This is a genomic window from Cohnella soli, from assembly GCF_042655525.1.
GTDB lineage: Bacteria > Bacillota > Bacilli > Paenibacillales > Paenibacillaceae > Cohnella > Cohnella soli.
Window position 1 is genome coordinate 1 of the sequence record NZ_JBHSMI010000026.1, and the last position, 44678, is coordinate 44678.

The following is a 44678-nucleotide window of genomic DNA, read 5'->3' on the forward strand; positions in this document are numbered from 1 at the left end:
CGAGACGCAGGCAGCGCACTCTTTCGCCGCCGACCTTCACTTCGATATGGCTAACCGGATCGCGATCCGTAAAATAAAGCGTCAAATTCAGCTTCGCCTCACGGCTCCCCAAATTCAGCACGATGACCGACTCGTGACCTTTGAGCAAAGAATCTCCGGCCGGCGGCAGCTCGCAATCGGGATATATCCATAAGGTATGGCCCTGTTCGTTGCCCATCTTCTCACCTCCCTCCATCAAAAGGATGTCAGTCGCTATTTCTCACGCTGGATTCGTTGATCAGCAGTTCAGGCTCCAGCACGATTTTCTCGAACCTATTTCGTCCCTTATTGCGTTCTCTGCGCATGATGATTTCAGCGGCAATGGAGCCGATCTCGTAAGCAGGCTGAATGACGGCCGTGATGCCCGGCTTGATCAGTCCCGTTTCGTCGTGCGCATCGAAGCAAGCGACCGCGATGTCATCGGGAATGCTCAGTCCGTTCTCGTTAATGGCCTTTATCGCCCCGTACAACAGAAAATCGTTGGCGGCGAAAACCGCGGTCGGCCGCCCGTCCTGCATGAGCCATTCCCGCATCATCCGATATCCGCTCTCCCGCTAGAATGCTCCTGTACCGATCCAATGCTCCTGCGGCTCGATGCCGTTTTCCTCCAAGCATTGGAGGAAGCCATGCCTGCGTTCGGAAGACGTAGATTGGTTCAACGGCCCCGTAATCATCGCGATTTTGCGGTGGCCCTGATCAACGAGGTGCTGCGTGATGCTGCGGCTCGCTTTGACGTTATCGATGGCGACCAGATTAAAGCCGTCTTCCATCGCCGGCATATTGTCGATAAAGACAAACGGAATACCGGAATCGAAATAAGGCTGGAACAGCCGGGCATCCGCGCCGACGGTGGCGATCACGAGTCCGCTCACCTGATTTTGCAGCAGTACGCGGATATAATCCTCTTCCTTGCCCACATCTTCATCCGTGTTGCAGACGAGCACGTTATATTCGTTCTCTCTCGCGACCTTCTCGACGCCCTTGATCACTTTCGCGTAAAAGCTGTTGGAGATGTCCGCCATCACCACACCGAGCGAACGGGCGCTTCGGCGCTTCAAGCTGCGCGCGACTTCATTCGGCCGGTAACCCGTCTGCTGGATGGCGGCCAGTATGCGTTCCCGCGTCTTGGCGCCTACCCGTCCGGTTCCGTTCACGGTTTTGGAGACGGTCGACACCGACACGTTTAATTGTTTGGCGAGATCCTTAAGCTGCACGGTCCCCTCCTCTCCCGGCGAATGGTACAACGTTTGCGCAATTGGCGTGCGTCGGCCTCCATCCGCCTTGCGGGCGGATTATCATGATAACGCGTTGTCTGTCAGCGCAAGCGACTTGCGGTATTCCGCAAATTCGCTGTCCAGCACGCTTTGCACCTGCGCGATCTTCCACCGTAAATGCGCCGTATCCGTCATGTACTCCATGCTCGGCTCCCAGCCGAGCCGCGAGTCGGCTTCCACGAGCGGAATCGTCGCTTCCGCGTTGGCGATTTCCCGGCGGGCCAATTCCTCCATCTGCTCGAGCAACGCCGTCGCTTTGCCGGTATCCCCTTCGCTCAGCAACTGCCTTTTCAGCTTCCACCATTGTTTGACATGGATCGCCGTCTGCAGAGACCTTGCGATAAACTGACCGATCCCGAGCATGAACACGCCGTCCTCCCGTTTGCGGTCCGGGGTCAGTTGCAACGCTTTTTCCAACAGCTCGTTGCCGGCTGCCATCCGTTCCAGCATCCGTTGCAGGCTCCGGATCTCTACGTCGATACGGGATACGCCCAGCGACTGCCTCGGATCTTCCAGTGGTTCATAGACCGTTAATACGATTTCATTCCCGAACATCGCATGCTTTGCTGCCGGCATTTGTACCGCCTTGCTAAACATTGGCTTGCGAAACACAAGCGGATAAGACGGCCCGACGCGGAACGGCCCGTACTGATCTTCGTTCGTCGGTATATAGTGGACAATCGCTTCGCTCCATGCGTTCCAAGCTTCCACCGCGAAGGGGGCGGCCGCCTCGCCGAAATCCCGTTTGGCCAACATCGCCAGCGCTTCCTCGTAAGTTGGGCTCGGGCTCCAATACGCCCATTTCGTCAGCTCGCTCACAAAGGACGGCCACCAGCCGAAATGATGTGACTCCATCAAGCCGCTTAGGCCCCAATTGTCATTCGCTTGCAGCAACGCCTGATGTCTCCTGTTCCACTGACCGGGAAACGGTTCGTACGGAATGACGCCGAAATCCCACGTGAGTCCGCCCGTATTGCTCATCGCGTACAGCTTAATGCCGCGCTCTCGGGCGACTTCCGCTTCGCTGCTGAAATATTCGCCCGGTCCGACCTTCGCCAGCGTGTAATCGACGCATACGTGCGTCACATGCTCGTTCTTCATTTGCTCGAACATTTCGAACGTCACTTGCAGCGTAATATTTTCCGGCAGCGCGCGAATAAGCTTGAGGCGGTCTTCCTTCGGCGCATACCCCCAGTTGTACGTCCAGAACACGATGTCCGCGTCAGGATTGTGCGCGCGTATCGTACCCGACAGCAAAGTCAGCCATTGCGGGAAGTCATAGCACGGCCACCAGCCCGGGCTCGGCTTCGTTTGCGGCTGATCCGCCTGCCATTCAAGGCGAAGCTTACCCGTCGTGTTCGGATCCTTGCTCGGAAACTCGCAAGATTCTCCGACCAGAATAACGCCCTTGAAACGGGGACAAGCCTGAAAAATCTTGCCGTAAGTAGAATCGTAATAGGCTTTCGAGTCGGGATCGTCCGGATGTAGGCGGCTCGTTAAATAGCTGTACACATACACGTCCAGCCCGTACAACTCGGCGCGATCGACCAAGTAGTTGAAATCCTGATAACCTTCCGGCGTCTCGTCGACGTCCTTGACGAACACCATTATCGCGTCAATGCCCGCATGCGCCATCGCGTTTAGATGCGCGTCGGGATAACGATCCAGCCCCCAGCCGGAATGCGCCATTCGCGGCGAGAACAGCGGCTCGCGGGTTACGTCCATAGGCGCCAGCAACGGGGCTTCCCGCAAATTCATTTGATCCTCGAGAAAATAACTGCCTTGCGCCGCTCCCCGCTCATCGTATCCGCACACCACTATGCAGTTTTCTTCGGCAATGATACGATAGCTTCTCGATTTCTCAAGCGCTTCGCCCAGTGCGGGCAGTTGCGCCTTCGACGCCAGTACAATGGCACGATCCCCGCCAGCCACTGCTTCCGCAACATTCCGCGTTCGGGTCAAACGGACGGAGACGTTCATGCTTGTAAGTAGGTAGTCTTGCAAATCCTTGGCCGTGTTCACGAGAAGGGGCCCGGCTGCTTCATCGATGACGATGCGCCAGTCTTCCGAAATTTCCAGCTCGCCAGCAATGGCGCGAACTGCCAGATCGCGGCGGTTAGGCTTGTGAACGACTTCGAGCCGTTTGCGAAAATCGTAATTGCGCTCCATTCTCTCCCGCTCCTTCCTCACACATGCTCTTGTCTCGCTGTTCCAGCTTCAGGCTACAACCATTTCCCGATTCGGTATATAGACGATTTGACGCACCATAGACGAAAAGAGGAAAGAAACGCCGGTTACGGGCAATAGACATTTTATCGCCGATAGACGTTTTTCCTCCGCACGTCGTGTGTAAGCCTTATCCTCTACCTATAATTATAAGAAGGAGCAATATGCCGCATAGCCGACAAAATGATTAAATCTATCAACAATTTAATTGTTTTTCTTTTATTACTTCTCCACGACGACCATCGTGTACCCGACGACTTCCGGCAGCGGGATGCGGATGTAGCCATCGACAATTTCATATGCAAGCGGCTGCCGCGTTGGCGCCGTATACACGGCCTTGGCTCCCTCTCCTCTAATGCTCACGACTCCGCCATGCAGCACGGCATGCTCCTCGATGACGTTATATTTGTTGCGCATTTCCGGATAAGTGGTCTTGACGTGAATCATTTGCATCTGATCCTTGGCCGTTACCGTTACGCGCGCTGTCGATGGAATATGCTCAACCTTGAGCAGCGAATCGGGCAGCAACTGCTCGAGACAATGTTTCAGCATATATTTGTGTTCCGGCATCGCATATTCGCCATAACCCAAGAAAAGCTGGAAGCAAATCTGGAACACATTTCCAGATCGCAGTACGGCCGGCCAACCCGCATATTTTTCCGGCGGCGTATAGAAGGTACCATGAAATCCGTCCCACTTGCGGTTAAAATATGGCTGATAGTAATCGGCAACTGTGTGCGAACCCGGCTTTCCGCTCATCTGAATGCCTTGGTTGTAAATCGCGCACAGCCGATCCGGAAGCAGCTGCCGATCGCCCTCCAGCATTTTGAAGTACGACGCATTCCACGTGTCGGGACCGTCGTAGCTCATGTTCCAGCTCTCGATGGCGAACGCCGTTTTCTCCGGATTCAATCCAGAGCTGCCGGTGCTGATAATGCCGCCGCCTTTAGCAAGATGCGCTTCCAGCTTCTCCTGTAGCAGCTTGGTGACCGGAATGACGTCAGGGAGAATAATCACTTTGTACTTGGATATATCCGCCCGCTCGTCCATGATGTCAAAAGAATACTTCAACTCCCCGAGCATCCTCGCCGCCGCGTTCAAGATCGCCTGCCCTTGCGGGAACGCCACATTGTTCGCGCCCATATCGCAGCCTTCGGGCATGATGATTCCGATCTCCGTCACTGCGCGGGCATAGTCCGTCCAAGGCTCATAGCGTTCGATATCGGTGTACACCTCTCCGACCAGCCTGTATACATCCGGCTCCAGGCCGTCGCGGGGATGCATATGATCGCCAACCGATGTCGTAATGCCGTTGCTGATCGCATCCCAGCAGTCGTACTCCAGCGAGGCTTTGCTTTTCAATCCGCCGAAATCTCCCCAACTGGCATGGAATCGCCCTGTCATGTAGACGACTTGTTTGCCGAGATTGCGCGCATAGGCCGCCTGAGCGGCAAAGTAATCATAGCTCCACGCCCCAGGCAAACACTCGATTTCGATGTGCGTGCCCAGCCCGTCGCAGTTGATGTGACCAAGCCCGTTCGGGAAGAAAAAGAGATCATCTCCGATTGCTTTTTTCACGTCCCAGAAGAAATCAATGGCCGTTTGTTTCATGAAGGCGGCGGCATCCTGGTCGTTCAACGGATCCATGCCCCGCTCCAGCATACTCTCGTTGCACTCGTTCCCGTAACAAGGGTTGATCAGGATGCAATCCAGGAAAATGCCGTCTACGGGATACAGCTCGACGACTTCCTTGATCATGCTCAGCAAGTAATCGCGATATCCCGAGTTAAGACACATGAGCCGGAAGAAGTTCGCCGTCCGATCTCCTTCGATGATCTGTCCATCTTTGTTCACAAGACACCACTCGCGATGCTTCCGGGCCATCTCATGATCCAGGCCGACATTAAAATAAGCGGCAACTCCGATTCCAAGCTTGTGGCACTCTTCTACCATCTGCCCGAGCATATCGAATTTCATATGCGGGTGCGGCAAGCCGATCTTCGTCGGATAATAGGCAAAACCGATGTTGCACTTCGCAAACACATTTATAAAATCTACTTTGGCGTCTTTCAGCGTCCTTGCGAACTGCTTCGCATCGAAGTTTGCGCCAAAATCGGGGATGTCGGGCAAAGTATGAAAATCCAAATGAACAGCCCGCTTAATCAATCTCATGGTCGTGCCTCCAGTCTATGATTGAACACATGTTGCATAGCAACCTTAGGACTTATCCAAAAATTAAGGAGCGGTGCGAACTTCTAATTGCAAAAAGTACATTTAGTTTCGGTAGACGGCGTGTTCCGAGAATTCTAGTTGCAAAAAGTGCAGTTAGTTTCAGGAAAATTGCTTACGTCGGCAAATGCGGGGGAACTAAGTGACGTTTTTACACGTAGTTTCGCGATACACCGGATCATGGCCAAACTAAGTGACGTTTTTGCAGTTAGTTTCAACGATACCTCGAACAATTCTATTCACGCGCGCGGTCAAACCATACTCCCCGGCAAGCCGGAGAGTATGGTCAGCGCACCGTCAAAATCGATTAATCTGACAGCTTATACACCGAGACATCGTCAATGTACAGCTTCTCGCCTAACCCGAACCCAGAATGGTTGATTTTCAAGATCAAGGTGTCGGGCACTTCCCCGTTATAATCCGGTTCAACGTCGAATGTATAGTCGAACTGCACCCATCTGCCCGGCATCCATGAGACGGGTCTTTCAACCGATGCGGTACTGTCTAAGCTGCCGTTTCCATTGCTGATCGTCGCCACCAATTGAATACTGCCTGACACGCTGGCGTTCATCGGCACGAAGTAATTCAATACGGCTTTGTATTTGCCAGGCGTAATCGACGTGACCTTGAAAGGACTGCTATAAGGATCCGTCACGCTCGTCTCCAAGCTGAAGCCGCCTGTGCGCTTGAATGCGCTAGTCCGCAATACCGTTGAATTCTGGTCCGTGTAGTACGAAAACCATTCGGATGCAAGCCATGGCGCAGAGACTAGGCCATCTTCGATAGACGGATTCGTGACCAGATTGTTCCCCTCGACGAGATGAACGGGCCTGAAATCTTTTGCCGTCCAAGGCGCTCCGCCTCCCCAGCCAAGATATACGGATTGACCGTGGTAGTTGCGGAAGAAAAATCCCATCAGCGACTTCGTCGTGCTTGGATCGACCCCGATGCTGGAGAAGGGAATCACTTGAATGACATTCCAACGATCCGTTCCGATCTGGGCGCTTGCTTGCCATCTGTTGTCTACGCCAGGCACAGGGCCCGCCGAACTTGAGTTGTAAATGAATTTGACGGCCTTTGGATTGGTGAAGTAACCGGTATACCCACCGGCCACGTCGCCTGTCACATACGTTTCAACCGAGTCATCCGCCACCCGCCACCATCCGTTGGGCGCATCGTCATTCATGATGATGCCGGACATGTTGGGATCGAAATTCTCATAGCCGACATACAAATTGTCGTTATCCCACAGCAAGTACATCCTCGTCTGTGCCGGCGGGGCTTCTGTTGACGTCATTCTTAAAAACTCTGTAATCGGTACAGCGTTCACCCAAGGTCCCTGGCTGAAGTCAAGCGAAGACAGAATCGTAGACTTGCTTGCCGTCGTCTTGACCGCAGTCGCGGAATATTGATGAATACTGTCGATATATGCTTGCACGCGTTGGAACTCTGCAAGGAATTCGTTGTCGGGATCCGTAATCGTGTTCGCATAGCTTTGCAGCGCGGCAATCAGTCCTGTCTGAATCCCATCCCACTTCCCGCTATATTGGGAGTATGACGTCAAGTTAAGAATCGGATCTCCTTTGAACTGGTCAGTAAGCACTTGACGCTTCATCGCCATATCGAAGCTTTGTTTCAGATCCGCCAGCATCGCCAGCGCATCTTGTTCATTCGTTGGCGCACTGACAGCTCCTCTCGGATAGCTAAGCGCCGACGCTTCGAATAGCTCGAATGCGCGCAGGAGCTTCTCGGCACGAATTTTTTGCTTGGCCGTCACCGCTTTGGCCACGACCGATTCCAGCAGGCTGCGACTCTGCGTCAAGTCAGCCTTCGTTACCGCAGTTAAATAGCGGTGATCCTGTAAAGGAAGGAAGTTGGCTCTATCAGCCTTATTTTTCCAATCAAGATACCAGTCTGTATTCAATATGCGTACGGTCCAGAAGTTCTCCCATAGCTCATAGTAGCTCTTCAGATCGTCAGATGCCGCCGCTCCGACCGTCCGCTTATACCATTCGTCCAGCAGCAGGTCAACATCTTGATCCGGATTCCATTGAAGCTTAGCCGACAGCCATGGCTTCGGTCCTTCGCCGAAATTGGGATAAAGCTCCGCCACATGCGCGATTACACCGTGTTCCTCGGCATACTTGTAGTTGTCCGCCATTTGGTTCATATACACGCGCGGCAGATTGTATGGCGTTCCGAATAAATACTCATAAAAGCCTATATTGTCCGCTTTCAATTGCCATTTCTCGGTTATATCGTTTCCGAGTGCCGCCATATCCGGGTCGATCCACGTCAGGCGATCATCCGTAATATAAGGAATGACGTGGGAATTCAGCTTAACTGTCGAAGGCGGATCATAGACGTTCCAATAGGCCAACAATCCGAAATACTTATCGGGATAATCTTGCAGTACGCCTTCCACGACTTTGTTCACCCAGGCATAGTACACATCCGACATATCCAGGACGCCTACGGAGTTGAGTTTGCCATTCGCACGCGCCTTGTCAGCCGCACAATAGTTATCGCTGTCATTGATCCCCAGCGAGAAAGACTGAGCGTCAGGGAAGTTATGGAAGTAATCCTTGATTCGCCATATGGCTGCAGCAGCCGTATCATCATTCAAGCATGGCTGCCATGCATACGGATGCGTAGGCACGACACCTCCCGGGTAATATTCGGGATGGGTTGCAAACACTTGCGGGTCGAACAGGACATTCAAATAGTGATGGAACTTGATCGCGTCGTGCATGCGATTATGCTCGGCCCAATCCGCAGTCGTCTGCAATGTGTACCAGGCTTCCGTACCGAAGAAGTGACGGGATATCGCAGCGGGTTCATCGATTACGTTCGTAAATGCAATAACAACATCATTATGCTGCGGTACATCTTCTCCATCGGGTCCCGGCATTAGCCAGCGTACACCGACGTACCGTTCAAGGAACTCCAAAACGCCGAATTCAGTTCCCGACCCTGTCGGTCCGCTAATCGAAAGGTCATTCCCGTAAGGCATAATGACAAATCCATCATCGTTCAAGCTTTGCATTTTGGCAGCGACAGCAGCTTCTGCCCCTGGTACGCTCTTGCCGATATAAATACGGACGTCCCCGTTGTACGTATTCCCAGACGCAGTTAGCTGTGCCGTAGTCATAATCGGCAAATCCGCGCCCGTAGATTTTTTAACATACTCGGCTAACGTATTGGCGGATGAGCTTAACTTTGTATCGTCAACGACGATTACCGCGTTCGCCTGACCGTTCGCCACAACGCTCAAATCCGATCCGGGTTCGATCGTTACATCAACGACGGAAGTCGCGCCGCTTGTCACGTTAAATGGACTCGAGATGACGTCGGTATAATGAGCCTTCGATACGATAATCTTGTAGGTACCGATTGGCACATTGCTGAAGGTGAAAGTTCCGGTTTGCCCCGATGCGGCGGTCATCGTTACAGAGCCGACCAGCTTAACTTCGGCGCCTTCGATTCCGATATTGTCAGGATCGAACACATGACCGTTTACTGTGCCATTTTGCTGTGTCGGTTCCGGGGATGTTGTCGGCCCAGGCGTACCCGTCGTCGAGCTTCCGCCGGTGCCGGCGCCTTCCTTCTTCAACGGCTGTCTTGCGAATGTCGATGATTTGGCGCCTTCATGGATGATTGCAAGTTTTATTGTTCCTTGACCGAGCGCTTGGGTAATAGCTTCCAAAACGAGCGATTCGATCACGGCGTCATCGTCCAAGCTTAGTATCGCCGGCGTTAATACCGTCAGCGAAGCGACAGTTGTTGACCCTTCCAGCACAACGCGAACGGAGCCGCTTTTTTTATCGACAATAACGATCGCAAGCTTCGAATTCAGGAAATGAATGCTGTTCGCGCCGCCGCCATTTACTGTCGTCTTGCCGAGCACCGTAACATGGTTTAAGGTTACATCGCCCTCGCCGATCCCTGCTGCGAGCAAAAGATTCCCTTCGATTTTCATGTTGCGTAGCGTGACTCCGGGAACGTTGACGATAACGTCCTTCTTGACCGTTTGCACATTGTCGTCGGGGCCATAAACGCCGGCTTTGTCGTAGGAGATCTGCTGTCCGTCATGCGACGAGATGCTGCGATCCAGCACAACGACGGCTTCGGCGCGCGTCATGGATGCTTTCGGCCGGAAACTTTGCTTACTGTCCCCGATCATAATCTGCTCCGCTGCAACGGCACCGACGGCAGCTTTGGCCCAATTCGCGATTTTATCGGCATCGCTGAAAGTAATCGCAGTATCGACGCCACCTTCAAGCTTCAACAAACGGCTCATCATGACCGCCGCTTCTTGCCGGCTGATCTGCCGGTTTGCACCGATCGTGCCATCGGCATTGCCTTGTAAGTACCCGGCCTTGACCGCAACGGCAACGTCCTTATAAGCCCAATCTGAAGCGCGCAAATCCGTAAAGCTGATTGCCGCCTCCTCCGTGAAACCCAGCGCACGGTTCGTAAGCGCGATCAATTCGCCTCTCGTGATCGGCTTATCCGGTTTCAGGCTTCCGTCGGAGTAGCCTTTAATAAGCCCTTTGTTTTGCCATTCGAGCAGCTGTTTTTCCGCCCAATGTCCGCTAATATCCGAAGCTGCAGCACCAAACGCATTGCCAAAACTTGAGCCGATTAAACTTGAGATCAAGAGAACGATCATACATGCCCGACCGAGTGTATTTAATTTCATCATCCATGCCTCCTCTTTAGGATCACTGAATAATGTAACCGCTTTATTGCGCATTCGAAAGAAGGGATAAGACGCTGATCCCTCTTATCCCCTAATCCGAGCTTCACCTTACGCTTTCTTCCCTATTTCTTAATACGTTCGAGCGATTGGGGCCACTTCTCATCCCAATAGGCTTTGGACTTGTCGAGTCCCATCTTGAAGAGCTCGTTGATAACATTCTTCTTCTGCGTCTCGTAATCCGCTTCTGATTTGGCTAGAATGACCTTCGGCATCGCTTTCCACATATAATCTTTAATCGAATCGTCGATCCGTTTAATATCATCCGGCGGCGTACCTAAAGCCACACTACCCGCCGTATCATACACCAATAAGTTGACTTTGCCTTGCGCCGCCATTTTCTCGATTGCATCCCCTGGATAATCGCCGCCGTAATGCTTGGCATAATCCAACTGGTAGTCTTTCCATTCAATACTCTTAATGATCGATTCGGAGTTTAAATCAAATGCCACTCCCTCATCGGAATTGATGGTATAATCGCTCAAACCGTAAATGTACGCATACTTCGTGACGCCAATCTTTTCCGCCTCTTCGGTATTCTCGCGAGCTTTGATAAAGCTATCCAGAAATGCGGGTTTATTGTCTACCATGTCCCACTGTTTGCCTTTGATGCCTCTGGTGAGTAAGTTCATCCCTTCATTGCTGTAAAGGTAATTCAATACTTCCATTGCTTTCTCGGGGTTTTTGGAGTTTTTGGCAATCGCGAACGCTCTGCCGGCTTTCCCGATGACCGATACGTTTGTTTTGTAAATCGAGTGATTTTCCATCGGAATCGTGACAAATCCGGCATCGGGTATTTTCGCGAGCGCTTCATTCGCGCCTGCCTGCCACCAAGCTCCAATCCCTGACAATACTTGCAGATTCGTCTGCTTGTTCTGGTATTGGTCCAAATTCTGAATGAACGATTCCGGATCCAGCAGCCCCATCTGATTCGCCTTGAAGAAAAATTTCATGCTGTCCCAGAAAGCGCCGTCTTCTTTGGCCAGGAAGTTATAGAAGTTGTTATTGGCATCAATCATGTAGTTGCCCGGCCCATCCATGTAACCTTGAGAGAGAGCCATTTGAACGTAGAACGGATATAAGCCCCAACCCGCTTTTTCCACGAAAGAAGATACGCCGTATACTTTTTTACCGTCTGCCGTCTTTGGATGCTTCTCCTGCATCGCTTTCAATACATTGAGAAAATCGTCGGGACTTGTAATCGGCGGGAAGCCTAGCTCTTTATAATAATCCCACCTCGTCAAATAACCGGCGCCGTAATCGGTGAAAGGCACCTTGGAGACCATTTCCTTCGTTGCGCCAACCTGCATCGGAAGCAGGTATAACTTTCCGGTGTCAGCGCTTACATACTTGCGATAATAATCCAGCGCTTCCGTATTTTTTGCAATATCTGGTCCCTTGCTCTGAACAAGATCGTCAAGCGGGAGAATGAGATCTCCTTCAATCAATTGCTTGTAATCTTCTTCGAAGGTGAAAATAATGTCCGGCAGTTCCCGGCTCGCCATCATCAGCTTGAATCTGTCCGCATTCTGATTAATAAACTCGATTTCGACGCCCAGCCTCTTCTCCAACTCTTGCATGACTTCGTCTGTCTGACGCCCCTCGTTCTTCAAAGGCACATTCCCGTAATAAAAAGTAAGCTTCACGGGTTCTTTGTTCTGGCTTGCTTCCGGCGTCCCTGTTTGTGTGCTGCCCCCGGTCGAGGCGCTTGGCGTTGCATTGTTGCCCCCTTTGTTGCTGTTGCTACCGCTGCATCCCGCAACTACGAAAACCATGATCAAGGAAACGAATAGCAATGTTGCTTTTTTTCTGATCATTCCTAATCCTCCCATAGTGACATAATCATTTATATTGAAAGCCAGTCTGCGGTGAGCAGACAAGACCGTTCAATTGTTTGTACTAACCTTTCACTGCCCCAAGCATGATCCCTTTGACAAAATAACGCTGCATAAAAGGGTAGACGAACAGAATCGGAAGGGTAACGATCATCGTCATCGTCATCTTGATCGATTCCGGCGTAAGTTTGTGCGCGGCGCTCTTATCCAGGATATCCGATGGATTCACGTTCGCCATCGCGGCCGCGGAGTTCAAATAATTGTAAAGCATGACCTGCAGCGTCTGCAGGCTCGGCTTGGAGACGAGAAAGTAATTGTCTTGCCAGGCGTTCCACTGCCCTACAGCGGCAAAGACGGCGATAGTAGCGATAATCGGCAGCGAGAGCGGAACGATAATTTTGTTAAAAACCGTCCAATACCCCGCGCCGTCCATCATCGCCGACTCTTCCAAAGCCGCCGGCAATTGTTCGATATACGTCTTGATCAGGACAATGTAGAAACCGCTGATCGCCGATGGCAGCACATACAGCAAGAAGTTGTTATCGAGATGCATAAACCTCATCGTCAAGTACCATGGAATGAGGCCGGCGTTGAAATAAAGCGTAATGACAACAAACCGGTAAATGAATTTGCGGAAGTACAATTCCTGCTTGGTTACGATGTAGGAAAAAAAAGTACAGCACGCTACCGTTACGAACGTTCCGATGACGGTACGGAGAATCGAGATGACTGCCGTCGAATACAGCGTTGGCGTTTGCAGCAGTTTCTCGTAATTGACGAAATTGAGCCCTATAGGCAGCAGCAGCAATCCGCCTGCCGCTTTAACGGGATCGCTAATCGTATAGATTAATATATAATAGAAAGGATAGGTGCAGACAAATGCAACGATCAGGAAGAACACAAGATTGCAGCTACGGAATAAAGCGTCCATGAAGTTTGTACGTTTCGTAATCAAGTAGGCACCTCCTTAAAGCGCAATTAGATGATCGATTGGCCGCGGAATTTCTTGGCCAACTGATTGACGGCAAACAAGAGCACGATGCTGATTAACGTTTTCCACATGCCCACTGCGGTGGCGAACGGATAATCGTTGCCATGGAAGGCGACGCGATAGATGTAGTAATCGAGCACCTCCAACTTGTCTGCAACGAGCGGATTATAAAAGACGAAAAATTGGTCGAAACCATTGCTCAGCATATTGCTGACATTTAGCAGCAGAAGTACGATAAACGTCGGCATCAATCCGGGCAGAGTGACGTGCCATATGCACCTGAACCTTCCGGCTCCGTCTATTTGGGCGGCGTCGAACAGCTGCGAATCCAGACCGGCGATCGCCGCAAAATAGATGATCGCGGACCAGCCTGTATTTTTCCAGATGACGATCGCCGTCTGCACGTACCACGCCGAATCCGGATTGCCCAGCACGTTAACCGGATTTTTAATCCAGCCGAATTGCGTCAGCAGCGTATTGAAAATACCCTCGAACGAAAAGATGGAAAAAACTAAGGAGAACACGATGATCCAGCTGATAAAATAAGGTACTGTCGTTACCGTTTGGACAAACTTCTTTAATCTGCGGCCCCGAAGCTCGGATAGCAGAATGGCAAAAACAATTGGCAACGGAGATGACAGAATATTCAAAAAACTCATAACAAGCGTATTGATTAATACTTTCCCAATTTCGCTATTCGCGCCAAATAACAAACGGAAATATTCCAATCCGGCAAACGGCGTCTCCGACAGCGGAATGCCGGGTTTATACTTGAAGAACGCATACACCCATCCGAATAAAGGCACATAGCTGAATACGATGACGAGCACCAGAAGCGGCAAAATCATCAGAAACAACGACAATCGCCGCCATGTGATTTTCGGTTTCGGCTTCGGGTTGGTGGAGATTGTAATCGGGGCTTGCATAGGCTGCTCCTCTCTAGTCGTCTTAGCGAAAGATCCGTTAAGATGAATTATAGAGAGCTGCAGCCGGATGTTAAATAAACGGAATTACGATTATAGGCACTTGCTTCCTGTCTACACTTTTGTTTTGAGAGAGAGCAAGAGCAATTATGCACTAGATTACGATTTTATGCGGAAGGACCAATGTCACCCGGGTTTCCTCCCCGACAACGCTATGGATCGAGAGACCGTAGTTTTCTCCAAAATGGAGCAAGATTCGCTTCTGGACGTTCAATAAGCCGATGCCGAACTGTGGAACTTCCCCTGATAACGGGTCACCGTTTGCAAGATAAGCCTGTAGATCGGCAAGCTCGCCGCTCGATATGCCTCTGCCCCGATCTTCGATCTCGAGAACGAGCTTGTCCCCCTCTTCTCTGCCCTCCAATGTAATGGTGCCGATGACTTGATTGGCTTCCATGCCATGGACGATCGCGTTCTCGACGATGGGTTGAAGCGTGAAACGCAGCACATTGACGCCCAGCAGCGTTTCCGGCAAGCGATATTCCATGACGATATGCTCGCCGTAGCGAATATTCATCACTTTAATATAGTTGTTTAAATATTGGATTTCCTCCCTCAAAGTCCACACGAGCGAGGGATTGTTATAGATCGGCTTTAGCAAGTTGGATAGAAAAGTGATGCTGTCGGCGACGTTTTTCGCTTGAGCTGCAATCGCCATCCACTTGATCGTATTTAAAGTGTTGTATAAGAAATGCGGCTGCAATTGAGATTGCAGCAAACTGATTTCAATTTGCCGCTTCTCCTGCTCCGCCGTTTTGTTCCTCTCTACCAGTTCGTAGATGCTTTGCGACATCCGGTTAAATCCCCGGGTCAGCATGCCGATTTCATTATCGACATTTTCCAAAGTGATGCCTAACCGACCTTTTTCCACCTCGCCCATCCCCTTGGTCAGACGCTTAAGAGGCATCGTGATTTTGCGAATGAAATAAAAGGATAAAATCAAGGCGATAACGATATTGCCGATGACAATCCACATCATCTTGCTCCGCAGCGACCATATGTCCCTGACCAAATCGCTGATTTGCACATACCGGACTATTGTCCAATCCGCGTCCGCCATATGGTAGTAGATAATTTGTTTATTTTGTTCGGTAAAGCTGCCATACTCGCTGTCGCCCCGTTCTAATAATTGAGGAGACGCCGTCGTTCCGATCGCCGATTTATTGGAGCTGGACACGATTTTGCCGCTTCCATCATATAAATAGGTCTCGTCTTCGCTGAATTTGGACAAGTTGCCGTACATATTTTCCAAGAGACTTTCATTGACGCTAATCACGAACGCATTCCATCTTTTGCTGTAGATCGTACTGAACCCGCGGACAACTGATATCATCGGTTCGTTGATCGGCTTGTAGCTCAAGTCGCGAAGCAGCCGCTGCGACACCTCGGGCCTCACCCATAGGATGTCGCCCAGCGTTCGACCGGCGTTTCCATACGTAGCGGCGATTTCCTGCCAATGCTTCTGATTCTCGTCGCTCACCACAGTCGGTTCGTCATCGCGCAATCCGATGATCGAGCCGTCGGACGAGAAAAAATAAATCGACGAAATAAAGTCGTAATTTTTGAGCAAGAGCGATAATTGATTCAGCAGGCCGTTGATCTGGATGACATCGTCTGCGTCGTAATTCGCCCCGTCCTTCTCCTTGTTCATATAGTTTTCGATTTCCGGATTGAGCAGCAGCAGCTTCGATACTTTGTCCATCTCGGCGCGAAACCCTTGAATACGTTGTTCGGTCTGCTGGAATAGTCTTAACGTCGAGTCCTCGCTGCGCGTTTTCAAAATGTCCAGCACGCCGTAGTAGATCAGAATCGAGCTTAATACAAGGACGATGATGCTCATGATCATGAACGAAAGCACAAGCTGGGCGCGAATACTTTGCCACAACCTGCGAATGACGGCCCGACTATTGCCCCTCATCGTTCGGCTCCCCTTCCGCATCCCGCTGCATCGTCCATTCTCTGCGATATTCTTTCGGCCCCATTCCTGTCAGCTTCTTGAACGCCCGGCTGAAATAGCTCTGATTGGCGAATCCGGTCTGTTCCGCAATCTCATAAGTTTTGCTGAAGGTACCGAGCAGCAGCTCTTTCGCCCTGTCAATCCGATATTGCAGCAAATAATCGGCGTAATTAATGCCCGTTTCCTTCTTAAACAAGCTGCTCAAGTAATTCGGGCTGACTTGAACAATTTCCGCCAACTCCGCCAGCGTAAGCTCTCTTTTATAGTTGTCCTCAATGTAACGAATGACATCGGATACTTCTTTGCTTATCGTTGTTTTATTGGACAAGAAATCGCCGATCGTTTGAAGGTAAGTACGAAAAACGTCCGCTAGCTCCTGCAGAGTCCGCGCCCCGGCAACACGATCGCTATAATCCGACACGATCTCCGGCATATTCGATTTGGTCAATCTTACGCTTTGTGCAACCATTAGCACCCAGATCTTGAATGTTCGCTTGACATCAGCCGCATTTACCGAATTATCTTGGGTCAAAAAAGAACTCATCGTTCGCTCGAGCGTTTTTTTCGCGGAATCACTCGTTTGCCAATCCCGCACAAGCCGAAGAAAATCGTTGCAGATCTGTTCCGGTATACGCATATGCTGTTGTCCGCCTACATAAGTGTTTGAGCCGACGCCAAGAAAAAATCGATCCTCCAATTTGGCCAAACACTCGCTATACTGCTCTTTCATCGAATGGTAACCGGCCTGCGGACGATTGATAACGAAGGAAACGGAAATGTTAAAATACATGTTCATGACGCTACGAATGTGCTCGACGATCGTATTCACTATATCGGCAATTGCATGTTCGCTGCTGTCTTCGTCGAATCCGAATACAAGTAAATAGCGGCTATCCGCATCGGCGAACGCCTCTCCGCAGCCGTAATTCGCCAACACTTCGCTTATCACGTTCAAGAGCGACATCCGGACGAGTTGCCCTTTCTGATCTTTAAACCGCTTACATAGCAGGTCGAACCTGTCGATTTCCATGAGCGTCACAACTAGCCGATGCGGGCGCAGCCGCATGTCCAGTTTTGCCGCTTTAGCTGTAAATTCAGCTTCGCTATATCGTGTGCCAAGCAAGTATTCCTTCATGAGATTGTCTTTCAGGATATGGTTGTCCACATCGGTCCGGGCATGCGCGGATTTGTGCAACCGATCTAGCCGTTCCCTGATTTTGTCCAATATCGTCCCCATCTCTTCCGTCGTCATTTCCAGCTTCAATATATAGTCCTGCACATTGTGGGCCAACGCCTTGCGTACCGTCTCGAAATCTTCCACGCAAGTCAGAATGACAATCTGCGCATCCCGATTTATTTCGCGTATTTTGGCAATCAACTCCATGCCGTCCATGATCGGCATCTTAATGTCCGTAATAACCAGCTCCGGCATTTCCCGTCGATAGATTTCCAACGCTTCTTGACCGTTCGCGACATCCGCGATCACGGACATCTGATATTTGCTCCAATCGATCGAATGTTTGAGCCCCATTCTCACGAGCATTTCGTCTTCGGCAATCAATACTCGATCATACCCTGTCTCCCCTCGATGATGTTCGGAAGTATCAACCCTAATATAACAACAAAACGCCACGTTTTCCTAATGGTTCTGAATTATTTCCGGGTAAAACTGACTAAATTCAATTTCTCTCCCGGCGTGCAATGGCTATAGTGGGGGTAGTCTTGTAAACAATGACAGGCGGTGCGGGAAAATGAAATGGGGAATGAGCACTTACAGCTTAAGCAGGGCGATTATTGCGCGGGAAATGACCGTGCCGGACGTGATCGAATGGACGAAGGAAGTCGGCGGCGAACATGTCGAAATCGTACCGATCGGCTACGACCTGACGCAGCAACCGGAGCTTATTCCGGCAATACGCCATAAAGCCGAGCAAGTCGGGATCGACATCTCGAATTACACGGTAGCGGCCAACTTCATATGCGAGGATGAGGTTGCATATGGCCAAGAGATCGAGCGGGTTAAACGGGAAGTCGATATCGCGGTTGCGCTGGGCGTGAAGCTGTTCCGTCACGATGTCGCATCGAGACCGCCGGAACAAACGTCGATCGTTTATTTCCAAAACGATTTGCCGAAGCTTGCTGATGCTTGCAAACAAATTGCCGATTATGCCGCTGATTTCGGAATCACGACAAGCGTAGAAAACCACGGGTTTTACATGCAGGCCAGCGAACGGGTGGCAAGCCTGATCGCCGCGGTCGGACGGCCGAATTTCAAGACGACGCTGGACATCGGCAACTTCATGTGCGTCGACGAAAGTCCGGTCAGAGGCGTAAGAAATAATGTCGGCCTGGCCTCGATGGTTCATCTGAAAGATTTCTACCTGCGTTCCAAGCACCTTAATCCCGGAAATGGATGGTTTCAGTCGGCCGGCGGGGATTACCTGCGGGGCGCGATCGTCGGACAGGGCGATATCGACATGCGGGAAGTGCTGCGCATCATTAAAGCTTCCGGTTACGACGGGTATATCTCAATCGAGTTCGAAGGATTGGAAGAGTGCCGATTCGGGGCCCAAACGGGTCTCGAGAATGCGAAGCGAATGTGGGAAGAAATTTAACCAGATTGACAAATCATGGTGATTCATGCACAATGGAGTAAATAATTGTCGGGGAAGCACCTCACAAAGATAAACACAAGATGTGTTTCTTTGCTGAGGTGCTCTTTATTTTTTCTAATAGGAGGAAGACTGTCATGAGCGGGAAAAAGAAAACGTACGAAGAGGTTATCAAGGAGTCGCCCGTTACTTACGAGTCGTACGCCAACATGGTCGACGACGGCAACCGCTACGAGATTTCCGACGGCATATTGGAACTGATGAGCCCCTCTCCTACGTTTACGCATCAGATGCTTTGTCACAAAATGCTATTCCGTTTAGAAACCAGTTGCGGAAACGAGTTCATCATTGTCCCGTCGCCGATCGATGTCATCTTGTCCAATACGGAAGTTCGGCAGCCGGATATCGTCATGATTCATCGCAGCAGAATGTCGATTATCAGCAATAGAGGAATTAACGGTTCTCCCGATCTTGTCGTGGAAATTACATCCGAGCATTCGCGCAGGCGGGACAAGGTCAAGAAGCGCACCGTTTATGCCAACTACGGCGTTCCTGAATACTGGATTATTGACCCTTCCAACTTTACTTTGGAGCAATACACTCTAGACGGAGAGCGCTACGAACTGATCGAGGTTTACGCCGAAGACGACACGATCAATTCAATGACGGTTCCTTGCGCCTCGTTCAGCATGAACGAAATTGTGCAAAGTCTGCCTGTGCGACCGGACATGCTTGAGTGATGCGGCAGTGCCGTGTAAATTCCAATCAGCAAAGAAACCGCGGCCTATGGCCGCGGGGATAAACGCTATCGGGTTCATCCTCAGCTTGACAAGACAGCGTGTGATTTGGATCCGCGAATTCTAACGGTTGCCAACGCCGTTAAATCGCAGATTTTTGGCCATTTGTGGTTCTAACGGTTGATCTAGCGGCTATTCCAATGTTTTGATGCGATACGAGGAAATCTGCACCATATAACGTCGCTCATAACCGTTAGAAATTCAATGGCACCGTTTTTGACTGGTTAACGGCTGTGGCAACCGTTAGATTTGGTGCAATAAAGGGCGCTATGGCCGCGGCTGTATCTTCCTGCCTATAAATATTTATACCTCGATCGGTTCTTCGTAAAATCGGGGAACGCAACCGGCTTGCCGTTCGCCGCCACAGACTGGACCGACAGCGGGAATACGCAGCTGATCGCGACGGAATCGTAGACGTCAACCGCCGGACGGCGTCCTTCCTGAACGGCCGATGCGAATTCCTCCATCACGAAATAGTCTCCGCCGAACCCGGCCTCTTCCGCTTTGGCCCGGTCTTTCTTCCAGGACGGATGCTCGTACTCGGAGGCCAAATCCCAGATCGATTGCCATTGCACTGTCCCCTGATACGACCTGTCAGGCGAGTGACTATCCAGCCATACGAGGGGATCTTCCCCATCGCGCCGAGCCGATAGGAACGCGCCTTTCGTCCCTTGCAATCCGAAGTGCGCGTAATTGAACGGGCGGGCGGAGGCGAAATCGTTCCGCAAATAAATAACGGCTCCCTGCTTCGTCCGAATCAAGGTCAAGCATGAGTCGCCTTGCTTCCAATATTCCGGAGCCGATCCGGGATGCTCGGCACCGAACATTTCGGCAAAATAACCGCACTGGGACGAAGGCTTCGATACGATCGTCGTCATGTAGTCGAACTCGTCTCCACGATGTATGCCCAGCCACTGGGATACCGGACCGAGCGAGTGGGTCGGGTAGTTGTTGCCGTTATAGTCTCTCAGCATTTCGCCACGCCACGTCAAGCCGCCTCCCTCATTATGGGAAAACGCTCGTAAATCATGTATATAGCCGCACTCGGCGTGGGTGATCTCTCCGAACGCGCCTTGATCCGCCATGTTCTTGACCATCATGTTCAAGCGGAAATAATTGAAGTTCTCGGCCATCATGTAGATCATGCCTGTCTGCTCCGCCGTCTCGACGAGCTGCCAGCAGTCCTCGATCGTGTGAGCGGCGGCAACTTCGCTTAGCACATGCTTACCTGCTTTCATCGCTTGCACGGCCTGCCCGGCATGCAGCATCATTGGCGTTGCCAAGAGTACAGCATCGATTGAAGAATCGTCCAGCAACGCCTCGAAGCTCGTATACGTCTTAATTCCGGGATGATTCGTCCGCCAATTGTTCAAGACGGCTTCATTCAGATCGCATACCGCTTCCAGCCGGACTTTATCAGGCATCATTGATACGGACTTGCTGTAACAGCTGCCTCGAACTCCGCCCACGACGGCCAATCGTACCGGTCCATTTGCTCCCATTGCTGCATTCTCTCCTTAGGCGTATGCGCCAACATGTTCAAAACTACATTTTTACTATAGTCTTGAACGGGTTAGGAGAGGTATTGAAATAAGTAAGGCATATCCTGAAAATAGTCAGGTTATTGTGGCAGCGCCTTAGAACGATTCCGATATTCCGTAGGCGTCATGCCTGAGTGATGCTTGAAAAATTTCGCGAAATAATCGGGCTCGATGCCGACCCGCTCGGCAATCTCGTTCACGCTCATCCCCGTCGAAGAAAGGAAAATGCACGCATGCTCAAACCTTAACTTCGTGATGTATTGGATCGGAGGATAACCAACCATCGTTTTGAACACCTGGATGAAATAGTGCGGATGAAAATGGACAAGCCCGGCCAGCCTCTCCACCGACAGCTTCTCCGACAAATGGCTCTCGATATGCCGTAGCACAACGTTAATCGCTTCCAGCGGAGAATTCCCAGTATCGGTAAACTTGCAAAGCGGACTGTTCTCAATGTAGGTGCATAGCAACTGGAGCAGAATCGTTTTACAACGCAAGGCTGAAGTCAAATTGTGACCCGACGCGTAATGAAGAAGTTCGCGGAACTGCTTCTCCATCGCCGGGCGGTCTTTCGCATCGATCACGGTGGACAGCCTGATTAAATCGAACAGCCGAGTTTCCCCGAGCGAAGCCGTAAAATGACAATAATACTTGGCGAAACGTTCGTCGTTCGAGGAAGTCGTGATCTTCGTTCCTTCAGGCAGCAACACAAGCTGGCCTGCCGAAGGGCGAAGTTCTTCCTCATCGACGCGAATTGTGCAACTGCCGTCTGTAATATAGTAGAGGAGATTATATTCGTAGTTTACATTCGAATAAGACCAGTTCGTACCGACATGCTGGTAAGAAACCGTAAATATGGACGTTTGGATGTTGGCCAGATAGTTTCCGAAGTTTTCCCGCATTTGAGTCATCGTAATTCCTGCTCCCCCATCCCTGCACCCTACATAGAACTACTGCAAATCAACAAATACCGTTGAGATGAAAAGCTCTTGATCGTTTATCAAAAAGGCAATCTCGATATAATATGAAACGCAAGTATCCGGAAAAACACCGGAAATCAGACCATTATCCTGTATGTCGCAGTCAATTGTCTCCCAGCTTTGCTTCATAAAGGAATGCTCGCCATAACCGAATTTATCAAACTTCGAATACGCCATCGGCTCACAGATGTAATAGCCGGTAGCTCCCGTAATCCGCACGTCTTTGCCGCATTCAACCGAAAAGCCGAACTTTCTACCGTTAGGCTGAACCGTTATTTTGGGAAACTGAACACCACCGTTAATCTGGGCGTCTGCAAACGCATAGATTTCCTCCGGCTTCCAGCCGTGCTCATGGCTGTGGTACATCAGGTCTTTAATACTTAGACGCGTATTGGCATGGTTTAATGCGGTTTCCTCGTAGGAAAGGGAATTGGGCTGGATGGAAAAAGCGCTGTCATCATTCCACGCAAGCCACAGCACGGGAAGCTTCACCTTGTCGAAATTTCTCTCCGCGGACCAGTTCATCTTAACCTCGGGTCTGGAGAAAATCTGATTCAAATCGCTTAATCCCTCTCCGAGAAAACCGCTGCTGTACACGGGCACCGCAAAAGCAAATCTCTGATCGTACCCGATCAACAGCGAACAGATGACGCCGCCCCACGATATTCCCGTTACCCCGATCTTCTCGCTGTCTATGGATGGATGGTTTCGCAAAATATTGCCTGCCAGGATCGCGCTTGACAGAGCATGGTACATCCACTGGTTTTCCATGGGCTGGTCGGAGGTACTCATTCCGTCGTTCGAAGGCGAGGGCGTAAATCCTTCTTCAGCGAAAACGCCAGTAAGCTCATGCACCCATTCGTTCTCTTCCGAGACCTCGCGGCTGCCGGCATTCTTCTTGCCCGGCATATATCCGGTAGTATCCATTGCAATCGCAGCATAGCCGCGATCATTCCACATTTTAACCCAACAAGCAAAGGCATGTCCGCCGCCACCGTGTATTAACACGACGGCAGGAAGCTTTTCTCCCGTTTTCACCTTTGGAACGCCTAAATAAGCAAAGACTTTTGTCCGCATGTTGTTATACGGTACACTTTCGTATGTAATGGCTTCAATTCCGCTGAATTCGCCATCGGGATGATAACCCTCTATCGATTTCACCGTTGGCGCAGTTCCTTTTAACTTTTCAAAACTTGATAAGAGATTATCCACTATTGGCATGCTCACAGCTCCCGCTACGTTTTGTTTATTTGAACTATACCACCTCATAGGTAATCGTCAACAATTTTAAACTGCGTTAAGCAGAAAATTCGGCAGCCGCTTGCATTGACAATTTATTACGGTTAAATGATAATGAAATCAATCATTTCGGGGAAGCACCCCGACAAAGAAAAACACACGTCGTGTTTCTTTGTCGGGGTGCTGTTTTATTAATAGGAAAGAGAGGCAACTGCATGAGTATGAAAAAGAAAACATACGAAGAAGTCATCAAGGAGTCGCCCGTTACTTACGAGTTGTATGCGAATATGGTCGACGACGGCAACCGCTACGAGATTTCGGACGGCGTATTGGAGCTGATGAGTCCGTCTCCGACGCCTACGCATCAATCGGTCAGTCAGGAACTGCTCTTTACGCTCAACGCCAGTTGTCGAAACGAATTTATCATCTATTCCGCGCCAATCGACGTCATTTTGTCCGATACGGAAGTTCGGCAACCGGATCTGGTTATGATCCATCGCAGCAGAATGTCGATCATCAGTAACAGAGGCATTAACGGCGCTCCCGATCTTGTCGTCGAGGTTACATCCGAACACTCGCGCAGGCGGGACAAGGTGATGAAGCGCATTGTCTATGCGAAGTACGGCGTACAGGAATACTGGATCGTTGATCTTTCCAACTTTACTTTGGAACAATATGTGTTGGATGGAAACCGCTACGAGCTGACCGAGATGTACGCCGAAGACGATACGATCAGCTCGAAGACGGCCACCTGCGCCTCGTTCACGATGAACGAGATTGTGCAGAGCTTGCCCGTGCATCCGGACGTTTAAGTGATCGCTGTTCATGGCATGCGAGACGCCGTGCTGTCAGTGAATTCCGAGCTCCTTCCATGTTTACTAGGATCGCGGAAATGAGCCGCCGACTTTAATTGGACATCAACAATCGTAAAATAAGGGTCAGTGCCTCCGCGCGAGTAGTGGCAGCGTCAGGATTAAACTTGTTATTTGTTTGCCCTTGCACCAAACCTTGTTCCTTGGCAGCTGCGACTGCAGCTCTTCCCCATTCCGGAATATCCCCGTCATCTGCAAAATCTGTTGAATCGATGTTTTCCAGTTTTAGTTTCAAGGCTCTAGCAGCCATGACAACCATTTCTGTACGGGAAATGACAGCGTTCGGCCGTAGGGTATTATCCGAATACCCGGCCACAATTCCTGCTTGTACCGCTTGAAGAAGCGCTTCCTTACCCCAACTGCCTATCGTATCCAAATCCGTGAAAAGTGTCGTTGTTTCAGGTACATCGAGCTTCAGCGCTTTAAGCAGCATGACGACGAACTCCGCACGGGTCACCGCACGATCAGGCTTAAACGTTCCGTCAGGATAACCCTTGACGATTCCCAGAGCAACGGCTTGTTTGATTCCCGTTTCCGCCCAATGCTTTGCGGTGTCCTGGAACATCGCTTGCTCATCCGTTGTTTCCGAGAAAACCGCATATTGGCCAGGCTTGTTCGCTGCCACTGAAATTTGATCTCCTTCAACCTGACCTCCCAGCTTCACCCAAACATGCTTTAGACTATCGTAATAATATACCGCTGCAGTTCGATCAGCTGTCGCCCTTTGCGGGTCAATTTTGAAGGTAATGATAAATGGCTGCTTAATATTGCCGGTCTTGCTTGCTGTAATTTCAAAGATAGAGCTTACCAACTGAGCCGAATTGTTATTAAGAGCTTCCGGGTGCGATACTTGAGCCACACTCCACAGCATGTCGCTACTCGTCGTACCGGCCGGAATAACGATGAAGATGGAATCATTCAGACTTACTTTTCCTTCCTTTCCTGAAGGAAGCTGCAGCTTTCCATCAGCAGACGCGTAGGTCTCTGCCTGTACTGGCCCCCCAGGCACAGTTACATTCGTTGATTCAAGAATAATTTTCACAGTGACCGTGGCGATATTCGAGTAATTTTTCCCATCAAATGCACGGTACGTAAAGGTATCGGTTCCTGTAACTCCGGAATTCGGCGTATACTTGAATGCTCCCGTCGCTTGATCCGTAATGAGAGCTACCCCTTTTGTGCCTTGCGACACTATGCTGTACGTCAGCGGATCAAGATCTGAATCAGTTGCAAACAATGCTCCATTCACAGACGTATTCAAGAGCGTAGTCAAGCTGACATTCGTCGCCGATGGCGCTTGATTCATCAATGAATGACGAGTGACCTTCAATTGCTGGAAGCCTAAAACCTGGTTAGCGGCATTTACGACATATACTCCCACATACATCCCCTCATGTGCTACAGGAATAACCGTCCCCGATGTGTAATCATCGATAATTCCTGCTCCCGTCGGAACGGGCTCATCCGTATAGGGGCTGGCAATTCTGCTGGAAGAAAGTTGCAGAACGAGATGGTTTCCAGCGCCTGCAACCGCACTGACGCTAGTCGTTCCGGACGCATCAGCCGGGACCAATGAAGCGCCGCCCGGAATACCCGGGACTGCTGGAATAACGTTAATCGTAACAGTCGCTATGTCCGAATAATTCTTGCCGTCAAAAACGCGGTATGTCAAAGTATCTACACCCGACGCTCCAGCATCCGGGATATACGTAAAGGCTCCCGACACTGGATTCGTAATGAAGGCTACCCCTTTCGTGCCATGCGACACAATACTGTACGTCAGCGCATCAAGATCCGAATCCGCTGCAGACAGCATGCCGCTCACAGCTGTCTTCGTGTGCGTGGCAAGGCTTATGTCACTAGCCACAGGCGCATGATTCACAGTATTGTCAAGAGCATACAACTTTCCCTCTCCCGGTGCGAATACTCCGCTCAATATGCCTGTATTGCTATCGTAATTAGTGATTTCCTCTGCACCCGAATTCTTTGAAACCTCGTTTACCGACGTCGGCAATGAAGTTATTTTAAATGACGTTGCAAGCGAATTTTGCGTATCCCGATTAACGACCATGACATAGCTGCGATCTTGTTTATCCTTGAATGAACTGATGATAAGCGGAGCAGATGCATCTTGCGGCTGCCAGAAAAAGCTTGCGGGAAGCGGCTGCGTCCCCGATGGAAGCGTTCCGGTATGATAGACAGCCTCCGACTTCAGCTTGCTGAGCGTTGTTCCAATATTAAGCACTTCCGCATTTAATTGCTGTGCCCAGTAATACGATTGGTTCGGCGTTCCGTCCGGCAAGATCAAGCCATCGTTAAAGCCTGCTGCTGTTTTCGTTTCATAAGAGGAATAAACAATCCCCTTCACACCGTAAGCAAGATTCGTATACAGTTGATAGGTTAGTTCCGATTGGCTTGGCGCTTTCGTCACGCCATTCCATCCTGCAGATTGAATTTGCGACCATAACGGAACATCTCTGCGTACCGCTTCAGCTCTGAACAGCTCCAGATTGGTATAGTAATTCTGATCCAGGCTGCCATCCATACGGAATGGGTTCTGATCAAACGAGAGAATACTCGGATTCGTCTCCGCCCAAGCTTGTACGTAACCCTCGTAAATTTGCGTTTCACCGTTAATTGTATAGAAATAGTCCCCGTAAACTGGAACGCCGTTATTTGTGGCAGTGCCATTGGGATTTAATTGATAATTCACCCACATAAGACCTTCATACTCTCCCGTGACGGTCATTTCCACATAATAGTTCGTATTTTCATGGACATGAGCATTATTGAAGGTAAATGTTGGGAAGCTGGTGTTCGGTCGGTCATTAATCCTGGCCGAATCAATCTTAACCAGCTTTGCCGGCGAATCCCATAGCGTTAAAATTGGAGTGCTCCATGGATTCGTACTCACGCCCGCACTCAATGTTACCGTATTGATTTCGGTTTGACCCTTTTTTGTATGAATCATTTGACCAATTGGGGTAGCAGGCGTAATAAATCCGCCGTTACTGCCAAAGCTATAATTCCCAACCCCTGCTAAATTAACATAGGTCAAGTGACTTGGGTCGTTCAGCTTCAAACGCGTATCGGCAGCAATCAAGCTTGAATACAAATGACTGTTCGGATGTTGATACAGATTATAGCCGAGCAGTGCCGAATTGACTTTGAAATGGTTCGTCCATGCGTCCAGCTCATCGTCTGAAGGCCGATCGCTGCCGGCAAAGTTCTCAGCGTCAATCATCATTTTCAATCCATTGGCTTCCGCTAATTCCAGCGCACTGTCGGTGTCTGCAATCACACCGTTCTTATTCGAATCGATGATGAAGTTCGCATTCATAGCGCTTATTTCCGTATACTTGGCCGATGTCGCTTGCTCAGGTTCAGGGCCATTCGCAACTCCAATCGGAAACTTATTCTGCAGATGATAGTCATAGGAAGACAAGATATGCTCCTTCTTCAGATGCAGCAATGTAAAGCCGACTATCTTATTGCTGGCATCCACCTCGTAGACGCCGGCGTACATTCCCGCTGCGACTCCGGCAAGATCGGCACCGGACACATACGGGTTAATAACCTCAGCTCCCATAGGTACAGGATCTCCAGCGAAAGGTGCAGCAATGGGATTAGGTGACAGCCTGACGGCTAGATGGTTGCCGCTGCCTACATCTGACAACAGCCTCGTAGTCCCCACTGTTGTACCCGCTGCAACCTTAGCCGTCCCGGTTAAAGAGGATGAGATCGTAATGGATACCGTTGCGATATTCGAGTCGGACTGGCCATCATTTACTTTATACGTAAACGTATCGGTTCCGCTAAAGCCATCATTCGGAACATAAGTAAAGCTTCCCGTCCGGCTGTCGGTGATTGTCACTGCACCATTTGCAGCTTCATCCTCTATGCTATATATGATCGCATCCTGATCCGGGTCGATCGCATTCAACGTGCCGGATATAGATGTTCTCGTGGAGCCCTCTATTATCAGGCTGCGAGCGATCGGCAATTCGTTAAGATTGCTGATTAAGCTTGTTTTATACAATCTGCCTTCCCCAGGAGCAAATTGTGCGGACAACTCTCCGGTATCCGGATCATAGTTGGTGCTTGTTTCATTGCCTGTTTCCTTGGAGATCTCGAGCACAGATTCCGGCTTGGAAGGCAACTTAAAGCTCAGTCTGCGCGCCTGTTCTGTATCCCGATTAACAACCATCACATACTTATTGCCATTCTCGTCGTGAAACGAACCTATAACCGCAGGCAGGGTTGTATCGGTCACCTGCCAGAAGAAATCATTCGGAAGTGCTGTTGTCTCGCGAGGCAAATCCCCGGTATGATAGACGTCCTCCGATGTCAGACGATTCAAGGTGGGACCCAGATGCAGAACTTCTTTATTTAGGTTTTGCGCATAATAGTAAGTATCGTTCTTGCTTCCATCCGGCAATATAAGCGAACCGTAGAAACCTTCATATATAGGCGTCCAATAGGTGAAATACATAATCCCTTTGGCTCCATAAGCCAGATTCGTATACACATTGTACCTCATGTCGTTCTCCGATGGCTCGCGCAGCCAAGGCAAGCCTACCGATTGCAGGAATGTCCAGAAATCTTTGGAGATTGTTTTCGCCTGCCGTCGCACAACTTCCAGATTATAATAATAGGATTCCAGAAATCCGTTGTTCACCAAGAAGGGATAGCTGTCATATACGAGGTGCTCCGGATTGGTATAGCCCCATCGATAGACATAATCTTCATAGGTGTAGGCTTCGATATTCTGGTTTATCGTAAACCAGAAGTCGGCATTGATCGCCTGGCCATTAATATAAGCGTTCCCGCCGTTGTACCATTTCTTATTCGTCCCCGAACGGACCACTTGTCCGATTTTGTCATCGCCTTGTCCATTATGCGTAAGCTCCATATAATAACGCCTATGCGGCTCTACCGCAGCATTAAGCGTAAATACAGGCCAATCGTTCGCCGCGGCCTCCAATGTACTGCGGGCAATGGCGATGTTCTTGTTCGGAGAATCCCATAAGGTGACCGTCAGATTTTCGCCGGCCTGCCAGCTTCCTTTATTAACGAACCATTGCACGGTTTTCACCGTTGTCTGATCTGCACTCGTCGTGAATGTCTGTCCTAAGGGAGTCTCGGAACTGACGTATTCTCCTGTCGCATCATTCGAGAGATTAAGCGTGCTTCCAGCTTCACTCGGAAACAAATTGACAAAGGAAGGCCGTGCGGGATCCAACTCCTTCAACGTTTTCACCGTATCGTCAACAAGAGTCAACATATTAGCGGGAGGTTCATCTTTCAACGTATAACCCATTACGGCAGGATTATCCTTATAATGGTCAACGACATCTGCCAATCCGGATTCAGAAGGCTTGTCGCCATGCTCATACACAGGGCTAACATAGGATATGTTAAACCACATATCTTTGCCCGCTAATGCTGTACCATTATCATATGCCTGACCGCCGGCATACGCATCGGAATGGCTTGTTGTAAGCGCCACCCCCGAATTCCCATTGCTAGTCAATTCCAAATAATAGGACGTATTGGTTTGAACCGCGACGCCAAGCGCGAAGTCCGGATGCTCGGAAGGAGAATTGAATGTTTTCATGGCTAGAAGTTGGGTTTTCGAAGGGCTCTTGTATAATCTCAATGTTAGTGTTGCATTCTGCGGCCAATTGGCTTTATCCGCATTGAGCTCAACGATATTAATAGACCAATTGCTGCCTGTCTCAGGCGTTGTGAACGTCTGTCCCCATGAATGTGTTCGGGTTACAACAGCCGTATCTCCACCTTCGTTCTGTGAAATGACCGGATGATTCACAACGAAGTGTTCATCTGTAACAAGCATTTTCAGCCCATTGGCTGCAGCGAAACCGAGTGCCCTGTCATTGACATCGAACGTATAATGGGAATTGCCGCCTATAATGAAATTAACATTCATATCGGCTATATCTTCGTAAGTGCCCTGGTTCACATCTTCAGGTGGCGGCGGTATGTAAATCCCGATCGGAAATGCATTCCTATCCGGTTGACCAGGCTCATTCGCCGCAGCAAAACCGGCAGGGATCAACGAACACATTATCATCGCGCTAACCATGACCGGCAATAATCTTTTGACTAGCTTAGCCATTAAGAATCTACCACCCTCGATTAAGTTATCCTTTCAACGCTCCCAAAGTCGCGCCTTCCATCACCCTGCGCTGCAGTAAAATATAGATCAGCACAAGCGGAACCATCGTAATCATAAGTCCGGCGAACAAAGTGACCCAATCCGCCTTGTAATTCATGATTTGGCTGGCCTGATACATCGCGACGCCAATCGTATACTTATTCGCATCGCTTAAATAAATAAAAGGTCCCAAGAAGTTGTTATACAAGCCAAGAAATTTGAATATCGCCACCGTTACAATACCGGCAGTCGACAAAGGCAAGATGATACGGAAGAAGGTCTGGAAGATAGACGCCCCATCAATATATGCGCTCTCCTCGATTTCCTTCGGAAGCGATTGCATAAATCCGCCCAGCATCATTAAGAAGAAAGCACTTTCGCTAAAGCTATCAAGGACAATAAGCCCTGTGAGACTATTCGTTAAGTGCAGATCCCGCATAAGGACATACTGGGGTACCAGTGCGTTAATGCCGGGCAGAAAAAGGGACATCATGATGATCGCCCACATTAGCTTTCTCCCTCTGAACTTCATGCGAGTCAATACATAAGCGTTAATGGCCGTCAGGAATGTCCCGATCGCCAGCGTGACTCCGACATAATAAATCGTATTGATCATGGATTTACCGATGCGGTATTCATTCCATGCATCTGCATAGTTGCCCCAGTGTAATTTGCCGGGCAGCCTCCATACATCCTGGAAAAATTGCTGATTGGTCTTCAATGATTCGTAGAACACCCAAACCAAAGGAAACAAAATAGACAAGGACCAGAGCAGAAGAATCACGTTCCACATGAGGTCGGCTACCGTTCTTTTTTCTTTCACTGCTTCCACTCCTAAAACTCGGCATCCCGATTCGCCGTAAATTTATCAATAATCAGCTTGGCCAACACGAGTATGACGAACAAAAACATACCGATCGCCGATGCATAGCCATAATCATGACTTCCCTTGCCGAAAGCGATATTGAACATGTACAGTCCGATCACATCCGTCGAACCGGATGGCCCGCCGTTTGTTAAGATCAGAACGTTCTCGAACCCTTTGATCATACTTAACATGAGAAAAATAGCAGAAACACGAATAATCGGCATGATGAGCGGAAACGTAATTTGTACTAACCGGACTCTATGGCTGGCTCCTTCGATAATCGCCGCTTCATACAACGACTTCGGAATGGCGCTCATCGCGTTGAGGAAAACAACGAAGTAGAAACCGACTGATGCCCAAACAATAGGCGGAATGACCGCCCAAAAGGCAGTTCCTTTCTCGCCAAGCCAATAGAAGCTGCCAGTATCTATGCCGATCAATTGCAAACCGGCATTTAACAATCCGAAGGACCCATCGTATACAAATGCCCATAACAAAGATACGGCGACAATAGAAAGCACATTGGGAAAGAAAAACAATAATTTATAGATTGAACTGAACAGATAGCCTTTATTGACCAGAATATAAGCAAGAACCATCGAAATCAGAATGACCAGAGGTGGAGCTGCAAGCGTATATACCAAGTTGTGCCATAACGCTCTCCATACATATTGGTCCTCAAACATCGTCATATAATTTTGTATTCCGACAAATACAGGTTGTCGAATGCCATTCCAATTAAGCAGCGAATAGTAAATAGAGAGTATATTCGGATATAACGTAAACAAAAGATATCCACCGAACGCTGGGGTCGTTGCCGACAAAATAAACAGCCACTTCTGAAAAACAACCTTATTCTGCCAACGGTGATTAGAGCGTCCGGTACTTACAGCAGGTACAGGCACTTTTTCCAATCGGTCTCGCTCCTTTTATAATCACGAAGCGCTGATAGCTTCAGCGCTTCGTGACGTTATCCTGTAGGGTGAACATTTATTTATGCGCTGCGATTGCCTTCTCCAACAAACTCTCGGCTTCTTGCAGTTTCGCTGTCGGATCCAGCTTACCTGAAGCTACATCGTTCAGCATGTCTGTGACGATCGTATTTGCTTTATCGACGTTAATATCGGTCAACGTGTTGTTGCGCGAACTGCTCGCACCTTTTACCGTATTATTCTTCATGTACTCCATAATGGCTTTAGGTGCATCCTGCAGCTTCTCGACAAGTGCCGCATCATTCATGAAATCGTTACGCACGGGCAGCGAACCCGCTTTCTCCGCAAAACGCTGCTGTACATCCAGATTCCACATCCAGGCAATAAACTCTTTCGCCCATTTCTTGTTCAATTCCGGTTTGGCCGACCAGATATAGTAGCCACCCTGTACATAACTCATATGATATTTGGCATCAGACGGGTTATCTCCCATTGGCGGCAACATGAATCCCCATACAAATCCGTCGGGAATAGATTCTTTCATTTCGTTCTGTACCCATTCCCCGGTTGAAGCTAATGCAGCTTGACCTTGCAGCAGTTGCATCTGCGACTGCGTATGCGTCAATGCGGCTACACCGTTCGGGAACGATTTCTTCTGACCGAGCTCATAGATCCGCTTGTATAACAACTTACTTTCAGGAGTGGTATAGAAAGGCGCTTTATAATTTCTGTACAAATCATCGAATTTCTCCAGATCTCCGTTGATCTCCGCCAATTCGTATTGCTGTGCCAGACCGAAGCTGAAACCCAGGTAACCCGGATATTTGCCCGGATAGGTGATTGGGATCAGTCCCGCTGCTTTAATCGTGTCAACAAGCGCCACGAACTCGTTCCACGTTTGCGGATTTTGGTTCCAGCCCTTTTCCTCAAACAGTTTTTTGTTATAGAAGAGACCGGTTACACTTTGCCCCGTTGGCAACGCGTACATTTTTCCCGAAATCCTCCCCGCCCCTTCATATACACCGGATTGAAGCTCCTTTAATGTCTTCTCGCTGTCATACGCTTTATGGTCCCACAGGTCGTCCTCCGCCTCGATTTTCCCTGCTTCCGCCAGACTGACGTGTATACCCTCACCCGCAATTGACGTTGAGAAAATGTCGAACATGTCCTCATCATTGTTGGCTGCGATTTTCGTTGCTGTAATCGTTTCGATTGTCGGCGAATACGTGACATCAAATTCAACATTCGGAAACTTCTTCTTGAACGTTTCCATTGCATAATCGATCCATTCTCTGCCGCTTCCATTTTCCCAATAAGCAAACTTTAGTTTTACTTTCTCGTCTTTGGGCAGACCGTTCTCCGGGTACACATTGGCTTCGCTGGACTCGTTGCTTGCGCTCGGTTCTATGCTTGCCGCAGGGAAGCTTTCTTTGTTATTGGAAGCTCCTGAATTTGAGTTGTTGCCTGCACAGGCCGCGAGCATACTCACCAACATTAAACAAATGACTACCAATCTCCAATCTCTTATTGCTCCCAATCTCGAACCTCTTGCTTTCGTACGCATGCTTATACCCCCTGAAATATTTGATTGCCTTACCCTTCCCAAAGCTATCACCTCAGTCTAAACCGGTATATAGACCATTGTCTCCGGATAGATAAAAGGATACAAAATGCCCATTTACCGCCGATAGACGAAAAGTCCGCAATAGACAATTTCTCCCCACAGCGCATAAATGATAAAAAAAGGAGCCTTGCCGCATGCGCAAGACTCATCATAAACTGTTTTTCTTCCGGTATTGCCCCGGCGTCTCGCCGGTATGCTTCTTGAACACACGTATGAACGTCAACGATTGATCGTACCCGACTGAACGGCCGATATCCTGAATCGTCTCGTCCGTATCGATCAGAAGGTGCGCCGATTTCTCCATCCGGACGTTGGATACGTAGTCGATGAATTTCATCCCGAAGGCTTCCCGGAATAAGCGGCTTAAATATTTGGGATTCAGCCCGAACTCGTCGCTAAGATGGGTAAGCGATAAATCGGGATTACCGAAATGATCTTCGATATACTTCTTTACTTGATGCATGAGTTGATGCGACGATTTGCTCTCGCGAAGCTTGTTGAACCTAGCGAAGGCGTCGTGCAGAATCCGGTGGAACGCCTCGTGGACTTCTTCCCGCGTTTCTTCTTCCAGGGCTGACAGCAGCGCCGAATGCACATCCCGGTTCCAAATGTCGTTCCATTCCTCCGTCGACTCAGCCATTTCCTTCTGCAAATAGCCGATTAGCACCTGCATCAGACTGGCGAGGTCGTCCCGGGTGTAAAGCCGATTGCTCAGCGTATGAAACATCTCTTGATAGTACGATTCCCACTTGTCGTCGCCGGTACGGAAGGATTGGCTGATGTACCGAAAATATTGCAACTGGGTGAACATTTCGCCTTTCGGTTTTTCCAAAATGTGATCGCGAGTGATGAGCCTGTTCGTGCCCAAGGATGATTTGTACCCTACGGCGTTGACCGCTTCCCGGAACGACTCCGCCGTAAGCTCCAGCTCGCGAATCAGCCGGCCGATTCCGACGGTGATGGTGAAATCCAGGTTGCTCGCCACCCAATCCCTCAACTTCTCGCAGCAATCCAACACTTCCGGATCGCCTTCGTTATGGTGGAAGAGAAACAGAACGCCCATTTTGGAATGGGATATCCATTCCGTCCAGACGGTGAACGGCTTATTCTCGACGAGCTCTTTGACTGATGCCCCCAGGATATATTTCAGTAAATGCTGGTCGCTCCCGTACTGGGCGACGAACTCGGCGTAATGGTCGATTTCGACGATGGCGACGATCGAGCCCGTTACGGGCTTGGAGATGCCAAGCCGGGCCAGTTCCTCTTCGAGATAGTGGCCGAAGTTGGCCGTGGAGCTCGTATCTTCCATGAGACTGAGAAACAGATGCCTTCTGTGATAAACCGACAATTCCTTATGCTGCTCCTGCAGCGCGCTCGTTTCGTCCAGCAGTTCTTCGATGGTCGCTTCAATGAGCTTGAACTCGTCCGCCCCCTCGGCCTTCGCCGCCTGGGGGGACGGTTTGCGCGCGCCCGAGATGAGGTTGATCAACGTTTGGACAGGCTTGTACTGACGGCGCGAAACGTAAATAATCCAAGCGAAGCCGGCAATGACGATGGCCGCTGCGATCGCTATCCACAGGTAGAACAAGGACGACACGAACTCCAGTATGCCGCCGTCCCGGTTGCCGCTGGATACGACCCAACCCGTCTGTTCCGACACGGCAGACGACAGGACTTTGCCCGGACCCGGTGCATGCGCCTGATCCGCCTTTTCCTCTTCAGTCGAAAGGATGGGGTTGCCGTTGCCGTCCGCGAGATGGACGAACGTCGTTTGCTTGTCGGCCATGCTCGCGATCCATTCGGACACAGACTCGATCCGGACGTTTACGATCAGGAAGCTCAAATTCTTTAGGTTCGCATTCTTGGCGAGGCTGATGACCCGTTTGTCCGCTTGCCCCGCTCCGGCCGACGGAATACTTCTGGCCGTCCATTGATATGGGCCGCGGCTGTTCAAGGTTAATCCGATGTATTTCTTGTCCGCGAATGGATTCAGTTTGGTCAGCGTCGAAGGCGTGAGCACCGTCGCATCCGGGGTCCGGTACAAATAAATGGAATCGATGGCCGGATTGTTCTGGATCAGTTCCTTCAGCGCCCCCGCAGCCGAAATATCCGCGTAGTTCCTGCTTTCCCTTGGATTGTCTACGAAGAATTGGATGATTTTGTCGTTATTCAAGATTTCATAGAGCAGCAAGGAATCGATGCCTTGCAGCTTGTTGTCGATCAACTTCGCGATATTGTGCGAAAGCGCCTGATTCGCTTTGACGGAAGCCTTCTTGGACATTTCACCCAAAGTCAAATAAGTCATCATTAAGAGGCTTAAGCTGATAATAAAAAAGACCGGCAAATAGGAGAGTAATAATCGGTTAAACCAGTTCGTCTTCATCTGTTCTCCTCGACTTTCTGCAAAGCAGCGAAAATAAATTTCGCCAAACCAAGTGTGAAAGCGTGTACTTTTTTCTGAAAATAAATTACCATAATTAAATCATACCCGCCTTATTTTCAGCAACCACCCGTTTTGGAGTGAAGATGATGATACGCAAACGCATGCTCATGATCATGGCTCTGCTCATGATTGCAAGTCTATTCGTTCTCGTCCGTATTTTGTTTGGCTATTTTCAAAAGGGTGATCAAGGGGACTCCACCGCTCAAGACGAACTGCAGCTACGTCTTAAGTTGTTCGTCCCCGCCCCGAACAACGTAAAATTACCGGATGCCACGGACGATTTCATTCGCCAAACGATTGAAAATAAATTCAATGTTCGTCTGGACGTGACCTATATGGTGCCAGGTACCGACTATAACGCTGCGATCGAGGCAGCGCTGCTGGCGAACGATCCTCCCGACATGTGGATCGACGGTACGAACGACGGCGCCTCCAAGCTGGCGTTAAGCGGCGTATTGGCCGATATGACGCCCTACATTTCACCGCTCACGATGCCGAATTATTACAAATACTGGATCAGCGATAAAGAATTAAAGCAATTTCAAATTCATAACCGGTTCTACCGGGCGCCGCTCCCTTACGACAAGAATGCCTACCGAAGCTACTACATCCGGAAGGATTGGCTGGACCGTCTCGGATTGGATATTCCTCGCACATACAGCGAGTATTTGAAAGTTCTGCGCGCCTTTACATTCGATGATCCCGACGGTAACGGCGTCCGGGATACTTATGGATTCACAACTTCCGGCAATAGCTCCAGCTTGTCGACCGACTGGCCGGAATATGCCAAGAACGGCCTTGTCTATCCTGCGTACATGAATAATAATACGCTAGTCGATATGGAATCCGATCTGCGAGTCGGCCAGGTCGTCGACGATATACTCAAGGTGATCGATCAAGGCGTGGTCGATCCCGATTGGTTTCTCAATCAAGGCACGGAGCATATCGATAAAGCGATTCAAGGAAAAGTCGGAATCGTTCTCGGACAATCCGCAGATTTCGCTCTGGACGCGAATCCCGCCAGCATTCAATCGCTTAGTCGGGCAATCAATCCGCACGCGAATTGGGTACCATTCAATCCGCTCGGCAACGAGCCGTTAAGAGCGGGCATTTCGTCGGACGCTCCGTTTGTATTCTCGAAGCTGACTGGCGACTCTCACCCGGAGAAATTGAAGAAAATCGTTGAAATTCTGGACTGGCTTGCCGGCGAGGAAGGTTTCTTGTTGACCCATTACGGTCTGGAAAAGAAACAGTATGAGCGAAGCGGCAACAATATTAAGTTGCTTGCGGTATCCGACGATGAGGTAGTTCGTCACAATTTTATGAAAATATGGAGCTTCTTCACGCCGGACAGTCCCAGCGTGCTTGGCTTGCAAGTTATCAATCCGCGCTTGACGGAGCGGGATAAAGAGATTAAAACATTTTTGGCCGCGCTCCCGGTCAAGCCGAAGCTCGGCGTCGCCCTGGCGCCTCCGATCGGTATCGATGTCGGCGCATTTCGGGCTCGCCAGAACGAACTGCAGGTCAAGATGCTGTTCTCGGACAAATCGGGCAAAATGTGGCCGACCTATTACGAAGAAATTATGACCAAGTATGACGGCGATCAAATTATTATAAACTTCGAAAAGCAAGTCCGCTCCGCCCAAAGCACCACAACAAAATAATTACTTACTGTGTTTCGTGGATATGTCATTTGACAATCACAAAGATACAGATGACGTGTTTCTTTCGGATGTTAAACATAAAAAATACTCCCCACACGGCAACAGGTTATTATTATTTCACCTGTCTACCGTATGGGGAGCATATCAGGCCCGATCTCGGAGCCGTTGGGATTTAATCAAACGTTTCCCTGCGTTTTCACAGGACGTACGCCGGAAGCTAGCGATAGGACTTGATGAATTGCACCGCGTTAGCAATGTCGGTTTTCGGGTTATCGCCGACCTCGCGTTCGATCGTTAAATAGCCTTCGTATCCGATATCCGCGAGCGCCGCGAAATAATCGTCGAACTTGACGTTGCCTTCGCCGAGCGGCACTTCGCGAAAGGCCTGTCCGAAGGCTGCGTCTTCGGCAATCTCCTCATGGGACATGCCTTTATGCCCGAGAAAGCCGTAGACGGATATCGGATCCACGAAGTCGCGAAGCTTGAGACCGTCTTTGGCGTGGGTATGCACAATATAATTTTGAAGCGTATAGACCCCTTGAACCGGATCGTTTCCCGTTACCATGACGAAGTTCGCCGGATCGTAATTGACCGCCACTCCTTTGGAGCCGAGCTTGTCCAGAAACGTCTTAAGATGCAAGGCGGTTTCCGGGCCGGTCTCGATCGCGAAGTGCGCATTCCTCTCCGAGGCGTAATCGGCAAGCTCCTTGCATGCTTCCAGCATCGGCCGATAATAAGGATGCGATTCGTCCGGTATAATACCGACGTGCGTCGTCACGATATTCGTGCCGAGATCCAGCGCCAGATCGAGAATCCGCTTTGACTTCTCGACTTTGGCCGGATTGGCGGCGGCATCCTGAAAGCCATGACCGCCGAGGTCTCCGCAAAGTGCGGCGATTTCCATCCCCAACGAATCGATGTAGGCTTTAAGCTCCTTCCGGTCCGCAGCTGACAGGCGGTCCGGGTCCATTTCTCCGCTCACCGCATAAATCTGCACGCCCTCCGCTCCGACTTCAGCGGCCAGCTTCAACCCTTCGCGCACGCCGACGCCGAAGCTGTCGACGATAACGCCGATCTTATTCCGAAGTTTCATCGTCTACACCTCCCCAAAGCGGACCTCTTTGCCGGTCTCCGCAGACTCGTAGATGCCGCATAATATTTTCATCATCTCCACTCCGTCTTCCACGGGACTAAGCGTCTCGACACGGCCCAGACACGAATCAACGAAATGATTGATCTCGTTCGCGAAGCCTTTAATCGCGTCGAAACCCGCATTGTCCACCTGAGGAGAGATGTTCAGGATCGTGTCATGCTTCTCGCTGATGAGCAGAAGCTCGGGTTCGAGCTCCGCTCCCCCTTTTTCCCCATAAATTTTGGCCGTGATCTCGTCCTCTTTGGCATGGAGAGAAAAGCTGACGTCCACGTAAAGGGAAGCGCCGTTCTCGAAGCGGATGAACGCATTCGCCAGATCTTCGACGTTGTTTTTATCCGGATCGTAATCCGACGACTTGTAGTAAGACAGGTTGCGCACGTTGGCGCGATTGCCTAGTTTCTTGTAAGCATTGCCGCTCACCGATTGAACCTTTGGCCTCCCCATCAAATACCAGCACAGATCTATAACGTGTACACCCAAGTCGATCAGCGGGCCTCCTCCAGAGCGCTTGGCGTCGGAGAACCAACCGCCGGGATTGCCTAATCTACGCAGACAAGAAGCTCTTGCATAATACACTTCTCCGATTTCCCCGGCTTCGATAAATTGCTTCACGACTTTCGTGTTGCTGCCGTATCGGCGCACGAATCCGACCTGAAGCACGCGATCGCTGGCGCGCACTGCCTTCTCTACCTCCAGCGCCTCTTCGACGGTAATGCATAACGGCTTTTCGACCAGCACGTGCTTACCGGCCTGGATTGCGGCAATAGCGATCGGAGCGTGAAAGCTGTTCGGGGTGCAGATGCTGACAGCATCCAGCTGAGGATCGTTTAACATCTCGCGAAAATCCGTATAAATTTGGCTTACGCCGTAGGCTTCCGCTTTCTGGGCGGCCCGCTCCTGCACGAGATCGCAAATGGCGTACAACTCGACCTCGGGATTGGCGGCATAGGATTGCATATGAACATTCGCGATCCCCCCCGTGCCTATGATACCGACTTTAAGTTTAGACATGATCGGTCCTTCCCTTCCTTACCTTATTGAATGGATACGCCTCGACGGCTTGTTCATCATCAGAATCGTAACAGGCTGGAACGACGGCGTCTTTAACCTTTGCGGCTAATCCGTTGTTCCTTTTATGCGATTTTCGATCATTCGCCGATAATCGGTCGGGGCTGCTCGGGCATTAACCGCTGCTCCTCGCCATTTTGCAATGTTGACTGGGCAACGCTCGGCCCTAACGGACTCCTGAGCCCTTATTTGCCTCAAAACAGCTTTTCTGCGCGCTAACGGACCTGAACGAACTTATTTGCGGGTTTGAGGGGGTTTGTCCCCCAAAAATGCGAAATAAGGTCATCCAGGTCCGTTAGATTTTTAATAGAACTATTTTGAGCATTTAGCGTCACCTGAGTCCGTTAGCCGGCCAACGGGACAGGAGCGATGTTGTATTAACGTTCCAGAAGAGAATTCATGACCTGAACAATTTTTTGTTTCGATACCGGCTCATTATGTCCTACTACGCAAATGTCAAAATCAAACCCTTCAATCGCTGTCATTAATGAACGCAATTTATCTTTATCCAAGTAGCAATTATTATAATAATCCACTCCAACAGCATCGCCGATAAATAATACTCTTTCTTGAGGTACATAGATGCAAACTGAATCTTCACTGTGCGGAGAGGCTACATGATGCACCTCAGCAACAATACCTCCTAAATCGATTTCCATATATCCGTCGAAGATGATATCGGATGTCACTACCCGTATTTCCGAGAGCGATGGATACTCTGTACGAATACAAGTATCTGCAAATTCAATCTCAGTCCCATCCGCCACTCTCTCTTTCATGGCAGAATCTGTCCATTCCCATTTCGCAAGTTCCGCTAACTTATCATTCGTCTTTTGGAGGGCGATCGTAACCCCTTCCACTGCATGCATCCCGAAGGTGTGATCCCAATGCCAATGCGTAATCGCAATGATCTCCGGTTTTCTGAACCCTGCATGACTTACCGCTTCATAAAAACATTCCACATGGTTTTTAGAATTGCCCGAGTCCACCATTAAAGAACGCTTTTGACCACTTATATATCCAAGAACTGGCCTATCGGTCTCTTTATTAAACATCGTATAAAAAACACGATCTGTTAGCCGCCTCAACTCCATAAAATAAATCCTCCTGCCTATTTATGTCTGAGCCCCAATCATACCATATAGGAAGCAGCTTAAAAAAATCGCTCCCCGGCAAGCCAGGGAGCGTCGTCAGATTATTGCGGACTAGAACTTTGATGAAATTATGCCCGGCTTGTTACAGGATTGGCGAGATCAGCCTGGACACCGATTCCTTGACACGGATCCATCTGGACCGCCGTGCGTAACTCTCGAGTGTGAGCTCTTCGGATACACGGATATCCTGCCTGAAAGCGTCGGCCAGTTTTTTCGAAATGCCGGCGTCGTACAGAAAAGCGTTCACTTCGAAGTTCAGCTTAAAGCTTCTCACGTCCATATTCGCGGTGCCGACGGAAGCGATCTCTTCGTCGACAACGATGGTCTTGGCATGAATGAATCCGTTACGGTATAAGTAGACGGAGACGCCGGACTTCAACATTTCCCCGATATTGGACATCGTGGCCCAATAAATGAACGGATGATCCGGCTTGTCCGGAATCATGACGACCACTTCCACGCCCGACAACGCCGCGATCTGCAGGGCGTCGGTAAAACCGGCGTCGGGAACGAAATACGGTGTTTGGATGAGAATCGACTTGCGGGCGACGGAAATCATTTTGACGTATCCGTTCTTAATATGTTCGAGTTTCGACTCCGGTCCGCTGGAGACGATCTGTACCCCCGCCGTTCCAACGGTCTCGGGCTCGGGGAACAACTCGGAACGGTACCGGATATCCTCCTGGCGCGAAGCCTGATTCCAATCCAGGATAAACCGGGTTTGCATCGCTTGAACGGCGCCGCCTTGAATCCTCAAGTGCGTATCCCGCCAATATCCGAACTTCGGATCCAAGCCCAAGTATTCGTTACCGACGTTAAACCCGCCCACGTAGCCGATTTTCCCGTCGATGACGACGAGCTTTCGATGGTTCCGGTAATTGAGCCGAAAATTAATCAAGCGGAATTGGGACGGGAAGAACGCCTCGGCGACCCCGCCCGCGTCGCGCAGCTCTTTCAGAAAACTCGGTGTCACCCGTCTCGAACCTAGTTCGTCGTACAACAATCGTACGCTTACTCCGTCGCGCGCCTTGTCCGCCAAAGCTTTGATCAGCTTTCTCCCTAGCTCGTCCCTTTGGACGATGTAATACTGAACGTGAATATGGTCCTTTGCATCCGCTATGTCCCTGAACAAGCACTCGAACTTCCGTTTGCCGTCCAGCAGCAGTTCGACCTCGTTGTTCTCGCTAAGAACGGCATGGCTGGCGTTCAGGTTTAAGGTCACCAAATCCAGATTGCCTTTGGCCGCCGGATTAACGACGACCGCTCTCCCATCCGAGAGTACCCAGGCCAATTGCTCCTCCGCTTCCTCTTCGCTGCCGATCCGGTCGATGTCCTTCCATTCGAACAGATGAAGCCGCCTGTAATTTTGCGCGAACAACAAGTACAGGACAAAGCCCAGCAAAGGAATAAAATAAAGCACGAACAGCCACGCCCAAGTCGAGCCAATATCCCTTCTCTCCCGGAAAACGACGAAGGTAGCCAACAGAATATTCAAAAAAAGAATCAACCCAAGAAACAGGGAAACCATGTTCATGTCCTATCCTCCCAAAACGTGGCGGCGACTTGTTCAATATATTATGGCTCTAATCAACACTCGTTCGCAATCGTGAGATTCCTAGGAGTACCGCTCCAAATTCACTGTATGCCAAAATGGACACCGTTTTCCACAGTGTCCATTTTAGCTGATACGAAATCGTTGGACGCAGTATCTCCAGGCTAGAGGTGCCTTGCACGCTCGAGTTAAATGCGTTTGACGCAGTATCTCCGGTCTTGTGGTGCCTTGCAAGCTCGAGTTAATCCGTTTGGCGCAGCATCTCCGGGCTAGTGGTGCCTTACGCGCTCGATTTAATGCGTTTGGCGCAGTCTCTCCGGGTGGCAACCCGTGGCCCCGGGAAAATCTAGAGCGCGAGCACAAAAACAAGACTGCTTTGAAATTAACTTCAAAGCAGCCCTGCCTGCGTTCCTTTTACTTGCCCTTTTGCGCCAACATTTTCAGCAGTACCGTTACCGACTCTGCTCTTGTCGCTTTATTGCCCGGAGCAAATGTGTTCGCACCTTTACCATCGATAATACTCAGCTTTTTCATGGCCCCGACTGCACCTTTCGCCCAGTACGGAATGTCTTTGTCATCCGTGAAGCCTGTTGCCGTTGCCGCTTCGACTGACAGCCCCAGCGCTTTAGCGATCATCACTGCCATCTCTGAACGTGTAATTTCGGCGTCCGGTCGGAAAGTACTGTCTTTATAGCCTGTAAGAATGCCCGCTTGTACCGCTTGCGCGACCGATTTCTGCGCCCATGTTGCGATCTTTCCTTTATCGGTAAACGTCAGCTCGGCTCCGTCCGCTTGCGGCTTGAGCGTATTCATCAACATAACTGCAAATTCCGCTCGCGTTACAGTACGGTTCGGATTAAACGTACCGTCCGGATAGCCGCCGACGATCCCGAAGCTTACCGCTTGCTTAATGGCTGCTTCCGCCCAGTGTCCGGAAATATCGCTGAAGTCGATAACCGGTTTCGGAGCTGCTTCTTTACTTACTGCAAATACCGCAAATTTCGTGAAATGGTTGACCTCTACCGTAATCTTCCCATCCTTGATCGTTCCGCCGGCAACCTTCACCCATTCCTTCTTCACTTCATCGAAATAGAATACGGCAACCGTTTGGCTGTCATCCAATTTCGATGGATCGAAAGCAAACGTCATCGTGACAGGTTTGCTAAAGTTGCCCGAGACATTTTTCAAAATCTCGAAAACTTGGCTGACGAGTTTATTTTGATTGGTTAGGAGAGGCTGCGTATTCGCCACTGCGTCTATCGATATTTTCAGTTCTTCGTTCGATGCGCCTGCCGGAATCGATATCGTTACCAACTGGTTCAAGCTAACCACCCCCATGCCACCTTTTGGAACCGTTATGTTCCCATTCGTAGAGGTAACAGGAGCTATTGGCGTTGAAGCACCGCTACTGCCGCTGCCGCCAGATGGAGGTGTAACGGTGGTTGGTACATGCGCTGGCACCGTTACCGCAATCGATCCTGTATCTGCAGTCGCGCTATTCGATGTTCTTGTAATGGTGAACACCAGATTGACGCTCGTGGCCGTTGCCGGCGGCGTAATCGTTCCGTTGATTCCAATAACGGCTGTGTTACTCGAAGATTTAATCGTAATCGTGTAGCCGCTAGGTACGGTTGGCAGCGTCAAGCTCGTCGCATCCGCGACCGGCGCGGTTACAGTCGTAATGTCCGCGGCAATCTCCGCGGCCGTT

The 44678-nt window shown here is 50.1% G+C and carries 26 protein-coding genes and 1 pseudogene; 4 read left to right on the plus strand and 23 right to left on the minus strand.

Features of this window, described 5'->3' with window-relative positions:
- The 10 genes and pseudogenes from ACFPOF_RS16145 to ACFPOF_RS16190 form a co-directional block, all read right to left on the minus strand.
- The coding region (locus tag ACFPOF_RS16145) for a sensory rhodopsin transducer (RefSeq protein WP_378133158.1) at positions 1-217 on the minus strand (217 nt) is incomplete at its 3' end.
- Positions 218-245: 28 nt separating this feature from the next.
- A pseudogene (locus tag ACFPOF_RS16150) lies at positions 246-1253 on the minus strand (LacI family DNA-binding transcriptional regulator).
- 81 nt (positions 1254-1334) lie between these two features.
- The gene (locus tag ACFPOF_RS16155) at positions 1335-3482 is read right to left on the minus strand and encodes a hypothetical protein (RefSeq protein WP_378134441.1); all 2148 of its coding nucleotides are present in this window, start codon (positions 3480-3482) and stop codon (positions 1335-1337) included.
- A 279-nt stretch (positions 3483-3761) separates the two neighbouring features.
- Entirely contained in the window at positions 3762-5711 is a 1950-nt protein-coding gene (locus ACFPOF_RS16160; RefSeq protein ID WP_378134443.1) for an alpha-amylase family protein, read from the minus strand.
- Between the two features lie 364 nt (positions 5712-6075).
- Entirely contained in the window at positions 6076-10473 is a 4398-nt protein-coding gene (locus ACFPOF_RS16165) for a DUF4838 domain-containing protein (protein ID WP_378134445.1), read from the minus strand.
- A gap of 119 nt (positions 10474-10592) precedes the next feature.
- The gene (locus ACFPOF_RS16170) at positions 10593-12344 is read right to left on the minus strand and encodes an extracellular solute-binding protein (protein WP_378134447.1); all 1752 of its coding nucleotides are present in this window, start codon (positions 12342-12344) and stop codon (positions 10593-10595) included.
- Between the two features lie 82 nt (positions 12345-12426).
- On the minus strand, positions 12427-13317 hold the full coding sequence (locus ACFPOF_RS16175; RefSeq protein WP_378134449.1) for a carbohydrate ABC transporter permease: 891 nt from the start codon (positions 13315-13317) through the stop codon (positions 12427-12429).
- A 23-nt stretch (positions 13318-13340) separates the two neighbouring features.
- Positions 13341-14279: an ABC transporter permease gene (locus tag ACFPOF_RS16180; protein ID WP_378134450.1), complete on the minus strand. Its 939-nt coding sequence runs from the start codon at positions 14277-14279 to the stop codon at positions 13341-13343.
- A gap of 151 nt (positions 14280-14430) precedes the next feature.
- Positions 14431-16254: a cache domain-containing sensor histidine kinase gene (locus ACFPOF_RS16185; protein ID WP_378134452.1), complete on the minus strand. Its 1824-nt coding sequence runs from the start codon at positions 16252-16254 to the stop codon at positions 14431-14433.
- On the minus strand, positions 16241-17926 hold the full coding sequence (locus tag ACFPOF_RS16190) for a response regulator transcription factor (RefSeq protein WP_378134454.1): 1686 nt from the start codon (positions 17924-17926) through the stop codon (positions 16241-16243). The genes ACFPOF_RS16185 and ACFPOF_RS16190 overlap by 14 nt, the downstream gene beginning before the upstream one ends.
- Positions 17927-18044: 118 nt before the next feature.
- Between ACFPOF_RS16190 and ACFPOF_RS16195 the strand changes: the two genes are divergently transcribed.
- Together ACFPOF_RS16195 and ACFPOF_RS16200 are read left to right on the plus strand one after the other, a co-directional pair.
- Entirely contained in the window at positions 18045-18908 is an 864-nt protein-coding gene (locus ACFPOF_RS16195) for a sugar phosphate isomerase/epimerase family protein (RefSeq protein WP_378134456.1), read from the plus strand.
- 134 nt (positions 18909-19042) lie between these two features.
- Positions 19043-19645 carry a Uma2 family endonuclease gene (locus ACFPOF_RS16200; RefSeq protein WP_378134458.1) on the plus strand — a complete coding sequence of 201 codons (603 nt, stop codon included), beginning with the start codon at positions 19043-19045 and terminating at the stop codon, positions 19643-19645.
- A gap of 350 nt (positions 19646-19995) precedes the next feature.
- Here the strand turns inward: ACFPOF_RS16200 and ACFPOF_RS16205 are convergent, their stop codons facing one another.
- The 3 genes from ACFPOF_RS16205 to ACFPOF_RS16215 all read right to left on the minus strand — a co-directional run bounded on the left by ACFPOF_RS16205 (position 19996) and on the right by ACFPOF_RS16215 (position 23492).
- Entirely contained in the window at positions 19996-21204 is a 1209-nt protein-coding gene (locus tag ACFPOF_RS16205; RefSeq protein ID WP_378134460.1) for a Gfo/Idh/MocA family protein, read from the minus strand.
- A 119-nt stretch (positions 21205-21323) separates the two neighbouring features.
- Positions 21324-22154: an AraC family transcriptional regulator gene (locus ACFPOF_RS16210; protein ID WP_378134462.1), complete on the minus strand. Its 831-nt coding sequence runs from the start codon at positions 22152-22154 to the stop codon at positions 21324-21326.
- A 39-nt stretch (positions 22155-22193) separates the two neighbouring features.
- Positions 22194-23492 carry an alpha/beta hydrolase family protein gene (locus ACFPOF_RS16215; protein ID WP_378134464.1) on the minus strand — a complete coding sequence of 433 codons (1299 nt, stop codon included), beginning with the start codon at positions 23490-23492 and terminating at the stop codon, positions 22194-22196.
- Between the two features lie 185 nt (positions 23493-23677).
- Between ACFPOF_RS16215 and ACFPOF_RS16220 the strand changes: the two genes are divergently transcribed.
- Positions 23678-24274, plus strand: coding sequence for a Uma2 family endonuclease (locus ACFPOF_RS16220; RefSeq protein ID WP_378134466.1), 597 nt, complete (start codon positions 23678-23680; stop codon positions 24272-24274).
- A 94-nt stretch (positions 24275-24368) separates the two neighbouring features.
- Here the strand turns inward: ACFPOF_RS16220 and ACFPOF_RS16225 are convergent, their stop codons facing one another.
- The 5 genes from ACFPOF_RS16225 to ACFPOF_RS16245 all read right to left on the minus strand — a co-directional run bounded on the left by ACFPOF_RS16225 (position 24369) and on the right by ACFPOF_RS16245 (position 36319).
- Positions 24369-30473, minus strand: a complete 6105-nt coding sequence (locus tag ACFPOF_RS16225) for an Ig-like domain-containing protein (protein WP_378134468.1) — start codon at positions 30471-30473, stop codon at positions 24369-24371.
- A gap of 25 nt (positions 30474-30498) precedes the next feature.
- The gene (locus ACFPOF_RS16230; protein ID WP_378134470.1) at positions 30499-31335 is read right to left on the minus strand and encodes a carbohydrate ABC transporter permease; all 837 of its coding nucleotides are present in this window, start codon (positions 31333-31335) and stop codon (positions 30499-30501) included.
- Between the two features lie 11 nt (positions 31336-31346).
- Entirely contained in the window at positions 31347-32285 is a 939-nt protein-coding gene (locus ACFPOF_RS16235) for a carbohydrate ABC transporter permease (protein ID WP_378134543.1), read from the minus strand.
- A gap of 85 nt (positions 32286-32370) precedes the next feature.
- Positions 32371-33876 (minus strand): extracellular solute-binding protein, encoded by a 1506-nt coding sequence (locus ACFPOF_RS16240; protein WP_378134472.1) that lies wholly within the window; start codon positions 33874-33876, stop codon positions 32371-32373.
- A gap of 208 nt (positions 33877-34084) precedes the next feature.
- Positions 34085-36319, minus strand: coding sequence for a helix-turn-helix domain-containing protein (locus ACFPOF_RS16245; protein ID WP_378134474.1), 2235 nt, complete (start codon positions 36317-36319; stop codon positions 34085-34087).
- A 143-nt stretch (positions 36320-36462) separates the two neighbouring features.
- Between ACFPOF_RS16245 and ACFPOF_RS16250 the strand changes: the two genes are divergently transcribed.
- Complete coding sequence (locus tag ACFPOF_RS16250) at positions 36463-38043, plus strand: extracellular solute-binding protein (protein WP_378134476.1); 1581 nt, start codon at positions 36463-36465, stop codon at positions 38041-38043.
- Between the two features lie 217 nt (positions 38044-38260).
- Here the strand turns inward: ACFPOF_RS16250 and ACFPOF_RS16255 are convergent, their stop codons facing one another.
- From ACFPOF_RS16255 to ACFPOF_RS16275, 5 genes are all read right to left on the minus strand, one after another.
- A complete protein-coding gene (locus ACFPOF_RS16255) occupies positions 38261-39136 on the minus strand; it encodes a sugar phosphate isomerase/epimerase family protein (RefSeq protein ID WP_378134478.1) in 876 nt (291 codons plus the stop codon).
- A gap of 3 nt (positions 39137-39139) precedes the next feature.
- On the minus strand, positions 39140-40207 hold the full coding sequence (locus tag ACFPOF_RS16260; protein WP_378134480.1) for a Gfo/Idh/MocA family protein: 1068 nt from the start codon (positions 40205-40207) through the stop codon (positions 39140-39142).
- Positions 40208-40641: 434 nt separating this feature from the next.
- A complete protein-coding gene (locus tag ACFPOF_RS16265; protein WP_378134482.1) occupies positions 40642-41358 on the minus strand; it encodes an MBL fold metallo-hydrolase in 717 nt (238 codons plus the stop codon).
- Between the two features lie 142 nt (positions 41359-41500).
- Entirely contained in the window at positions 41501-42952 is a 1452-nt protein-coding gene (cls, locus tag ACFPOF_RS16270; RefSeq protein ID WP_378134484.1) for a cardiolipin synthase, read from the minus strand.
- A 432-nt stretch (positions 42953-43384) separates the two neighbouring features.
- The coding region (locus tag ACFPOF_RS16275; RefSeq protein ID WP_378134486.1) for an S-layer homology domain-containing protein at positions 43385-44678 on the minus strand (1294 nt) is incomplete at its 5' end.

Excerpts from the sequence above, each read along its gene's own strand:
- ACFPOF_RS16180 (WP_378134450.1), bottom strand. The coding sequence starts at position 14,279 with ATGCAAGCCCCGATTACAATCTCCACCAACCCGAAGCCGAAACCGAAA.
- ACFPOF_RS16210 (WP_378134462.1), bottom strand. The coding sequence starts at position 22,154 with ATGACTCAAATGCGGGAAAACTTCGGAAACTATCTGGCCAACATCCAA.
- ACFPOF_RS16170 (WP_378134447.1), bottom strand. The coding sequence starts at position 12,344 with ATGATCAGAAAAAAAGCAACATTGCTATTCGTTTCCTTGATCATGGTT.
- ACFPOF_RS16255 (WP_378134478.1), bottom strand. The coding sequence starts at position 39,136 with ATGAAACTTCGGAATAAGATCGGCGTTATCGTCGACAGCTTCGGCGTC.
- ACFPOF_RS16260 (WP_378134480.1), bottom strand. The coding sequence starts at position 40,207 with ATGTCTAAACTTAAAGTCGGTATCATAGGCACGGGGGGGATCGCGAAT.
- ACFPOF_RS16200 (WP_378134458.1), top strand. The coding sequence starts at position 19,043 with ATGAGCGGGAAAAAGAAAACGTACGAAGAGGTTATCAAGGAGTCGCCC.
- cls (WP_378134484.1), bottom strand. The coding sequence starts at position 42,952 with ATGAACATGGTTTCCCTGTTTCTTGGGTTGATTCTTTTTTTGAATATT.
- ACFPOF_RS16195 (WP_378134456.1), top strand. The coding sequence starts at position 18,045 with ATGAAATGGGGAATGAGCACTTACAGCTTAAGCAGGGCGATTATTGCG.
- ACFPOF_RS16240 (WP_378134472.1), bottom strand. The coding sequence starts at position 33,876 with ATGCGTACGAAAGCAAGAGGTTCGAGATTGGGAGCAATAAGAGATTGG.
- ACFPOF_RS16220 (WP_378134466.1), top strand. The coding sequence starts at position 23,678 with ATGAGTATGAAAAAGAAAACATACGAAGAAGTCATCAAGGAGTCGCCC.
- ACFPOF_RS16245 (WP_378134474.1), bottom strand. The coding sequence starts at position 36,319 with ATGAAGACGAACTGGTTTAACCGATTATTACTCTCCTATTTGCCGGTC.
- ACFPOF_RS16265 (WP_378134482.1), bottom strand. The coding sequence starts at position 41,358 with ATGGAGTTGAGGCGGCTAACAGATCGTGTTTTTTATACGATGTTTAAT.
- ACFPOF_RS16250 (WP_378134476.1), top strand. The coding sequence starts at position 36,463 with ATGATGATACGCAAACGCATGCTCATGATCATGGCTCTGCTCATGATT.
- ACFPOF_RS16185 (WP_378134452.1), bottom strand. The coding sequence starts at position 16,254 with ATGAGGGGCAATAGTCGGGCCGTCATTCGCAGGTTGTGGCAAAGTATT.
- ACFPOF_RS16165 (WP_378134445.1), bottom strand. The coding sequence starts at position 10,473 with ATGATGAAATTAAATACACTCGGTCGGGCATGTATGATCGTTCTCTTG.
- ACFPOF_RS16155 (WP_378134441.1), bottom strand. The coding sequence starts at position 3,482 with ATGGAGCGCAATTACGATTTTCGCAAACGGCTCGAAGTCGTTCACAAG.
- ACFPOF_RS16215 (WP_378134464.1), bottom strand. The coding sequence starts at position 23,492 with ATGAGGTGGTATAGTTCAAATAAACAAAACGTAGCGGGAGCTGTGAGC.
- ACFPOF_RS16205 (WP_378134460.1), bottom strand. The coding sequence starts at position 21,204 with ATGGGAGCAAATGGACCGGTACGATTGGCCGTCGTGGGCGGAGTTCGA.
- ACFPOF_RS16160 (WP_378134443.1), bottom strand. The coding sequence starts at position 5,711 with ATGAGATTGATTAAGCGGGCTGTTCATTTGGATTTTCATACTTTGCCC.
- ACFPOF_RS16225 (WP_378134468.1), bottom strand. The coding sequence starts at position 30,473 with ATGGCTAAGCTAGTCAAAAGATTATTGCCGGTCATGGTTAGCGCGATG.